Genomic DNA, 44,909 nt, shown 5'->3' with positions numbered 1-44,909 from the left:
TTTCTTAACGTTTGACTGTCAGAGTGTGGCACTCCTATACTTTTCTTAACGTTTAACTGTCAGAGCGCCGCACTCCTATACTTTTCTTAACGTTTAATTGTCAGAGTGCCGCACTCCTATACTTTCCTTAACGTTTGACCGTCAGAGTGCGGCAATCCTATGCTTTTCTTAACGTTTAGCTGTCAGAGTGCGGCAATCCTACACTTCTTTTGCCTTTTAACCACTATCGGTATTCCCGCCGACATATTTTCTTTATTTTGACTCTCGGCGGAATTCTTGCCGGAAGACTTTCTCCCGTTTACCTCTGCGTCTATAATATATTTTCGTTTAAAAAAATTATTTATTGAAAGATTATTCGTATATTTGTAACCAAAATTAAAAAGGTTGTAGCTTAAAAAACTTTTCATGGCGGAAATGCAAAATAACAATAAGAGTGAAATCATTTATTCTCTCTCACAATTATGGGGCCCTCTTTCGGAAGAACATCAAAACACTCTTCTCGATAATATACAGATAACGTCATTCAAGAAAAATCAACTTATTTACAAGGATTTTGACGGTCCCACGCGTATGATGCTGCTCTATCAAGGCAAGGTCAAGGTTTTCAAAATGGGTATTGGAGGCAGAAGTCAAATTATACGGGCAATCAAACCTATGGAGTTCTTCGGTTTCAGAGCTTACTTTGCTGCAGAAGATTACAAAACCGCAGCCATGGCACTCGAAGAGTCTACCATTGTTTTCTTTGATATGGATGTCATTGTCCAACTGATGAAAGAGAACTTCAATATCAGTTTTTTTTACCTAAAACATCTCTCCAAGGAATTAGGCCATAGCGACGACAGGACGGTCAATCTGACCCAAAAACACATCAGAGGACGGCTGGCCGAAGCTTTGTTGCTGCTCAAGAATAATTATGGAACCGAAGAAGATGGCTATACATTGAGCATTTATTTGAGCCGTGAAGACTTGGCCAGTCTGTCCAACATGACGACCAGCAATGCCATCCGAACCCTATCTTCCTTTGCATACGAAAAAATTATTGCTATCGATGGCCGTAAAATCAAAATCGTCAATGGCGAAGAACTGAAAAAAATCAGCCAATTAGGTTGACTTCACCTTGCGTTTATCAGTTCCTTAATCATGCCCACTTTCTCTTCCATTGGTAAGAGTGCATCAACCCAATGTATCGTAAAGCCACGGCGTTCCATTCCTCTGAACCATGTCATCTGCCGTTTGGCGAACTGATGAATGGCGATTTCAAGTCTACGGAACATCTCTTCAAAACCGATTTTCCCTATTATATATTCCGTGATATATTTATATTCCAGACCATAATAAATAAGGTCTGCAGCAGGAATCCCCGAATCAAGTAATCCCTTGACCTCATCTATCATTCCACTGTCAAGCCGTTTCCGCAAACGCCTGCTAATCTTGGCACGACGGGCATCACGGTCAATAGCCACACCGATAATGATGGATTCTATTACAGGGAACGTTCTATCCTCCGTGGGGTGTTCAAGATTGTAGGTTTCAATCTCTATCGCCCTGATTGCACGCTGACAGGAGTCTACATCGGTCTTATTATGCATCGTGCTGTCACTTTGTTCCTTCAGACACTTCAGCATTTCTGTCAGCTCTTCAAGCGATTTATCCGCTAAAGCATCGCGCAATTCCTGATTTTGAGGAACGGGAGAAAGATGATATCCCTTGAGAACAGACTCTATATACAGCCCGGTTCCGCCACAAAGAATGGCTTGTTTTCGACGCTTCATCATGTCGGCATATACCTTTATGAAGTCCTCCTGATAGCGAAAGAGATTGTATTTCGTTCCCGGTTCGCAGATATCTATCAGATGATAAGGTATCTGTCGGTCCTTAATCATATAATCCTCTAAATCCTTTCCCGTTCCAATGGTCATGCCACGATAAACCTGTCGGCTGTCAGCACTGATGAGCTCGGCATCTATTTCATACGCCAGATGCGCAGCAAGACTTGTCTTTCCTGATGCAGTCGGACCTAAAATCGTTATCAAAGAGCCTGCTTTGTCTATCGTCTCAAAGCTCTTCATATCACTGTTTCCATGCTTCATGCCAACAAAAATAACAAAAAAATCCCTGCCGACAAAGCGGCAGGGATTATATTTATCTGCGATCTCTTTCCTAAAAAGGAAAAGAAGCTGATGACTTGTACGTGGTATTACTTCAACTCAGCGAAGTACTTGATCGTACGAACCATCTGAGAAGTGTAAGAGTTCTCATTGTCATACCAAGAAACAACTTGTACCTGATAGCAATCATCGCTAATCTTGCTTACCATGGTCTGAGTTGCATCGAACAATGAGCCGAAACGCATACCGATGATATCTGAAGAAACGATTTGATCCTCTGTGTAACCGAAACTTTCAGTTGAAGCTGCCTTCATGGCTGCGTTGATTCCCTCAACAGTAACGTTGTTACCCTTAACAACGGCAACAAGGATTGTTGTAGAACCTGTAGGAGTCGGAACGCGCTGTGCAGAACCAATCAACTTACCGTTCAGTTCTGGGATAACAAGACCAATAGCCTTGGCAGCACCAGTTGAGTTAGGAACGATGTTGCATGCACCGGCACGTGAACGACGGAGGTCGCCCTTGCGCTGCGGACCGTCAAGAATCATCTGGTCACCTGTGTAAGCGTGAATGGTAGACATGATACCACTCTGGATAGGAGCGTATGCATTCAATGCTGCAGCCATAGGAGCCAAGCAGTTGGTGGTGCAAGATGCTGCAGAGATAACGGTATCAGCTGCGGTCAAAGTCTTGTGGTTGGTGTTGTACACAATAGTAGGCAGGTCGTTACCAGCAGGAGCCGAGATAACAACTTTCTTTGCACCAGCCTTCAAGTGAGCCGAAGCCTTCTCCTTAGAAGTGTAGAAACCTGTACATTCAAGGACAACATCTACCTTGTTGGCAGCCCATGGGCAGTTGGCAGCGTCCTTTTCTGCAGAGATTTTGATTTCCTTTCCATCAACAATGATAGAGTCTTCTGTTGCCTCAACAGTGTGTTTGCCCTCACCGAACTTGCCGGCGAAGCCACCCTGTGCAGTGTCATACTTCAAGAGATGAGCCAACATCTTAGGACTTGTCAAGTCATTGATAGCAACAACCTCATAACCCTCTGCCTCAAACATCTGACGGAATGCGAGACGACCAATACGGCCAAAGCCGTTAATAGCTACATTTACCATTTTTAATTTTAATTTTTATAAAGGTTTATAAAACAATATCTTTTAATCAATATTTTGTCTGTTACGATTGCAAAGATACAATATTTTTTTTATTTTTGCAGGCGCAAGGTGTATTAAATATATTAAAAAATCGGGTTCTATGCCATATATAAGGCTACAGGATTTCATCATTGAGGAGATTGTAAACTCTATATGGCAAACGAACCGCTTACAAATTTACACCTAAGCACACATTATTAATATAACAAACATGAGTAAATTCATTCAAGAATTCAAAGACTTTGCCGTGAAAGGCAATGCAGTCGACATGGCTGTCGGTGTGATCATCGGCGGTGCTTTCGGTAAAATCGTCACTTCAATCGTCAATGACATCATCATGCCGCCTATCGGTTGGCTCATCGGAGGCGTGAAGTTTACCGACCTAAAGCTTACCCTTCCGACCGTAGAAATCCCCGGTGTAGAGAAGATGGAGGGCGTTTCCATCAACTATGGCAACTTCCTGCAGACGACATTCGACTTCATCATCATCGCTTTCTGCGTGTTCCTGCTGGTGAAAGGCATCAACAAACTGGCTAAAAAGAAGGTAGAAGAGTCTGCAACTCCGGCTCCGAACCCCGAACCGACAGCTGAAGAGAAGTTGCTGACAGAGATACGTGACCTGCTGAAAAACAAGTAAACGATTTCTATTCAGGCCTTATAAGAGCTCGAAATCGTACATTCGGTTTCGGGCTTTTATGGCATAAACACCGTTCAATGAGATAGATAAGCATCATTTCTTACGGCTCCCATTATGAGTTTTGGCCGTTGATGCCCGCTTTTGAAAGCCAAAAGAGTTCCTTTCCCAAAAGACACCATCGGCATATCCTTGGATAATTGGGTCGGAAGTGGCATTGATGAGCCGCTTTATGGCCCACAGACAATACTCCCGATTGACCTCTATGCCACAGAAACTTCTGCCGAGTTTCCTTGCAACGACGGCCGAAGTGCCGCTGCCAAGAAACGGATCGAACACCTTGTCGCCTTTCTTCGAAGAAGCAAGCACCAACTTTGCGTATAATTTCTCGGGCTTTTGCGTTGGATGATCCGTATTCTCGGGCATAGACCAAAAAGGAACGCTGATGTCATCCCAGAAATTAGAAGGATAGGTCAGCCGGAAATTCCCCTGTTGTGTCTCCTCCCAATCCTTGGGTTCCCCATTCTCTTTATAAGGAGCCATGACCTTCCGCCTGACCATCACCGAGTCAACGTCGAAATAATAACGCTTCAGGTTCTTGACTGCAAACCAAATATCTTCCATTCCATTCTTCCAATTAGCCTTTGCGCCCCGTCCTTTCTCCCGTTGCCACGTGATTCGGTTCACAATCGTCAGCTTTTCCTCTACCACCCTTTGCATGGCTGATGTGCATTTCCAATCTCCACACATGTAAAGCGAGCCCGTCTCTTTCAATTTATCACACACTTTACCAAACCAACTGTGCAGATATTCCTCATAAGCCTCGGTGTCCATAGCCGAGAACCGACGTCCGTTGAAATCCTTATCCAAATTATACGGTGGGTCGATAATCACCAGATCAAAATATGCATCAGGGATAAAATCCAAGCATTCAAGCAAATCTCCATGCACAACCATGTCGTCATGGAAGTTTGACTTCAAGTCATCAAGACTGCAAATCTGCGACTCCAACATCGGACGTTCTGCTTCCGACACGCTGAGCGTCTTGTTTCTGTGTGCCCGTTCCTTAGCTTTTCCCGGCATGTTCCCTATAAATTCCAATTCTATGAAGCAAAATTAAGCAATTAAAATGAATTATCCAAATCGGGAAACACACCTCCGAAAGACGCATACATTGCAACCACAAAATTATTTACAAAATGCTTTCGTATCGTTCACGAAGTCCTATCACGATCAAAACAAGCCCGGTTTTCACAGCTTTATAATCCACTTGTTATCAGAGTTTTACGATAATCAAACAAGAATTCAGGCTAAAAAGACACGTCATTTCAGCCATTTCACCGTGCAATATACCCACTTCTACGCGAAATATGGCTGAAATAAAGAGGTAGGGACGCACGGTTCGTGCGTCCGCTCAAATGAAAAGGGAAACCGAATATACAGGATTGTTAGAGCGGACGCATGAACCGTGCGTCCCTACATTCGCTCAGCAGTTTACCACACCGAGCCATATTGTGATGCAATCTCAGCCATTTCACCATACAATATGGCTCATTTCAGCGTGCAATATAGCTGAGATTAGGTGCTTAAATGGCTGAAACAAGCAGCGAAATGCAGCGAGTTGGCATGCAAAACCTTATCACTTGCACGAAAAACCATATTTTTGCAACTCAAAACCTCACAAGCTTCTCCTTGCAACCACGTATTTTCAACCATCCGAATTCTATTTGACAGATTTTCAACCCCGTTTTTTCTGATATTGTTTTGACAAAACAAGAGCAGCAAACGCCTATTCCCATTCTATTGTCGAAGGCGGTTTCGAAGAAATGTCATAGCAAACACGGTTGACACCTTTCACCTTTCGGATAATCTCGTTGGACACTTCTGCCATGAAATCATAAGGCAAATGCGCCCAATCCGCAGTCATGGCGTCCATCGAAGTCACGGCGCGGAGGGCCACAGGGTGCTCGTATGTGCGCTCGTCGCCCATCACTCCGACCGATCGAATGGTTGAAAGCAGCACGGCACCTGCCTGCCATACGCTGTCATAAAGAGGCGTTCCGTCGGGCATTTTGTAGTGATGTAGCTTTTCAACATAGATGTTATCGGCCTCTTGAAGAATGCGAACTTTCTCGCGAGTGATGTCACCCAAGATGCGAACGGCAAGGCCCGGACCGGGAAACGGATGCCGTTTGATGAGACGTTCCGGCATACCCAATTCATAACCCACACGTCGAACTTCGTCCTTAAAGAGCCACTGTAAGGGTTCACAAAGCTTGAGTTTCATCTCTTTGGGCAGCCCTCCTACGTTGTGATGGCTCTTGATTGTCATGCCCGTGATACTCAAACTCTCGATACGATCGGGGTAGATTGTGCCCTGAGCCAGCCACTTGGCATCGCTAATCTTCTTGGCTTCGGCATTGAACACCTCTACGAAATCGCGGCCGATAAGCTTACGTTTCTCTTCAGGGTCGGTCACTCCTTCAAGGTCTTTGAAGAACTTCTCACTTGCATCAACGCCAATTACGTTCAGTCCCAAGCCTTGATAAGCCTCCATTACCTTGGAGAACTCGTTCTTTCGGAGCATGCCATGGTCCACGAAAATACAGGTGAGGTTCTTCCCGATGGCCTTATTTAATAAGGTGGCACACACAGATGAGTCAACACCTCCCGATAAACCGAGGATCACTTTGTCGTTACCCAACTGTGCTTTCAACGCAGAAACAGTGCTTTCAACGAATGAAGCAGGGCTCCATTCCTGCCTGCTTCCGCAGATGTCTACCACGAAATTACGGAGCAACTGCATGCCTTGTGTGGAATGATATACCTCGGGGTGGAACTGAACACACCACACGCGGTCGGCCTCGTTGGCAAAGGCTGCATACTTCACGTCGCCGGTCGAGCCGGTAACATGAAAGCCTTTGGGAATGGAAGTTATCGTGTCTCCATGGCTCATCCACACTTGTGAGCCTTTCTCGAAGCCTTTGAACACAGAACAATCCATGTCGATTGTCTCCAAATTGGCACGACCATACTCGCGCGTTCCGGTTTGTTCAACCTTTCCTCCATAGGCATGAGCGATATATTGTGCGCCATAACAGATGCCCAGAACGGGATATTTGCCAACGAACAAGTCCAAGTTTGCCTTGAAAGCTTCCTTGTCATGGACGGAATAAGGACTGCCACTCAAGATGACACCGATGATATCCGGGTCGTCTTTTGGGAACTTGTTGTAGGGAAAAATCTCGCAGAAGGTGTCCAATTCGCGCACACGACGGCCGATAAGCTGCGTGGTTTGTGAACCGAAGTCAAGAATGATTATCTTCTGTTGCATAATGATTATATGATGATTAATGTTATTTCGTTATTGATGTAGGCTTTCGATGAAAGCCTCAGCCTGCTCAAGCGTGTCGAGTTTTCCCACGTCCATCAACTTCAAATCTGCCTTCACATAGCCCTTGATAGCTACGCGGTCGCAGTTTTGCAAGTAGAAATCCATGATAGGAAACTTGTCGGGGTAGGCTTCCATCAATGGGAACAGCTGCGGAGAAAACGAGTGTATGCCCGAGAAAGCATACATGTGGAAACGCTTCTGCAAGTCATCAAGCGTTGCTTTATGCACTTCCTTGTAAGGGCTTTTCACCTCTCCTGTCTCGATGTTCACCCAACCCACGAGACGCATCTCATTGTTGAAAAGCAGATAACGCTTGGTCTTTCGCCGGCTGACAAGCAGCACTGCACCTGCCATTTCATGCGGAACACCACACGAAGCACACATCACTTTGCGGTCTGATGTATAAAACTCCCGTAAATCGACATTGCTCAAGATGTCCACATTGTGTATCAAGACGGGCGCATCAAGGGTAAAGAGCGGACGTGCCCGCTTGATGCCGCCTCCGGTTTCAAGCAATTCAGTCTCGTTACTGATGTGTATATCGAGCCCGAAATTATCGTTTTCCCGTAGATAGTCTGTAATTTGGTCGGCAAAATGATGCACGTTGATGACGATTCTGCTAAATCCGGCATCTTTCAATCGAAAGAGAACGCGCTCAAGCAACGGCTTCCCCCCTACCCTTACCAATGCTTTCGGCATACGATCGGTAAGCGGTTTCAAGCGAGTTCCCAAGCCTGCTGCGAATATCATTGCTTGCATCATCTTCTGTTTTATGCGTCAATTGTGATTGTTCTGTGAACTTACGACTTTAATTCTTTGCATTCAATACCTGTCGGATATGCTGTTCACGATGTTCGAGCTGCACTTCTATGCCGAACTTCTGGTGAATATGCTCGGCCAGATGCTGGGCACTGTAGACCGAACGATGCTGACCACCCGTACAACCGAATGAAAACATCAGACTGGTGAAGCCACGTTGCAGATAGCGGGTTACGTGATGATCGGCCAATTTATAGACATGTTCAAGGAAAGAAAGGATTTCGCCATCGTCTTCCAAAAAGCGAATGACGGGTTCATCCAGCCCTGTGAGCTTCTTATAAGGCTCATATCGTCCGGGGTTATGCGTACTCCGACAATCGAAGACATAACCTCCGCCGTTTCCGGAAGGGTCGTCCGGAATGCCATTGCGATAGGAAAAGCTATTCACCCGAACGACCAACGGCCCCTTACCGTCATACTTCGAGAACGTAGCCGGACCGTCTTGAGGGTGCGCTTCATATACTTTACTATCGGTTGTTTTATAGCCATCGGCACGCGACATGGCCGGTTTCTCAATCTGTGTGAACTGCGGTAGTTCGGTCAGACGCCGCAACATATCCATCAGATAAGGGTAAGGAAACATGCCGGAACTCATTTTTAAGAGCTCTCGGAGATTATCCATTGCCGGCTGAATGGAGTCGAGGAAATGCTTCTTCCTTTCGAAATAACCGCGGAAACCGTATGCTCCAAGCACCTGAAGCAGGCGGAACAGCACGAAAAGACTCAGTCTGTTGACGAAATGGCGCACGCTCGGAACCTCTGTATATTGCTTCAAGGCGTCGTAATACTCATAGACCAAGCGACGGCGAAGCTTGAAGGAATAGTGGGCAGATGCCTGCCAAAGGAAAGAAGCAAGGTCGTAATAATAAGGACCCTTTCGGCCACCTTGGAAGTCGATAAAGTAGGGATTGCCGTCGCTGTCAAGCATGATGTTGCGTGCCTGAAAGTCGCGATAGAGGAAGCTCTCACCGCTCTCGGCCGTCAAGTCCTTGGCAAACATACGGAAATTGGCTTCAAGTTTCAACTCATGAAAATCAAGTCCGGTGGCCTTCAAGAAGCAATATTTGAAGTAATTGAGGTCGAACAACACGCTTTCCTCATCAAATTCAGGCTGCGGATAACAGTTGTTCCAATCGAGTCCACGTGCACCGCGCATCTGGAAATTGGGCAATTCCCGAATTGCAGAAACAAGAAGTTGCTGCTCTTTCTGGTTGTAACGGCCACCCGCTTCACGCCCTCCGCTGATGGCATCATACAGCGACGTGTGCCCCAAGTCGGTCTGAAGGTAACGCAACTCATCGTCGCTCACCGCCAAGACACGAGGAACGGGCAACCTGCGCAGCATGAAATGGCGGTCGAGATAGATAAAAGCGTGGTTCTCGTCGCGGCTCGTTCCAATCACACCGACGATGCTTTCACCGTTGTTTCCCACGAAACGGAAGTATTGCCGATTGCTGCCCGCACCGGGTATCTGCGCTATCGAAGCCGGTTCCTCACCCGTGTAGCGCACGTAAAGTGCTGTCAGTTGCTGCATGATTACTTGTATTTATTCCTGTTCTTCCGATTGTTTTCCCACTGTACCAACAGCGCATCGATGAGCAGCAGTATCATCATGATGCCCAAAGACATGAAGAACGACCGCGTGACGTAAAGCAACAACGAGGCCACGAAGGCCAACAATACCACATGTTTCCAATCGATTTTAATTTTCATGCTGCAAAGATAGGAATAAAGGAATAAACATCAAAGTGAATAAACAAAAAAATCGGATGTCGTCACGACAACCGATTTCCAAAAACAAACTACTTTAAAAACTAATCTACTAAAACAAATCAAAAATATATTTCTCGGAAACAATCCGATACTTTAATATCATAATTGACGCGAAGATACAATATTTCCCAATAGTTTCAAAGCCTTTTCCCGTTTTTTTTGTTTCTTTTAACGGAAGCGAATCGCGCTTAGAGGAGGAGTATGATTATGAGAAACAGACTATACCAGCTCGGGGTAAAAGAGCCCTCCCGATGGTTCTACGGCGTCGGGCGACAGTTTCTTTTTGTATTTTTTATCTTCCGAGCCCTCGGAAAACAGTTTAATCTTTCTTTTTCTTCCATCCGAGACCTCGGATAGTATTTCCTGTTAATTAATTTTACATCCGAGGCCTCGGATAGCATTTTCCGTTAATTAATTTCACATCTGAGGCCTCGGATAACAGTTCTTTTTCTATTTAGCTTCCAACCGAGCCGTCGGACAAGCGTTCTTTTTTTGTTTTACAATCTTCCGAGCCGTCGGACGAGTGTTCTTTTTTTGTTTTCCGTTAATCTGATGCTTCAGAGACGCAGTTTTTCCTGTTTTTTCTCGATGGGGCTTATATCGAACTCATATTTTTTTATTATTTTTGCCACGGAAAATAAAAACAAGATGAAGCGTAATATATTTTTAGCGTTTATTTTACTGCTGGCAGGAATTCAAGAAATGCAAAGTCAAGAGAAGCGTGAATTCCGTGGCGCATGGGTTCAGTGTGTGAATGGTCAGTTCCTCGGATTGGGGAAAGATGGAATGCAACAGATGTTGACTCGTCAGTTAGATGAGATGAATAAAGATGGAGTCAATGCCATTATTTTCCAAGTCAGAGCAGAGTGTGATGCATTATATGCAAGTCCTTATGAGCCTTGGAGTCGTTTCTTGACAGGGCAACAAGGAAAAGCCCCACAGCCCTATTGGGATCCTTTGGCATGGATGGTAAGCGAGTGCCATAAGCGCGGAATGGAACTTCATGCATGGATCAATCCATATCGTGCAAAGACAAAGACCACTAATACATTGGCATCTAATCATATTGCCATAAGAAAACCGGGAGCTGTGTTTGCTTACGATAACCAGCTGATTCTTAATCCGGGGCAACCGGAGAACCGGGAATACATTTGTAAAATAGCAAGCGACATCGTGCGCCGCTATGATGTTGATGGTTTCCACATTGACGACTACTTCTATCCTTATCCGGCCGCAGGGCAGGCCATACCTGACGACCAAGAGTATGCGCTTTATGGCAACGGCATCAAGGACAGGGGAGATTGGCGAAGGTATAACGTCAATCTGTTCATGAAGCAATTGTGTGACAGCATACACAATGTAAAGCCATGGGTGAAATTCGGTGTCTCGCCTTTTGGCATCTATCGGAACAAGAGCAATTCTCCTGCAGGAAGCAACACGAAAGGCCTACAGAATTACGATGATTTATATGCCGACGTGCTCTTATGGGTCAATAATGGCTGGGTGGATTACTGCGCACCTCAGCTCTATTGGCAAATAGGGCATCCCGCAGCCGATTATGATGAGCTCATTCGATGGTGGGACAGTCATGCAGCCAACCGTCCGCTATACATCGGTGAAGACGTGGAACGAACCGTAAAATATGCCGACCCACAAGATGCAAACAGTCATCAGCTGAAAGCCAAACGCAGATTGCACAGAGAGATGCGGCATGTCAACGGCACCGTGCTGTGGTATGCAAAGTCTTTCTGCGACAACATCGGCAATTACGCTTCGGCCATGCGCACCGGATATTGGAAGTATCCCGCCTTGCAGCCCAAGATGCCTTTCATAGACAACAAGGCACCCAAAAAGCCCAAACATGTGATGCCCGTATGGGCAAACGGGGACTACGTGCTGTTTTGGCAGGCCCCAAAAGCCAAAAAGTGGGCCGACGAGGCAGTGCGCTATGTTGTATATCGCTTTGACAAGGGAGAGCGTATCAACACCGAAGATCCGTCGAAAATCGTGGCCATCACTCCCGACTGCCACTACAAAATGCCTTATGCCGACGGCCGCACGCGCTACACTTATGTCGTTACCGCCGTTGACAGAATGAGCAACGAGAGCAAGACCGTGAAGAAAAAGATAAGCTTATGATGCGCTGCAACAGCTATGACAAGCCCGGCGAATACGCCAACTATGTCGTTGAGCGTGACGGGCGGCTGCTGGAATGGCTGCTGGAGAACGTGAAGCACCTCAGCAAGTCGAAAATCAAGCAGACGCTTCAAGGCCGCGGCGTAAAGGTGGGCAAGAAGACCGTCACACAATTTGATTATCCGCTGACGGCGGGAACGAAAATCACTTTCAGCAAGACCAAGCGCAACAACGACATCTTCAAGAACCGATACGTAAAGATTGTGTATGAAGACCGCCACTTGGTCGTGGTGGAGAAGAACGCCGGCATACTGTCGATGGCTGCCGGTCACGCCTCGCTCAACGTGAAGGCCCTGCTGGACGATTATTTCAAGAAGAGTCGGCAGAAATGCACGGCCCACGTCGTCCACCGACTGGACCGCGACACGAGCGGACTGATGATTTACGCCAAGGACAAGCAGACGGAATTGCTTTTGGAGCAGGATTGGCACGACATCGTTTACGACCGCCGATACGTGGCCGTGGTGTCGGGCGAGATGGAGCAGACCGAAGGGACCGTTTCCGGATGGCTGAAAGACAATAAGGCCTACTTCACCTATTCCTCTCCGACGGACAACGGCGGAAAGTTCGCCGTGACTCATTTTCACGTTTTGAACCGTCGCAACGGCTATTCCTTGGTGGAATACAAGCTGGAGACTGGCCGAAAGAACCAAATCCGCGTGCATTCCGCAGACATGGGGCACCCCGTTTGCGGCGATGCCAAATACGGCTGCGGCGACGACCCGGTCGGGCGTCTGTGTCTTCATGCCTATGTGCTGTGCTTCCGCCACCCCGTCACGCATGAAGCGATGACGTTCGAGACGCCGATACCTGCTTCGTTTCTCCGAATTTTCAAATAGCGATTTATGAATAATTTCCTTTACTACATTTTTATGCTGGCAGCGATAGTTGTCGGTTTTTTCGTCATCAAGAAAGTGACAAGTTGCCTTTTCAAAGCCATCGTGGCCGTGGTGGTCATCGGCATCATCATCTGGCTCTATTTTATACGAGGCGTATAAGTGCTTTTCACGACATCCCCCTCTCAGCGTCGCGAGACCCGGGTCTCACGAGCGTGAGATCCCCCTCTCATTTCATTGAGATCCCCCTCTCGCGTTTCTCCGTGCCGCGTCGGAATTCGTTTCGTGCCGCATCGGAATTGATTTCGTGCCGCGTCGGAATTAAATCAGAGGCGGCTCTAATTGAAAAGAGAGGCGGCTCTAATTGAAAAGAGAGACGGCTCTAATTGAAAAGAGAGGCGGCTCTGATTGAAAAGAGAGACGGCTCTAATTGAAAAGAGAGGCGGCTCTGATGGGCGGGCAGATGGTTTCTCCCGTCCGTGAGCGGCCGTTCAATTCGTAAAAAGAAATAAAACTCGTGCGGAATACTTTGTATTGTGCGAGATTTCAGCTAACTTTGTGGGAAAATTCAAGATAGCAACATGAAACAGACGAAAATAGTGGCCTCGATAAGCGATCGCAGATGTGAACAGGATTTCATCCGCAAGCTTTTCTTTGCCGGAATGAATGTCGTTCGCATGAATACGGCCCATGCAACGACCGACGGCATACGCAACATCGTGAAGAATGTGCGTGCCGTTTCGCCCCATATCGGTATCATGATTGATACAAAGGGACCGGAGGTGCGCACCACGGGCGTGGATGCTCCTTTGAAATACAAGGTGGGCGACGTGGTGAAGATATTCGGGCGGCCCGAAATGGACAGTTCGCATGACATCGTGAACGTGTCCTACCGCGACATCACGAAGGATGTCCGCGTGGGCGACGATATCCTGTTCGATGACGGCGAACTCGACATGCGGGTCATCGAGAATAACGGTCCGATGCTGGTTGCCCAGGTACAGAACGAGGGCGTGCTGGGGGCGCACAAGAGCGTGAATATCCCCGGCGAGCACATCGACTTGCCTGCGCTTACCGAGAAAGACAAGCAGAATATTCTTTTGGCTATCGAGCTGGATATTGATTTCATTGCGCATTCGTTTGTCAGAAACGCGAGCGATGTGAGGGAAGTACAACAAATTCTTGATGCACATCATAGTGACATTAAGATTATCTCCAAGATTGAGAACCAAGAAGGTGTTGACAACATCGATGAAATTATCGATGCTTCTTACGGTATCATGATTGCGCGCGGCGACCTCGGGATAGAAGTGCCCATCGAGCGCATTCCCGGTATTCAGCGTCAGATTATCCGCAAGTGTGTGGCGAAGCGCAAGCCCGTTATCGTGGCGACGCAGATGCTCCACACGATGATCAATAACCCGCGTCCGACGCGGGCCGAAGTGACCGATATCGCAAATGCCATCTATTACCGAACCGACGCACTGATGCTCAGTGGCGAGACCGCAAGCGGCAAATATCCGCTCGAGGCCGTTCAGACGATGGCCCGTATAGCCGAGCAGGCCGAGAAAGACAAGTCGCATATCAATGATATTGCAGTGCCTTGGTCTGACGATGAGCTTGACCAGCGTGCTTTCCTTGCCCATGCAGCCATCGACGCCACCCGCAAATTGGGCGTTTCGGGCATCATTACCGACAGCGAGACGGGGCAGACGGCACGCAATTTGGCAGCATTCCGTGGTCCGGTTCCCGTCTTGGCGATCTGCTATAACGAGAAAACCCAGCGCTGGCTCAATCTCAGCTACGGCGTCATTCCCATTTACCAGCGCGAACAGGTCAGCTCGCAGTATATGTTCTTTGCGGCTTTGCGCATGCTGCGCCAGAAAGGCTACATCAAAGAAGAGGACAAGATTGCTTACTTGAGCGGTAGTTTCGGAGAGGGCGGCGGTACCACTTTCCTTGAAATCAACAAGGTCGAAGAGGTGTTCAACAGAAGTTATCAGTTCCATCTGCCCGATATGCCGGTGAAGAAAGAAGACGCTTAGAAATCAACGGTCAGTCGCGCGTTGAGCATTCTGCCCGTGAGATAGTTCGGGACGGCATACTGTACATTCGTGACATCGGTTATCCAATAATAGCTGTTGACGTTGCTGATGCCGAAAAGATTGAGGCATTCCATGCCGAGCCAAATGTTTTTAATCAGCTTGCTTTCTTGCTTTGTGTTGTCAAGCAGGCGATAACTCATGCCCAAATCCACGCGTTTGTAGGCCGGTGCACGAAAGGAATTGCGCCCAAGTTCGTTATGTGGCGTCGAGAACGGGAGGCCGTCGGCATAGCTCATTGCCAATGCTACTTTCCATTTGTCGGTTCCCGGGAAATAATCCGTAAAGAACATGTTCAGCGCATAGCGTTGATCGGTCGGCAACGGTATGCTTGCATGGTGGAGATGCATCTTCGTATTCATGAGCGAAAGGCTTATCCATGAATTCGTGTTGGGCACGAACTCGCCATAAAGTTTCAGGTCGAGGCCCGTTGCATGCCCGGTGGCGCTGTTCGTTCCGTGATATATCACTTTTACGTTGTTGATGGAATAGGGGATAAGATTATTCAGAATCTTGTAATACGCCTCTGCCGTGAATTTGAACGGTCGTTTGTTCATCATAAAATGATAGTCAAAGCCGGCAATGAAGTGAATGGAACGCTGGCTTCTGATTTTGTCGTTGAGGCGGGCCACCGTGATATGGTTCACCGTTGTCGTGTCTCTCAATTCCTTAAAAAAGGGCGCTTGATAGTAAAGTCCCGTTGCAAAGCGTAGCGTAACGTGGTTATTGAACGGAGGAATAATACCGAGCGAAAGGCGTGGCGAAACGATAGTCTCCTTGTTGAAGCTCCAATGGCTCATACGAATGCCGTAGTTCAGCGTGAAATGCGTATGCTCACCGGCACTTGTGAAGTGCCATGTGTCTTGCAAATAGCTTTCAAAGCGGTCGGAAGTCATCTTGTTTTGTGCGCGTAGTGCGTAGATGAGGTTCAGATCCTTTCCGGTATGCGGAATGCTGTAGCCACTTGAGTCTCGCATTTCATATTCATTGCTGTGCTCTTCGATGCGCTCTTTCTTGAAATAGATGGCTCCTTCGAAATGATGTTTGGCTGTCTTATGCTGCAACATCAGTTTAACGGCCTTGACTTGTGCCTTGAGATAATTGCGCGCATGCTCGAAATAGGTACCTACACCCAGCCTCCGACTTGTCTCGGTTTGCGTCAACCAATATTGTCCCTGTATGTCATATTGCTCTCTTTCGTTTGTTTTGAAGGCCGAGGCAGTAAGGGACAGCCGCGTATTCTTGCTGAAATGGCGTGTCAAGGTGGCCGATGCAAAGTAAGTCTTGAAGAGGTCCTTCTCCTGTCCGTCAAAGTAAACGCGGAACGACTTCACGTTTTGTGACGTACCAAATGATGTTTCTCTTGACTCAGGATAGAAGTCGAAGCGATTCTGATTGATGTTTCCTATAACGTCTACCGTCCATCGTTGGTTGGGCGCATAGTGCAGATAAGTTTGATAATCAAGAAACTTGGGTTTGTATTCTCCCGAAGTCTCCAATGAACCTAAGAGATTTGCGGTTGACTTGTACCTGAAGCTGTTAGTCCATGAGAAGTTCTGATGGCCAAAACCGATATAGACGTCAGCCGACATCAGGCTTGCAGCAACCGTAGCCTCGAAACGCTTCGGTTGTTTATAGGTGATATCAAGAGACGATGACATTCTATCACCGTATTTCGCTGCAAATCCACCCGTAGAGAAATCGATATTGTCAACCATGTGTGGGTTGATGACCGACAAGCCTTCCTGTTGTCCGCTCCTTACAAGGAACGGACGATAGACCTCATTGCCATTGATGTAGACGCTGTTCTCGTCGAACGCCCCACCACGGACGTTGTATTGCGACGAGAGTTCACTGTGTGTGGACACGCCAGCTTGCAACTGAACAAACCTTTCCACGCCATTACCGTTGGCAGCATTGATTTGTTTGAGGTCTTCCTTTCTCAATTGTTGGTTCTGCCCGGTCTGTATTCTCTGTCCTTTCACATCGACAGTCTCAAGCGTATTCTCCTCTTCAAGAAGCGTCACCATCAGTCTTTGCGTCCCTTTTGGCCGCCGCAAGATACGCGTCTTCGTCTTATAGCCGATCATTGAGAACTTCACGACCACGGAGTCTGCACTTTGAAGCGTCATAGAGAACTCTCCTTTTAAGGACGAAAAGGTGAGTTTTCCCTGACTGCTGATGCTTGCAAATTCGATAGGTTTACCGTTTATGTCGGTTATTTTCCCGTGAAGCGATACGCTCTGTGCCTGAAGTTGAAACACAGAAGCAAAGAGCAGCGCTATCAAACAAATTCTTATTCTCATATCTTTTTGATTAACGCACAAGCTCAAAACTTATTGCCTGTTTTGCAGCCTTGGTCGCATTGGTTGGCAATCTCAGCCATTTTACCGCCTAACCTCAGCCATATTGTGCGGTAAAATGATTGAGATGAGACGGTAAAATAGCTGAAATAAATTCTCAGAATGAATGCAATGAGAATCTAATGTGAAGACACATGGCCGGCATCGTGGGCGCGATGTCTTTTTATTCACGGAATATCTACTGCCTCAAAGGCGAATTTAATGCAGATGGGTCACTTGAGATGCTCCATGAACCAAGCCGAAATCTGCCGAAGCAGATGCGTTCTTGTGTTTCCTCCATATATACCATGGTTTCGGTTGGTATAGAGATTCTCCTTGAAATCCTTGTCGGCTTGCACCAAGGCTTCTGTATATTCCATCGTGTTCTGCGGGTGGACGTTATCGTCGGCCAATCCGTGACAAATGAGTAGGGCACCATGAAGTTTGTCTGCACGCTGAATGGGGTTGGCATCATAGCCGGTTCCGTTTTCTTTTGGCGTGCGCATATAGCGTTCCGTGTAGACGGTGTCATAGTATCTCCAGTCGGTTGGTGGCGCAATGGCTACTCCTGCCTTGAAGACCGCGCGTCCTTCGCTCATGCTCATCAGCGTGTTGAAGCCTCCGAAGCTCCACCCCCAAATGCCTATCCTGTCTTTATCGACATAACTTTGCTGGCCCAGCCATAAAGCCGTCTCAACTTGGTCGCGCGCTTCAAGCACGCCGAGTTTCAGATAAGTGCATTTCTCAAACGAGGCTCCGCGTCCTCCTGTGCCACGTCCGTCAACGCAGACGACGATGAACCCTTGCTGTGCAAGATAATAGTCGAAAGCACCGCCATTTCCCATAGAGCCTGCATTCCATGCGTCGATGACTTGCTGGCTTCCCGGGCCGCCATATTGAAAGAGGATGACAGGATATTTCTTGCGGGCATCAAAGTTTTCGGGCTTGACCATCCAGCCGTCCAGTTTGATACCTTCAGCGGTGGTGAACGAAAACGGTTCGCGCCCGTTGAAACCATAGGCCTGTAGCTTTTCTTTCAGCGTTTTATTGTCTACAAGTGTTGAGAGAATCTTCCCGTCATTGTTGCGGATTGTGCATACATAAGGCGTGTTATAGTTGCTCCATGTGTTGAGGAAGTATTTATAGTCGCCCGAGAAGACTGCCGTGTTCCAGCCATTTTCGTTGGTCAATCGTTCGACCTTGCCGTTCTTGTGGCTGACAAACACCTGCCGGTCGTGCGGGCTGACGGCTGCTGCCTGATAATAAACGTCGCCGGTTGGTTCATCATAACCATATACGCGGGTGATATCATCATTCTCATTGCCGACTTTCCGGGTAAGACTTCCGTTCATGCTATATATATAAAGGTGCATATAGCCGTCGCGGTCGCTTGGAAGTAAGATGTTGTTTTGGCCGATAATGATGCCTCCGAGCACTTCTTCCTTTATATATTTCTCCGAATTCTCCTTGATAAGTAGTTGAGAGAGAGTGGTACGAGGGTTGACGGCATAGAGGTTCAGGACGTTCTGATGACGGTTCATCGTGAAGATAATGATACGATCGGGCTCAGCAGTAGGTCTGATTCCTGGCATATAGCCATCGGATTCAACGGGAATTTGCAGCTTGTTAGTCTTTCGGCTTTGAATATCGAAGCTCCACGCCGAAACGATGGCGTTGTCTTCGCCGGCTTTGGGATACTTATAAGTGTAGGTTCCGGGATATACTTCATTGGCTTTCAGCGTGGGGTGACTGCCCATAAACATCTGCAAGGAATATTCCTTGACCTTTCTCTCATCGTATTTAAGCCAGCAAAGCATGCGACTATCGGCCGTGAAACAGAGGGAACGGCTGGTGGAGAATTCTTCTTCGTAGACCCAATCGGGAATACCGTTGATGATTTCACGCTGCTTGCCGTCTTTTGTGACCTGACTTTCAGCATTGTCGTAGAGGAGTTTCACGAGGAAGATGTTGTTGTCTCTGACAAAAGCAATCTGATTACCGTCGGGTGACCATGTGGGTACCTGTTGCGGACCACCCGCAGAAAGCCTTTCGAGTTTTCTACTTTGCAGGGTATAAATGTAATAGTCAGCCGTGAATGAGCGTCGGTAAATCTTCTTTGTATTGGTTTGTATCAACAGTTTCCTTCCGTCGGGCGAAAGTACGAAGCCTTCAAGCTGTTTGATTTGTTCGCCTTGCGTGTGAGACACATCGAAAAGTGTACGTGTCTGTTTGCCGGTCTTGAATGAATATTCGATGATTTGCTTGCCGTCATCGCTCATGCCGACATATAAATCAGTGCCATTGACAGGTTCTATTTTCGTGACAGACTGTGCAGTGAAGGTTTGTCCGGTGACGTCTTTCAGTGTAATCTTATCGTTGGCCATCAGCTGAGATGAGGCTAAAAGCATCGTTACGCACATGATGAATAGTTTGTTCATAGCTGTTGAAGTGTTGTTTTGTTGACAAAGTTACTAAAAAGCGATGAGAACAGCTTGCTTATTGCCTGCTTTTTTCATAACTTTGCATGCTATGAACAGCTTTTACAATGATTTCTCTTCATGGATAAGGACCAAATTCCCTTTCAGGGTGCAGAAGATCAGCATCGATGCGGGGTTTTCTTGTCCTAACCGCGATGGGAGAATTGGTTCAGGAGGGTGCATCTATTGCGACAACCGCACTTTTAATCCCGCCTATTGTGACCGACAGAAGTCTGTTTCCGCACAGTTGGAAGAAGGGAAAGCCTTCTTTTCCCGCAAATATCCCGACATGAAATACCTCGCCTATTTTCAGGCTTTCACGAACACTTATGCGCCTCTGAACGAGCTGATGACTATATATGAGGAAGCGCTTCGGGTGGAAGATGTCGTCGGACTCGTCATCGGAACGCGCCCGGATTGCATCAGTGATGCGCTCTTAGACCGTCTTGCCGAACTGAACAAGCGTACTTTCGTGCTCATAGAGTATGGGATAGAGAGCGTAAACAACCAAACATTGACACGGATAAACCGCGGACACGATTTCGCTTGCTGCCGTGAGGCCGTTGAGAAGACGCACGCGCGCGGCATCTTATGTGGCGGGCACGTCATTCTCGGTCTCCCCGGCGAAGATGCAGCAGAGAGCATTCGTCAGGCGCCGATTATATCGTCTTTGCCGCTCGATATACTCAAGATTCATCAGATGCAAATCATTCGCGGAACCCAACTGGCCTTTGAATATCTTCGCCAGCCTTTCCATGTCTATTCCGTAGAGGAGTATATCAGACTCGTTGCCGCTTATCTTTCTCGACTGCGCCCTACGTTGGTATTGGAGCGATTTGTCAGTCAGTCGCCTGCCGATTTGCTCATTGCGCCCAAGTGGGGGCTGAAGAATTATGAGTTCACCAATCTGCTTCACCGCTATCTGAAAGAAAAGAATATCCGGCAAGGTGCCATGTTGAAGAATTAGAACCACATCTAAATCAAAAGAGAGCCGCCTCTAATTTAAAATAGACGCGGCTCTCTTGTTTATAAATAGTGGTTCTATCAACCTATTCAATCACCACAAGCGGGTCTTCTTCGAGCACGCTCTGACCCACTTTCACGCAGATGGCCGTAATCTTTCCGTCCTTCTCTGCTTCGATGTTGTTGGCCATCTTCATCGCTTCGAGTACGACGACGGCATCGCCAGCCTTCACTTCCTGTCCAACTTCAACGTTGATGGCTGTGATGGTGCCGGGCAACGGTGCCTTGACAGCATTATTGGTGTTGACATTAGCCGTGGGAGCGGCTTCCGTTTCCTCGGTCTCAGCAGCTTTTCCCAATACGACCTTCTTCTTTTCCGGTTCGGCTTCTTTCTCCATCTGAACCTTGAAATCGTCACCATTCACGTTTACGCTGGCAACATTGTTCTCATCGATCTCGCCGATGGTTACGGTATAATCTTTACCTTCAATGGTATATTTAAACGCTTTCATATTCTATGTTTATGGTTTCTTTGTGAATGACAAGAACTTGGCGTTCCACATTGTATGACGTGGAGCAATTGTTATTTTGCCCGGTTCGTTGTCGTGAACGTTATTGCCTTCGAACTCATAGAGTGCCATGGCAATGGCTGCATAAATATTCTTATCCATCATCTTACGTTTTTAGATGTTACATCGGCATACAGCCATGTTTCTTGGCCGGAAGTCCCTCGCGCTTAGTAGCAAGCTGCGCCAGACCGCGGCAGATGCGGAAGCGCGTGTTGCGTGGTTCGATGACATCGTCGATATAACCGAATTGTGCGGCCTGATACGGATTGGCGAACGTCTCCGTATAGTCGTCTTCCTTTTCGGCAAGGAAAGCCTTCACGTCGCCACCTTCTTCCTTGACCTTCTTTGCCTCTTTGCCACACAGAATGGCCACGGCACCGCCGGCACCCATGACGGCAATCTCGGCTGTGGGCCATGCAAAGTTCAAGTCAGAACGAAGCTGCTTGCAGCCCATCACGATATGCGAACCACCGTAGCTCTTGCGAAGATTGATGGTAATCTTTGGCACGGTAGCCTCGCCATAGGCATAAAGCAACTGTGCACCATGCAGAATGACGGCGTTATATTCCTGGCCCGTGCCGGGGAGGAAGCCCGGAACGTCCACAAGGCTGACGATAGGAATATTAAACGCATCACAGAAACGCACGAAGCGGGCGCCCTTTCGACTGGCATTCACGTCGAGCACACCGGCATAAGCTGCAGGCTGGTTGGCCACGATGCCCACGCTCTGCCCATTGAAGCGGGCAAAACCCGTGATAATGTTCTTGGCAAACTTGGGCTGAACCTCGAAGAACTCGCCATTGTCAACGACGGCACCGATGACCTTATACATATCGTAGGCCTTATTGGGGTCGTCCGGCAATATTTCGTTGAGCAAATCTTCCTTGCGGTCGATGGGGTCGTCGCACGCTATGCGCGGCGCAGTCTCCGTGTTGTTCGACGGAATATAGGAAAGCAGTGTCTTGATGAGTTCCATGCACTCTTCCTCGGTCTTCGCCGTAAAATGTGTAACACCACTCTTGCTCGCATGAACGCTTGCACCACCCAAATGTTCGGCATCAATTTCTTCTCCTGTCACGGTCTTTACCACCTTCGGACCAGTCAGGAACATGTAAGACGTACCTTCGGTCATAATCGTGAAATCGGTCAATGCAGGCGAATACACCGCACCACCGGCACACGGACCCATGATAGAACTAATCTGTGGTATCACGCCGCTGGCAAGAATATTGCGTTCAAAGATTTCTCCGAAGCCTGCAAGTGCAGAAATACCTTCTTGAATACGTGCACCGCCCGAATCGTTCATTCCGATAACCGGAGCGCCCATCTTCATCGCCATGTCCATGACCTTGCAGATTTTCTGGGCCATTGTTTCCGACAGTGAACCTCCGTTTACAGTGAAATCCTGTGCATAAAGATAAACCAAGCGACCGTCAATGGTAGCAGAACCGGCTACGACACCATCGCCCAAGTATTGCTTCTTCTCCATACCAAAGTTGTGGCAACGGTGTAGTTTGAACATATCATATTCCTCGAAGCTACCTTCGTCCACCAACATGTCGATACGTTCGCGAGCTGTGTATTTCCCGCGTTCATGCTGCTTGTCTATGGCTTTTTCGCCACCGCCAAGGCGAGCCTCTTCGCGTTTTGCAATCAGCTGCTTGATTTTTTCTACTTGCTTACTCATAAGTTTTATAAATTAATTCATTAAGATGCAGTTGTGGCTGCAAAGATAGTAAAAAAAGTAGGAAGTCGAGAAGAGAATTAGGTAAAAAAGCAAAGTTTCTGCTCGCGAACGAAGTCGTTGAGCCTCCTGCCGCCATCTATTGAAGCAATGCCACGGGCGAACACATCTACCGTAAGTCCCCCGTTGAGCAGATTTCGCAGTGTCTCCAGCACACAATAATCGCCTGCCACGCCACAAATCACCATTCGATGGCTTGCACACGTCACTTCGTCCGTCATTGTCGAAAGCCGATACCCCCCGTCTGCCAGCTTCTCGACGTGTTGGAAAGCCCCATACTCTTCCGTTTCTATCACCTCGCCCTTGCGAATTACTCGAAAGGGAATCCCTCTGTCCAAGCACGCCTGAACGAGTCGCTCGTCAATCTGCGACCCTTTCGCAAATGCAATACAATGCGGCGGCCACGGTCCGCCCTGCGGAATAAACGAAGCATCTCTCGCCTGATGCCAGTCAACGGTGAATATCACCTCTGCCAGTCCCTCATGCGTGTTGATAAGCTGCAGGATATGTTCCACTGCCGTTTCTGCACCCTTCACATAGAGTGCGCCTGTGGGATTGCAGAAGTCGTATTGACAATCCACAACCACCAAAGTTATTTCTTCTTTCATTTGTTTTATTTCAGTTTCATTTCGTCTCCCCTTTCCTGTACATTTTCCGATAGGTCGACCCCGCATTGTAGAGCCGTCCCTCGGCTTCGAGCCGGCGGGCCAGGCGGTAGGCAGCCGACTTGGAGAGGCCGAGTTCCGATTGCAGGTCGCCGATGAAGATATAGTCCGCGTCGGCGAAGAGGCGTTTGAGCGCGGCTTCGATGTCTTCGGCCGACGGACGGTCGTAGGCTTTCTCCAGATACGTCCGGTTCTCGAACTCGGTGCTTTCCAGCAGTTGCATCAGCGCCTTTTCGGGCCGGAAGTTCACCGTCCGCACGTAGGGGTTGCGCAGGCGGAAGCGATGCGTCTTCGGGTCTTCGTAGAGTTCGCCCTTCACGGCGGGCCAGAAGTAGCCCAACCCCGGCAGATGCACGCGGTTGCCCAGCATCAGCTGGTCGGCCAGCTCCACTTTCACGGCTTCGAACGCCCCGATAAGGTCGGCCACGGTCAGCGCCGTCGCCTTTTCGATGTGGCGCCCCATCAACTCCATGTCCACCGTGGGATACAGGTCGACCACCACGCGCATCTTCGCGTCATTAGGCACATTGCCATTCGATTTCACCAATTTGTAAGGTACAGCCATAATCTTTTATTTTAAGTTTATATTGGATGACATTTCCGTTATACGTGCCACGCACATGCTTATCGATGGAGACGCCCTGCACATTGGCATGCAATGCCAATGCACATTGGAATGGCAATGGCCTGCACATTAGGTTGACAAAGCCCTGAACGTTAGGATGCGACACCCTGCACGATAGGACTCCTACCCGACTCCTTATAGGAAAGGCGAATTCCCAACCTAGTGGGAAATATTTTTCAACTTAGTGGGAAATATTTCCCAACTCAGAGGGAATAATTTCCCAACTTAGTGGGAATTCACCTTTCCTTATACAAAGGTAATGAAACTTACGGTATCGTGCAAGCGATTTCCCAATTATCTTTGCGAAGGGTATAAATAAGGAAGGCGGCGGACATTAAAAAGGAGGGCGAACGCAATAAAAAAGGAGGGCGAAGGGCATAAAAAAAGGAAGGCCGCAGCCTTCCTTTCGTGGGTCAGATGAGGCCCCGTATTCGGTCTTCAAAGGCCGACAGGGCTGCCTTCGCGCCCTCGCCCATGGCAATGGTTATCTGTTTGTAGGGCACGGTGGTCACGTCGCCGGCGGCATATACGCCCGGCACGGACGTGCGGTTCGTGGCATCGACGGGTATCTCGCGGCGCGGTGTCAGTTCGAGTTCGTCCTTGAACGTGTCGCTGTTGGGCGACAGCCCGATTTGCACAAACACGCCGTCAAGCCTGAGGGTGCGCTCCTCGTCGGTCGTGCGGTCCTTGACGGTGATGCCCGTCAGTCTGCCGTTCTCGCCGAGCAGCGCGGTGGTCTGCGTAGACGTATGCAGCTCGACGTTCGCGAGCGAGGCCACTTTCTGTTGCAGCACCTCGTCGGCGCGCATCGTGTCGGCAAACTCCAGCAGGATCACGTGGCGACAGATGCCTGCAAGGTCGATGGCGGCCTCCACGCCGGAGTTGCCTCCGCCGATGACGGCCACGTCCTTACCCTTGTAGAACGGTCCGTCGCAATGGGGGCAGAAGTGCTCGCCATGGCCGATGTACGTGGCTTCGTCGGGCAGGCCCAAGCGTCGCCAGCCGGCACCCGTGGCAATGATGACCGCGGGGGCCGTGAACACTTCGCCGCCGCGCACCGTGATGCGCTTCTCCTTGTCTTTCAGGCTCACGGCGGTCACCTTTCGGTTGTCGAAGATGTCGATGGGATACGCGCCGAGGTGCGTGCGCAGGTTGGCCGAGAGCTGCGTGCCCGTGGTCTTGGGGACGGAGATGATGTTCTCGATGCCCGTGGTGTCGTTCACCTGTCCGCCGATGCGCTCGGCCACGATGGCCACACGCAGTCCCTTGCGGGCCGAATAGATGGCGGCCGATGCGCCTGCCGGTCCGCCGCCGAGCACGACGACGTCATACGGGCGGACGCTTTGCACGGCCGTCTCGTCGTGGTCGGTGCCGACCTTGTCTTCCAATTCCTGCAAAAGCATGCCGATGTCACCCCGGCCCGTGTGGAGCGGCTGGCCGTTGACGTAGACCGACGGCACGCCCTGTATGTTCAGTCGCTCGATTTCGTCTTGGCAGAGCCCGCCGTCTATCATTTCGTTGCTGATGCGGGGGTTGATGAGCGCCATGACGTTGAGCGCCTGCACCACGTCGGGGCAGTTGGTACAGGTCAGCGACACGTAGGTCTGCAGGCGTATCTCGCCCTTGAGCGCCTTGATGCGTGCGGCAATGGCCTCGTCGGCCAGATTCTTCCCCTGTCCGTCGGTGTTGAGCACGGCAAGGAGCAGCGAGGTGAATTCATGTCCGTTGGGAATGCCGCGGAAGCTGATGCCGGTGGGCTCGCCGTTGCGCAGGATGCTGAAACCGAAGCGGTCGCCCTCTTCATAAGCTACGTTCAGCTTGTCGGAAGTCGAGACGATGTCCTCTACAAACGATGAGAACTCGGCCGATTGTGCGTCATTGCTGTTGCGCACCACATGGAGCGTGATTTCGGAAGTGAGTGAGCCGAATACGCCGCTCACTTGCCGGAGAATGTCTTTGTCTAACATGATTGTCGGGTGTTATGAAAGATGGAGAGACGGGCAGATATGCTTCGCGAGCGTTGATCTGCAGGTCTCTCCACCGATGTTTTATGACTACGAATGATTGCTTTCGGCCTTCTTAGATTTTGCCTACGAGGTCGATGCTCGGCGTGAGGGTCTCGCCGCCTTTCTTCCACTTCGCGGGGCAAACTTCGCCGTCGTGGGTTGCCACGAACTGCGCAGCCTCTACCTTGCGTACCAACTCGTCGGCATTGCGGCCGATGCTGTTGTCTTGTATCTCGGCCACTTTGATGAGTCCTTCGGGATTCACGAGGAATGTGCCGCGGTAAGCCAAACCTTCGTCCTCTTTGTAGACGCCGAAGCCGCGGCTGAGTGCACCCGTTGGGTCGGCCAGCATGGTGTAGTGGATTTTCTTGATGGTGTCAGAGGCGTCGTGCCATGCCTTGTGCACGAAATGGGTGTCGGTGCTTACGGAGAACACTTCGACGCCCATGGCTTTCAACTGTTCGTATTTCTCTGCCAAGTCCTCCAACTCGGTGGGGCAGACGAAGGTGAAGTCAGCCGGGTAGAAGAAGAACAGTGCCCATTTGCCTTCGATATCGTGATTAGAAACTGTTTTGAACTGTCCGTCTTGAAAAGCTTGGACGGTGAACTCTGGTGCGTGTGCATTGATAATTGGTTCCATGTCTTAATTGTTTTATGTGTTGAATCTTTTGTTTGATGCTGCAAAGTTATGAATTACATTCGTCATGTCCAACAGATAAAATCTATTCGGCGATAGATATAATTTATCGCCGGTGTCATGGCCTATATAAAAACACATGCAGGCCGCATGATTTGAATTCATGTTGCCTGCATGAGGTTTGATGTGAACTGCGGAACTTAGTCGATGCCGTTCACTTTGTGCGAGCCTTCGCTGATGACGACGGGGTAGACTTCGGGTGCGTGGCCGTATTTGGCTGCGAACTTGGTCTTTGCATCGGCGATGAACTTGTCGTAGAGCTCGTCTTTCACGAGGTTGATGGTGCAACCTCCGAAGCCGCCGCCCATGATACGGCTTCCTGTCACGCCATTCTCGCGGGCAAGGTCGTTGAGGAAGTCGAGCTCTTCGCACGACACTTCGTATTCCTTGCTCAAGCCCTCGTGGGTTTCATACATCTTCTGGCCTACGGTCTCGTAGTCGCCTCGCTCGAGTGCATCGCAGACGGCGAGCACGCGGTCTTTCTCTCCCAGAACGAAGTGGGCACGCTTGTAGTCTTCTTCGCCAACTTCGGCCCTCACTTCTTCCAACTGTTCCCATGTGCAGTCGCGCAATGTCTCGAACTTTGCTTCCGGATGCTTTGCCGCAATGTGCTTGACAACGTTCTCGCAGCTGTTCCGGCGGTCGTTATAGGGGCTTCCTGCCAGTTCGTGCTTCACCTTCGAGTTAATCAGCACGAGCTTGTAGCCTTGCGGATTGAAGGGGAAGTATTCGAATTCGCGGCTGCGGCAGTCTAAGCGCATCAGCTTTCCTTCCTGTCCGAAGACGCTGGCGAACTGGTCCATGATGCCACACATTACGCCGACATACTTGTGTTCGGTGGCCTGTCCGGCAAGCACCATGTCCCATTTCGACACTTTGTTGTTGCCGAAGAGGTCGTTCAATGCAAAGGCAAAGCAACTCTCGAGGGCTGCGCTCGAAGACATGCCTGCACCGAGCGGCACGTCGCCATAGAATGCTGCGTTGAAGCCCTTGACATCTACACCGAGGCTCTTCATCTCTTGCACGATGCCATAGATATAACGTGCCCAGCTTGCGCGTGGGCCTTGCGGGTCGTCGACCTTGAACTCTACACGGTCTTTAAGGTCGATGGAGTAGAGCATAATGGTGTTTGTGCCGTTGGGGCGGACTTCGGCCATGATGCCTTTGTCTACTGCACCGGGGAAGACGAAACCGCCGTTGTAGTCGGTGTGTTCGCCAATGAGATTAATTCTGCCGGGAGACATGTAGATGTTTCCGGTCTTACCGTCGAAATGCTTGATGAAGCGACTTCTTACTTTTTCAATATCCATAAGTTGATAGGTTTTGGTTGTGTTTCTGGTTTGAAAGTATAAAGCCCCGACCTGTTGCGCAGGCGAGGGGCTTTTCGATGTGAATGTTTAGTCTACGGGGATATCCTTATTGACGTTCTTGCTTCCGATTAATGCATAGTAGCACATGAAAGCCAATGCAACGAGAGGAACGATGTAGGAGAACAGATAGCTTGAATGGTCGGCGATGAAGTTCTGTGCCAAAGGCAGAAGGCCTCCGCCTACAACCATCATCATGAAGATACCTGATGCTGCTGCTGAATATTTACCCAAGCCTTCTGTGGCAAGATTGAAGATGCAGCTCCACATGACAGATGTGCAAAGTCCGCAGAGCACCAATAACAGTGCAGCGATAGGCACTACGACCATCTTGAATGTCGTACCCGTGAAAACTGGCATGGAAACGGTAGAGGACTTGCCGAGGAGCATCGCCAAAACGATGAATGCCATGCCGGCAACGGTTGTGACAATCATCATCGAACGGCTCGATACCCGGCCTCCTATGAAACTGGCGATAAAGCGGCCGACAAGCATGAGGAACCAATAAGTTCCGGCAACAAAGCCTCCGATAGCGGCTGCGTTCTCCATCAGGCCAGCACCGTTGGCAGAAGTATCGCTGATGTAGAAGTTCAAGGTTCCGGGAATACCAATCTCAACACCCACATAGACGAAGATGGCTATGGTGCCTAATACGAAATGGCGGAATGCCCATGGACTATGTTCGAAAACGGTATCGCTCGTTGTCTTTCCCATTTCAGGGTCGGCAATCGGGATAAAGAACAAGACTACGAAGGCGGTTGCAAATACACCCAGCGCAATAAAGAGGACCATGTTGACATTGGCCATCTTCGTAGTGGCTGTAACGGTTCCGATAAGTGCACCCACAAGCATGGGCGTCAAGGTTCCTGCCAATGAGTTAAGCGTTCCACCGATGAGGTTCAGCTGGTTACCACGGTTTCCTCCGCCACCAAGCAGGTTGAGCATCGGGTTTACAACCGTGTTGAGAATGCAGACTGCGAAGCCGCTGATGAATGCTCCAAACAGATAGACGGCAAAGCCGCTTACGTCGGCACCAAACTTACCAGAGATGAACTGAATAAGCACACCGACAAAGCCGGTGGCAATACCGGTGAGAGCCGTGTTCTTGTAACCAATCTTGGTGAGCAACTTACCGGCAGGGATACCCATGAAGAGATAAGCAAGGAAGTTCATTGCATTTCCCAGCATACCAATCATGTTTTCACTTCCTGTTCCTTGGAACACGTTTTTCCAGATTACACCAATAGGGGCTGCGAGATTGGTTACGAACGAAATCATCGCAAAGAGAAACATCATTGTGATGATGGCAATGATGTTTCCTTGTTGTTTTGTGTTATTTTCCATTGATTTATATAAATTATTTGTTTATTCCAAACTTATAAATGGTTTTTTGCTTATATTGCTCACCCGGGTTCAATACGACTGACGGGAAATAAGGACGATTTGGGCTGTCGGGGAAGTGCTGTGCTTCGAAGCAGATACCAGAGCGATAAGGATAAGTCGCACCATGAGTTCCCTTGATGCCATTCTCAAAGTTGCCTGTATAAAGTTGTACACCTGGTTCCGTAGTATACATTTCCATAGTACGGCCGCTATTCGGTTCTGTTATTCTTGCGGCAAAGCTCAACTCGCCTTCTTCTTTCTTGTTGAGCACGTAACAGTGGTCGTAGCCTGAACCGTTTTTTAACTGCTCGTTGTCTTCGTTGATACGCTTTCCTATGGACATCGGTGTTCGGAAATCGAAAGGAGTATCTTCAACTTTCAGTATTTCCCCTGTCGGAATACTTGTTTTGTCAATAGGTAGGTAGAAGTCGGCATTGATTTCACATTCTAAATTGTCAACAGTGGGAGTAGGGCTTGCAATACCGGCTAAAGAAAAGAATGCGTGGTGTGTTAGGTTGATAATCGTTTTTTTGTTAGTGCAAGCCAAATAATCTATCACCAACTCATTATCGTCATTGAATGTATAGATGACTGTTGTTTTTAATTCTCCGGAGAAGCCCTCTTCACCGTATGCAGAAACATAATGAAGCACAAGTGAACGATCATTCATCAATTCGGCATCCCAAACTTTAATGTTAAAGCCTTTTATGCCACCATGTAATGAGTTGGGGCCATTGTTGATAGATAGGCAGTATTCTTTACCATGTAATTGAAATTTTCCATTGGCTATGCGATTTCCAAAGCGTCCGATTAAACGGCTTAAATAAGGTTCTGGAGAGTTTATTACATCATTGATATTATCATGTCCTTGAATGATATTAGCATATTTACCATCTCTGTCGGGTACCATGATTGCAACTATCGCTCCTCCATAATTCGTGATTGCAACTTCATTACCCAATGGATTGCGGAGGACATACAAATCGGTTTTCTTCCCGTTAATTGTGGTCTGAAAGTCCTCACGTTTCAGGCCACAGATGTTTTCATTTGGAATTGTGCTCATAATATCTTTAAGTTTTTAGTTAGTCATATCTTATTGCAAAGTAAATAAAAAGTTACGAATTCCACAAATGAAATAACAAAAACTTTCACCTATTTACTTATTTTCTAATATTTTAAAGATCATGATAAGGAAGTTCGTGCAGCGCTCTATCCTATGCGAGTTCGATATGAACCCCATGGAGAAAAAACAGGAAAAACTGCGTCTCTGAAGCATCGGATTAACGGAAAGCAAAAAAGGAACACTCGTCGCCCACGGGCGAAGATAGTAAAACAAAAAAAGAACGCTTGTCGTCCAAGGGCGAAGATAGTAAAATGTAAAAAGAATGCTCGTCATCCATGGACGAAGCTAAAAAATGTAAAAAGGACGCTTGTCGTCCACGGATAACGAAGGATATTTTAACAGAAAACATTTTCTCCCATGGAGGAAGGTAAAAAAAGTTAATAAAACATTCGTCATCCATGGAGGAAGAAGGTCTTTTTAACAAACACCTCTTTTCCTCCATGGATGACGATACAAAAAACAAGAAATAACTCTTATCTTCCATGGAAGAAGATAAAAAAAAGGAGCTGTCGTCCGACACCGTAGCGCTATCGGGTGGGTTCTTTTATCCCGAGCTGCGCTCTACCATCGTGAGGGTGGCATTGCCGTCCTTTGTCGACAATCAAGCTAATAGTCGAAAGTAAATCTGCTACAATATAACTTGAACCTCCGATGAAAACAAAATCTTCTCGGTCAGCTTCTGAAAGTGCTTGATAGTAGGCATCAATTACATGATTAAATATTCTGCCCGTTAATCCATATTTTTGTGCTATCATGGAAATCTTTTCTGCCGGTATAGAACGCTTCGAAGTAGATTGTGTCCAGTAATAAACGGCAGTTTTAGGAAGCATGCTCATCACAGCGTTAACATCCTTATCATCAACCATACCGAACACTATCCTAAGCGTTTTACATGGCTGTGAGTTTATCTGTGGTGCCAAATATTGCCAAGCACCGACATTGTGTCCGGTATCGCATATGGTTCTCGGTGTGTCGTTTATCTTCATCCATCGCCCCATCAGGTGGGTTAGCTCGCTCACATGCCCCAAAGCGCTGATGGTATCGCTAAGATCGATTCCTTGCTCTTTTAATACATTGACGGCAGTTAAAACCGTATTCATGTTTTTCACTTGATAGTTACCGGCAAGCTCCGCATGAAAGCGGCCAAAGTGCTTTGTGTTATAGCTTCGCATGCCATTTTTATCTATTTCGCTACTGATGACTTCCATATCGTCTTGGGCAAAAAAGATGGGACTATGCATTTCTGTGGCTTTTTTATGAAATACGGGACGTGTCTCCATGGTATATTCTCCTATAATAACAGGGACACCTTCCTTGATAATACCGGCCTTTTCGTAAGCTATTTTGGCAAGCGTTTCACCTAAGAATTGAACATGATCCAGACTGATATTTGTGATGAGGGATAGAATGGGGGTGATGATGTTGGTACAATCAAGTCTTCCCCCAAGTCCCACCTCAATTATCGCGATATCAACTCGCTGTTCTGCAAAATACTTAAAGGCCAGTGCTGTTGTCAATTCAAAGAAACTTGGATGGAGAGGTTCAAAGAAACTAAGTTCTTTCTCCACGAAGTCAATAACAGAGTCTTCACAGATACACTGCCCATCAACTCTGATTCGCTCACGAAAATCAATAATATGCGGAGAAGTGTAAAGCCCAACCTTATAGCCTTTTTGTTGGAGCATGGCAGCCAAGGAATGTGAACAGGAACCTTTGCCGTTGGTACCCGCTACGTGGATTGTCTTATATGAACGATGTGGATGTCCGAAATGCTCGTCTAAAGCTAAACTGTTATACAGTCCTTCTTTATATGCAGAAGCACCCACATGTTCAAAGACAGGGGTGCTATTGAATAGATATTCTACAGTCTCGGCGTAATTCATCTTCTTAGTTGAAATAGTTTCTGAACTTTTGGAAGATGGTCTGCTTGGTGGTCGCGTCTCCTTTGAAGTTATCACTGTCCTTGAATGCCTCTATGGCTTTTTTCTCATCTTTGTCAAGCGTCTTCGGAATGTAAACACTGATATTGATGACGAGATCGCCCATGCCACTCCCATATCCTTGAATAGCCGGAAGTCCTTTTCCACGTAGCCGGAGCGTCTTTCCGGGCTGTGTACCCGCATCAATCTTGATTTTAACCTTTGTACCTTGAATTGTTGGGATTTCAACCTCGCCGCCGAGAGCAGCTGTTGGGAAGTCGAGTAGCAGGTTATAGATGATGTCTTGCTCATCTCTGACGAAAGTCTCATGAGGTAGTTCTTCTATTAGTACTTGAATATTGCCTGTGATACCATTATGCATTCCTGCATTCCCTTTTCCCGGAACATTGACAACCATGCCTTGTGCAACACCGGCCGGTATTTGTATCTCAACGACTTCTTCTCCTTTGACAACACCTGTTCCACCGCATTCCTTGCACTTGTTCTTTATAATAGTACCTTCACCGTGACATTGGGGGCATTCCGTTTGCGTCTGCATCATACCCAACATGGTGCGAACTGTCTTCATAACAACGCCGCGTCCCCCGCAGTTTGGACAGGTTTCGCTTCCACTTCCGCCCTCTGCACCGCTACCATGGCAGTGTTTGCATTCGATATCTTTTCTTACTTTGAATTTTTTGGTAACGCCAGTGGCTACTTCTTCAAGAGTCAGACTTACTTTCAATCTCAAATCCGCACCACGATATTGGGCTTGTCTTTGCCTTCCGCCAAAACTACCGAAGCCACTGTGACCACCAAAGATATCTCCAAACATGGAGAAAATATCGTCCATGTCCATACTACCGCCGAAACCGCCTCCCGCTCCTTGCAAACCGTCGAAGCCAAATTGGTCATATTGTTGGCGCTTCTGCGAATCGTGCAACACCTCGTAAGCCTCTGCCGCTTCCTTGAATCTCTCTTCAGCCTCTTTGTCACCGGGGTTTCTATCGGGATGATATTTGATAGCAATCTTTCGGTAAGCTATTTTAATTTCTTCGTCTGTGGCGGTCTTCTGCACACCAAGCACGTCGTAGTAATCTCTTTTTTGAGCCATGTCTGTTCTATACCTTTTATTATTGTCCTACAGCTACCTTTGCATGTCTGATTACCTGATCGTTCATGGTATAGCCCGTCTGAACACAGTCAATAACCTTACCTTTCTTGTCTTCGCCCACTCCCGGAACCATGGCAATAGCTTCGTGATAGTCTGTATTGAAGTCAGCCTCATTGGTTTCAATCTTCTTTACTCCCATTCCTTCAAGTGTCTTCACGAATTTGTTGAAAATCATCTGCATGCCTTCTTTGATAGCAACCGGATCGTCGCTCTTGTCTTCAAGTGCACGCTCAAAGTCGTCAAGTACGGGCAGGATATCTGTTATCGTCTTCTTGCCGCCATTCAAAATGAGTTCGGCCTTTTCTTTATTTGTGCGTTTACGGAAGTTGTCGAACTCTGCAATTGTGCGCAGCAATTGATCTTTCAGCTTACTGTTCTCTTCTTTCAAGGCCTCAACCGAGTCCTTGCTTTCTCCCATTTCTTCGGACTCAACCTCTTTGACAGCGTCTTCATTATCCACAGTCTGACGGTCTTCGAGGTTTTCCATCTCTTCAGCCGACATGTTCTCGTTTAGCTTTATGTCTTCTTCTTTTTTCATTATTATATGTTTTTTATTGTGGAATAGGGCAAAATGCATGCCAAAACAATGCCTGAAGCCAATTCAGACATCTCCTGAAAGAAAATGAGACATAGGTTTCAGGCATTCTTTTGTTTAGTTATACATCTTGGCTTTCTGTTCCTTGATGGCCTCATCATGGATATATTCATCGTAGGGCATCAGCTTGTCGATAGCTCCGTTTGGTGTGAGTTCAATGATACGATTGGCTACGGTCTCGATAAATTCATGGTCGTGGCTTGAAAAGAGGATATTGCCTTTGAAAAGCGTCAGATTGTTGTTGAAAGCCTGAATGCTTTCCAAGTCGAGATGGTTGGTCGGGGTGTCGAGAATCAGACAGTTTGCGTTCTGCAACTGCATGCGAGCTATCATGCAACGCATCTTCTCACCTCCTGAAAGCACATTGACCTTCTTCAACACCTCTTCTCCGCTGAACAGCATTCTGCCCAGATAACCTTTCATCATGACTTCGTTACCCACGCCATATTGCCCCAACCAGTCCACAAGAGTCATGTCGCTCTTGAAAAACTCGGTGTTGTCGAGGGGCAGATAAGCCGTGGTGATGGTCACTCCCCACTTATAAGTTCCTGCAGCAGCCTCACGATTACCATTAATAATCTCGAAAAGTGCTGTCATAGCCTTCGGATTGTGACTAAGGAAAACGACTTTCTGTCCTTTTTCAATATTGAAATGAATGTCATCAAAGAGCACTGTGCCGTCAGCATCGACGGCCTTGAGTCCTTCCACTTCCAATATCTGATTGCCCGGCTCGCGTTCCATTTGGAAGATGATGCCGGGATATTTGCGACTTGATGGCTTGATTTCCTCAACATTCAGCTTTTCAAGCATCTTTTTGCGCGAGGTGGTCTGCTTGCTCTTCGCCACATTGGCCGAGAAGCGGCGGATGAACTCCTCCAACTGCTTCTTCTTCTCTTCGGCCTTCAGTTTTTGGTTTTGCGCTTGGCGCAACGCCAGCTGCGAACTCTCGTACCAGAACGAATAGTTGCCGGCAAAGACGGTCACTTTTCCGTAGTCAATGTCGATGGTCTGTGTGGAAACGGCATCAAGGAAGTGGCGGTCGTGACTTACGACGAGCACCGTTTGGTTCTCATCAATCTCGGATAGATAGTCCTCCAGCCATTCCACGGTGTCAAGGTCAAGGTCATTGGTAGGCTCATCAAGCAACAGATTGTCTGGTTTTCCAAAGAGAGCCTTGGCCAACATGACGCGCACTTTCTCCGTATTGCTCAACTCGGCCACCATCTTTTGGTGGAGTTCTTCCTTCACGCCCAAGTTCTGCAACAACTGTGCAGCCTCGCTCTCGGCTTCCCAACCGTTCATTTCGGCAAATCTTTCTTCAAGTTCCGCGGCCCGGTTACCATCTTCCTCGGTCATTTCTTCCTTTGAATAAAGCCGTTCACGCTCTTTCATGTTGTCCCAAAGCGGCTGGTGTCCCATGAGCACGGTATCTATGACGCGGAACTCGTCATATTTGAAGTGGTCCTGCTCCAATACCGAGAGACGTTCGCCCGGACCAAGCTCCACGGTTCCGTGGTTCGGCTCCAATTCACCGCTGATGGCACGCAGTAAGGTCGATTTCCCCGCACCGTTGGCTCCGATGACACCGTAGATGTTGCCACGGGTGAACTTGATGTTTACGTCTTTGTAAAGCACTCTCTTTCCAAATTGGACAGCAAGATTTGTTAATGTTATCATTTTTTAGTCTTATTACCTTGTTCATTGAAATTCGCGTGCAAAGGTAAACAAAAAACTTTATATTTCCGATTTATCCATCTTGCACCCCGTTCCATTAGTTCTTTTTAACATAATCGGTTTATCCTTGCCTCGTGGGATATTGGAGTGAGAGGGGGATGTCACGAGCGTGAGACCCGGGTCTCATGGGCGCGAGACCCGGGTCTCACGAACGCGAGAATGGGATGTAATTGAAATGAGAGGGGAAGGTCAGCCATTGTGCCGCATGAAATGGCTGAAATCAGGCCGCAATATAGTTGATATTGCGAGGCAAAATGGCTGAGATTGCAAAGCAAAATGGCTGAGATGGGAAGCCCAATCGGGCGAGGCTGAAAACCACGGTGCAAAGCGGGCTCGTCTTGCGATGGTTTCAACCACTGAACAGAGCAAACGGGGAGGGGGCGTAGCACGCGTTCGGCCCCGTAGGCCCACTTGGTAGATTTGCATATTCCAGAAAAAAAACTTATCTTTGCAGGCCTATGAAATTCAGATGGGTTTACATATTGACGACTCCCTTGTTGCTGATGGGTTGCAATGCGTCGAAGTTCGTCCCGGAGGGTAGTTATCTGCTCGACAAAGTCAGAGTGGAGACCGCCGATAAGTCGCTCGATGCTTCGACGCTTCAAACTTACGTGCGCCAGCAGGGCAACTCTCGCTGGTTCTCGCTCTTCAGAATTCCGCTTGGAACTTACAGTCTGGCGGGGAGAGACTCCACGAAATGGCTCAATCGCATGCTGAAGCATGTCGGCGAGGCGCCCGTGGTATTCGACACATTGCAGGCCCGCCGCTCCATGGACGACCTGACGACGGCCATGCGGAACATGGGGTATATGCACGCACGTACGGAATTGCTGACCCGAATACGGGGGAGGAAGAAGGTCGAAGTCATCTACCGGCTTTATCCCGGCGAGCCTTATCGCATCGCATCACTGCGCTATGATATTCAGGACAGTGCCATCGCCCGCTTGATGGAGGCGCGTAGCGGGCGCGACTGCTTTAAGCCCACGCTGACATCGGGAAGCCGGTTCACGGTGGATGCGCTCAATGCGGAGCGGCGCAACCTGACGAGCTTCCTGCAGAACCACGGATATTATAAATTCCACAAGGATTTCATTCGATTCAGTGCCGACTCGGCGCGCGACAGCCGCGACATCAATCTCACGCTCCACCTGATGCCGTTCCGGTCCGACGCCTCGCCTGAGCCGCACCCACGCTATGTGGTTGACAGTATTTCGTATGCGAGCGGCGACGACGACGGTCGATTGCATCTGCGCGAGCAGGTGCTGCGCAACGCAACCATGTTCGATGAGAAAAGTCTCTACAGTAGCGAGGCCCTACAAGAAACTTACAACAAATTCTCCCGTCTGCAGGCCGTGAAATACACCAATATCCGTTTCAACGAGCGTCCCGACACGACCGTGCTCGACTGCAGCATTCAAATCAGCACCAACAAGCCCAACACGCTCTCGTTCCAGCCGGAAGGCACGAACACTGCGGGCGATTTGGGAGCGGCTGCCAGTCTGACGTGGGAGAACCGCAACTTCTTCCATGGTTCTGAGCTTCTGACCGTGCGGCTACGCAGCGCCTTTGAAGCAATCACCGGACTTGAGGGTTATCAGAACCAGAACTACGTGGAGTACGGCATTGATGGTCGGTTACAATTCCCGCGCTTTCTGGCTCCCTTCCTTTCGCCTACGTTCAAACGTCGCAGCTTGGCTACGTCCGAGCTTTCGTTAGGCTATAATTCGCAGAACCGCCCGGAGTTCCATCGTCGCGTGTTCTCGGCGGGCTGGCGCTATCGTTGGGCTGAGCCTCGCCATCATATTAATTACAGGGTAGACCTGCTGGACCTGAATTATGTCTACATGCCGTGGATAAGCTCGACGTTCAAGCACGACTACCTTGACAGCCCGAACAACCGCAACGCCATTCTGCGTTACAACTACGAAGATTTATTCATCATGAAGGTTGGGGCCGGATTGACCTACAACGACGGGCAGAACGCACTCCGGGCCAACATCGAAACTGCAGGAAATTTGCTCGACGGGCTGTCGGCCGCCTTTCGTTTCAAGCAGAACGCCAGCGGACAGCACACGCTGTTCAATATTGCCTATGCGCAATACGCAAAGTTCGACGCCGACTATACGCGCTTGCTGAATTTCGACAGCCGCAACACGCTGGCCATGCACGTAGGCCTCGGAATAGCGTGGCCCTACGGAAACAGCACCGTCTTGCCCTTCGAAAAACGATACTTCTCGGGTGGTGCCAACAGCGTGCGCGGTTGGAGCGTGCGCAGCCTCGGCCCCGGAAGTTTCAGAGGCTCGAACGGGCGCATCGACTTCATTAACCAAACGGGAGACATGAAGCTCGACCTGAATCTCGAGTATCGCACTTATCTTTTCTGGAAGTTGAACGGAGCGGCCTTCGTTGATGCCGGGAATATCTGGACGCTGCGCAGCTATGCCGAGCAGCCGGGCGGACAGTTCAAACTCGGCTCGTTCTACAAGCAGATTGCCGTGGCTTACGGCGTCGGACTGCGCCTGAACTTCGATTACTTCGTTCTACGCTTTGACATGGGCATGAAGGCCATCAATCCTGCCTATCGCACGCAGAATGAACACTACGCGCTGCTTCATCCGGCCTTCGGGCGCGATTTCACCTTCCACTTTGCCGTCGGAATGCCTTTCTGACGCATCAGACGAGCTCGTAGACGCCCGTCGGCACTTTTCGCTTGAGCACTTCGACCGTAAAATCGACGCCCGCGACAATCCCATGCGCGCGAAGAACATTCTCCACCGTTTTCTGGGCCAAAACCGGATGATTATTCTCCTCGCTCAGGTGGCACAGCCAAACTTTCCGCAAGGAAGGGGTCGCACACTCGGCGATGACCTTTCCGCAGGCCGCGTTGGCCAGATGACCGTTGGGGCCGAGTATTCGCTCCTTCAGATGTTGCGGATAAGCACCTCCGGCCAGCATTTCTTCGTCGTGGTTGGCCTCAATCACGAGATAATTCGCCTCGCCGACGAAGTTTCTTATCTCCTGCGTGACGTGGCCGATGTCCGTCATGAGTACGAAGACGACCTCGCCGCACACCACCTTATATCCCACGTTGTCCGAGCTGTCGTGAGGTACGTTGAAGGGTGTGATGGCGAACGAACCGAGCAAAAAGGGCGTTCCCTGCTCAATCACCTTGACGTGCCGGGGCTCGACCTTTGTTTTTACACTGTAATTCTGTTCGATGCCCGCATGCACCTTCCGCGTTGCATAGACGTCGATGTCGAAGTCGTGGCTCAGGCTTCCCGCCGACTTAATATGGTCGGCATGGTCGTGCGTGACCAGCAAACTGTTGATATCGGCCAGCCGAAGGCCGTAATCCTTGAAATGTTTCTTCAGCGTGCGGAGCCCCAAGCCGGCGTCTATGAGGATCCCGTCTGTCTCGGTGAACAGACAATAGCAATTACCGCTACTGCCACTGCCGAACGAAATAAATTTCAGCATGTATTTGATGTTTTCCTGCAAAATTATCAAGAAAAGGCGAAATAGCCAAAGGTTTTGCCCGTCTTTCTCGCGAATTAACAGTTTTATAGGTGCGGCTCGCTTTCCGCTCCTTTTGAAGGACAGAACGAAGCTATTTTCTGTTCAGAAACGCATGTTTTTCATCAAAAATCGCTGTAGGTCATCAAAAATTTGCGAATTCCGAGCAGAATTTCCCGATTTTTATCAAGAATTTGCAAATTCTGAGCAGAAATTGCTGTATTTTGTCAAGAATTTGCGAATTCCGAGCAGAAAATGAGATTTTTTGTCAAGAATTTTGGAATTCTGAGCGAAATTTTCCGTTTTCTGCAAAAAATTCGCGAATTCTTTACAAAATTTTCTGTTTTCTGCTTAGAATTCCGAAATTCTTGACACAATACAGCGTTTTCTGCTTAGAAACTAAGAATTCTTTACAAAAATTGCCGCTGGTTGTCCAGAAACTCGAGTTTCAGAGTAGAAATTACCGTTTTCCTGATTAGAAATTCCAATTTCCGCGCGGAAATTGTTGTTGGCTGCAAAAAAAAAATCAAACTTACCCCAGCACTCCCGAAGAGGGGGAACAGAATTTGACAACCCACCCCAGCCCTTTCGAAGAGGGGACAGAAACTGACAACCCACCCCAGCCCTCCCGAAGGGAGGGAGCAGAAACTGGGAGCCTCCCCCGGCCCCTCCAAAGGAGGGGTGCAGAAATTGACAACCCACCCCAACCCTCCCAAAGGGAGGGAGCAGAAACTTGAGAAAATTTGTCCGCAAGCTATGGCTCCCTCCCTTCGGGAGGGCCGGGGTGGGTTCCCGCTCGTTCGCTCCCCCTCCTCCGGAGGGGCTGGGGGAGGCTCTCCCTCTCTTATGAAAAAAGTGAGAGGAAATAGCCCAATCTATAGTATTTGTAGTATTTCAGCTTCGGTTGATTGCCGCACAGGCATGCGCGCCATGATTTCTTTCTTCGTTTCCAATAGAAATCAACGAGTGGCTGCAGATGCAGGTGCCTGATTTTGTCGGCCACGTCGAGCAGCCGAGAAAATCCCCGAAGCTCTTCGCGGAACGTATGGAGCGTCTGCAGGGCCTCTTCGGTTTTTTGCATGAAATGCGTGTTGCTCTCGAAATCTGCGAAGAGCAACGGGTTGTCTATGTGAATGATGCGTGTGCCGGACAACATGAGTTGCTTCCCGAGGAGCACGTCCTCGTAGCCGTAACGGCGGAAACGCTCGTCGAAGGGGTGGGCGAACGCCGTTTCACGCCGCATCAGGAGATTGGCCGTGTGGAGGTTGTGATAGGGGTGAAGATTGCGGCGGGCGAGCGTGTTGCTGTCGGCGGCTTGTTTTTCGTAGAGGAACCGTAGGTTGTTGCCCTTCGCGTGGCCGAGCAGATAGCCGCCGCAGGCCACTTCGTAGGCGTCGTCGAGTTCTGCATAGCGCAGGACGAAGTCGTCTCGGCAGACGGTCATGTCGCTGTCGACAAACAGCAGCCACGCGCTTGTCGCCCGGCGCGCAAGGACGTTCCTGATGCGTGCGCGCCCGACGTTTTCACGGCGTTGCAGGTAGACGACGTTCGCGAGCTCGAGCATCTCTTTGTTGGTGAGGCGCGCGTGTGTGTCTGTGCTTCCGTCGTCGGCGACGATGATTTCGTAGCGCAGGCCCTCAATGTTTTCGCATTGCATGGCCAGCGCCTTGACGAGTGCTACACATCGGCAGTTGTAGCAGGGGACGAGTATGCTCAGTTCTGTTTTGATGTTGGCTTAGAGTTTCGCCGCCAGAAAGCGGGCCGTGATACTTTCTTTACATTGTGCGAGCGCTTCGGGTGTGCCCTCGAAAACAACGCTTCCGCCTTTGTCGCCGCCGTCGGGCCCAAGGTCGATCACGTAGTCGGCGCATTTAATGACGTCCGTGTTGTGTTCGACGACCAATATTGTGTGGCCGCGCTCGATGAGGGCATTGAAAGCCCCGAGCAAACGTTGGATATCGTGGAAGTGCAGCCCGGTGGTGGGCTCGTCGAAGATAAACAGCGTCGGTTCCTGCTTTTCTTGCCCGATGAAGAAGGCCAGCTTCACGCGTTGGTTCTCGCCACCGGAAAGTGTGCTCGAATTCTGCCCGAGTTTGATGTAGCCGAGGCCGACGTCTTCCAGCGGCTTGAGTCGGGCGACAATCGTTTTCTGTTGATGCGCGGCGAAGAACGTTATGGCCTCCGAAACCGTCATGCAAAGCACGTCGTTGATGTTCTTTCCGTGGAACCTCACCTCCAGAACATCGCGCTTGAAGCGCTGGCCGTGGCAACTCTCGCACTCCAATACCAAATCGGCCATGAACTGCATCTCGACGTTGATGACGCCGGCCCCCTTGCATTCCTCGCATCGTCCGCCCTCGGTGTTGAACGAGAAATACTGTGCCGTGAAGCCCATCTGCTTGGCGAGAGGCTGTTCGGCGAAGAGTTGGCGGATGCTTTCATAGGCTTTCACGTAAGTAGCCGGGTTGGAGCGCGTGCTCTTCCCGATGGGATTCTGGTCTACGAACTCCGCGTGCTTGATTTCCTGCCAATCTCCTTCGAGCGCAGTGTATTCGCCCGGTGCGTCGGCCACTTCGTCTAAGCGGCGTTTGATGGCTGGATAGAGAATGCCTTTGACGAGGCTCGACTTGCCCGATCCTGAAACGCCCGTCACGCAAGTGAACGCATTGAGTGGGATCTTGACGTCGATACCGCGAAGATTGTTCATACGCGCTCCTCGTAGCTCGATCGCGCGGTTCCACTTGCGCCTCGACTTTGGTGTGGCAATTGTTTCTTGATGCGCCAGATATTTGATGGTGTGCGAGCGCGGATATTCCTCAAGCAATGCTTGGCCACTGCGCTCCAGCACGTCTGTACTTCCCTGAAAGACGACCTCGCCTCCGTGGTCGCCTGCGTCGGGACCAATATCAATCAAATAATCAGACGCCCGCATGATTTCTTCATCATGTTCTACGACCATAACGGTGTTGCCCAGTTTCTGAAGGTTTTTCAGCACGCGTATCAACCGGTCGGTATCTCGGCTGTGAAGTCCGATGCTCGGCTCGTCGAGTATGTATAACGAACCGACAAGCGACGAACCCAAAGACGTGGTGAGGTTGATGCGCTGACTTTCGCCGCCGCTGAGCGTGCTGGACTGTCGGTTGAGTGTCAGATAACTCAGCCCGACCTCGACAAGGAAATTCAATCGGTTCTTGATTTCCGTGAGCAGCCGCTTGGCAATCTCTGCTTCGTGTTCGTCGAGCTGAAGTTCGTCGAACCACGCCTTCAGCTTACCGATTGGCATCTCCACAAGTTCGGTGATGCTTCTTCCGCCCACTTTCACCCACGTGGCCTCCTGCTTGAGTTTCGTTCCGTGACAGTCGGGACACACGGTCTTGCCTCTGTAGCGGCTCATCATCACGCGATATTGTATCTTGTATTGGTTTTCCTTCACCATTTGAAAGAAAGCGTCGATACAGACCTTTTCGTGTATATCGCGGTCTTTTTCGCAAGGCAAACCGTGCCAAAGCATGTCCTTATACTTGCGTTCAAGCTTGAAATAAGGTTCAAAGATAGGAAAGTCGTCAGCGGCTGCACGCCGGATGAACTCGGTCTGCCAGCCGCCCATCTTGTCTCCGTGCCAGCACTGTACGCAGCCTTCGTAGACACTGAGCGTCGAGTTGGGAATGACCAGCTTCTCGTCTATCCCGATTACATTCCCGAAGCCCTCGCACGTGGGACAGGCTCCCAACGGAGAGTTGAACGAGAACATGTTGTCGTTGGGTTCTGTGAACTTGATACCGTCGGCTTCGAAGCGCGTTGAGAACTCGTAGCTGATATTGCCGGGAAGGAACACCAGTTTCAACAGCCCATCACCCTCATAGAAGGCGGTTTCGGCCGAGTCGGTCATGCGCGATATGGCGTCTTTCGTGTCGTCCACACTCATGCGGGCGATAATCAGATAAAGCTCCGACGGGTCTTGCGTATCGATGTCTTCTCTGTTCAGCAGGTCCTCGATGCGCATTACCTCTCCTCGGCTGTAGAAGCGCGAATACCCTTCTTGCATGTACATCTCCAACTGCTTTCCCAGCGTTCTGCCTTCAATGACATGGAGCGGAGAGAGGATCATGAATTTCGTTCCTTTGGAATAGCCGCAGATGCAGCGGACGACATCTTCGGGCGTGTGGCGCTTCACTTCCTCGCCGCTCACGGGCGAGAACGTCCGCCCGATGCGTGCATAGAGCAGGCGCATGTATTCGTAAATCTCAGTGGTGGTGCCCACGGTCGAGCGTGGATTGCGTGCGATGACCTTCTGTTCGATGGCGATGGCCGGTGGGAGTCCGTTGATGAAATCACATTCGGGCTTGCTCATGCGCCCCAAGAACTGGCGGGCATATGCCGAAAGACTCTCCACATAGCGGCGTTGCCCCTCGGCGTAGAGCGTGTCGAAGGCCAGCGACGACTTGCCCGAGCCCGAGACGCCCGTCACGGTGATGAATTGATTGCGGGGTATTTTGAGCGAAATGTTCTTGAGGTTGTTGACACGCGCTCCCTTGACTTCTATATATCCGTCCATGATAAACTTTTGCGATGTTGACGTACAAAGTTACTTATTTTCCATGACATCACGGTTATTCTTGCGGGCTAAAATGCCCAGCGTCGTATTTTTTTGCCTTTTCGTTGCCGTTTTTCCAAATAAAAGTATTAGTTTTGCACCGCAAAAGCAATGGAAAGGTGCTCGAGTGGTTGAAGAGGCACGCCTGGAAAGCGTGTAACCGCCTAAAGCGGTTCGTAGGTTCGAATCCTATCCTTTCCGCAGGTTGAGCGAGCGGTTTGTCATGAAACGCTCGCTCAATATGTTTTTATAAGTATATCCATCTTCCTTTTATTTGTTGTTTCAATGGAAGTACAATCATACCTCCAATGGAAGTGCAATCGTACTCCCAATGGAAGTGCAATCGTACCTCCAATGGAAGTGCAATCGTATTCCCAATGGAAGTGCAATCGTACTCCCA

Annotated in this window: 34 protein-coding genes and 1 tRNA gene; 9 read left to right on the top strand and 26 right to left on the bottom strand. The window is 49.1% G+C overall.

The window, feature by feature from the left end; all coding sequences use genetic code 11:
* Window positions 1-405: 405 nt before the first annotated feature.
* A complete protein-coding gene (locus HMPREF9944_RS11585; RefSeq protein WP_044113704.1) occupies window positions 406-1,110 on the top strand; it encodes a Crp/Fnr family transcriptional regulator in 705 nt (234 codons plus the stop codon).
* Between the two features lie 2 nt (window positions 1,111-1,112).
* Here the strand turns inward: HMPREF9944_RS11585 and miaA are convergent, their stop codons facing one another.
* Together miaA and gap are read right to left on the bottom strand one after the other, a co-directional pair.
* Window positions 1,113-2,069: a tRNA (adenosine(37)-N6)-dimethylallyltransferase MiaA gene (gene miaA, locus HMPREF9944_RS11580; protein WP_008566515.1), complete on the bottom strand. Its 957-nt coding sequence runs from the start codon at window positions 2,067-2,069 to the stop codon at window positions 1,113-1,115.
* A gap of 128 nt (window positions 2,070-2,197) precedes the next feature.
* A complete protein-coding gene (gene gap / locus HMPREF9944_RS11575) occupies window positions 2,198-3,226 on the bottom strand; it encodes a type I glyceraldehyde-3-phosphate dehydrogenase (protein ID WP_008566514.1) in 1,029 nt (342 codons plus the stop codon).
* A 250-nt stretch (window positions 3,227-3,476) separates the two neighbouring features.
* Between gap and mscL the strand changes: the two genes are divergently transcribed.
* Complete coding sequence (gene mscL / locus HMPREF9944_RS11570; protein WP_008566513.1) at window positions 3,477-3,902, top strand: large-conductance mechanosensitive channel protein MscL; 426 nt, start codon at window positions 3,477-3,479, stop codon at window positions 3,900-3,902.
* A gap of 93 nt (window positions 3,903-3,995) precedes the next feature.
* Here the strand turns inward: mscL and HMPREF9944_RS11565 are convergent, their stop codons facing one another.
* The 5 genes from HMPREF9944_RS11565 to HMPREF9944_RS13155 all read right to left on the bottom strand — a co-directional run bounded on the left by HMPREF9944_RS11565 (window position 3,996) and on the right by HMPREF9944_RS13155 (window position 9,825).
* Window positions 3,996-4,982, bottom strand: coding sequence for a DNA-methyltransferase (locus HMPREF9944_RS11565; protein WP_008566512.1), 987 nt, complete (start codon window positions 4,980-4,982; stop codon window positions 3,996-3,998).
* A gap of 706 nt (window positions 4,983-5,688) precedes the next feature.
* Window positions 5,689-7,233 carry a glutamine-hydrolyzing GMP synthase gene (gene guaA, locus HMPREF9944_RS11560; protein WP_008566510.1) on the bottom strand — a complete coding sequence of 515 codons (1,545 nt, stop codon included), beginning with the start codon at window positions 7,231-7,233 and terminating at the stop codon, window positions 5,689-5,691.
* A gap of 30 nt (window positions 7,234-7,263) precedes the next feature.
* Window positions 7,264-8,055, bottom strand: a complete 792-nt coding sequence (locus tag HMPREF9944_RS11555; RefSeq protein ID WP_008566509.1) for a nucleotidyltransferase family protein — start codon at window positions 8,053-8,055, stop codon at window positions 7,264-7,266.
* A 46-nt stretch (window positions 8,056-8,101) separates the two neighbouring features.
* Window positions 8,102-9,646, bottom strand: coding sequence for a RapZ C-terminal domain-containing protein (locus HMPREF9944_RS11550; RefSeq protein WP_008566508.1), 1,545 nt, complete (start codon window positions 9,644-9,646; stop codon window positions 8,102-8,104).
* A gap of 2 nt (window positions 9,647-9,648) precedes the next feature.
* Window positions 9,649-9,825 (bottom strand): hypothetical protein, encoded by a 177-nt coding sequence (locus tag HMPREF9944_RS13155; protein ID WP_008566507.1) that lies wholly within the window; start codon window positions 9,823-9,825, stop codon window positions 9,649-9,651.
* A gap of 708 nt (window positions 9,826-10,533) precedes the next feature.
* On the opposite strand from HMPREF9944_RS13155, the gene HMPREF9944_RS11545 reads away from it, so the two are divergent.
* The 4 genes from HMPREF9944_RS11545 (at window position 10,534) to pyk (ending at window position 14,962) form a co-directional block, all read left to right on the top strand.
* Window positions 10,534-12,024, top strand: coding sequence for a glycoside hydrolase family 10 protein (locus tag HMPREF9944_RS11545; protein WP_008566505.1), 1,491 nt, complete (start codon window positions 10,534-10,536; stop codon window positions 12,022-12,024).
* On the top strand, window positions 12,021-12,920 hold the full coding sequence (locus HMPREF9944_RS11540; RefSeq protein WP_008566504.1) for an RluA family pseudouridine synthase: 900 nt from the start codon (window positions 12,021-12,023) through the stop codon (window positions 12,918-12,920). The genes HMPREF9944_RS11545 and HMPREF9944_RS11540 overlap by 4 nt, the downstream gene beginning before the upstream one ends.
* Before the next feature lie 6 nt (window positions 12,921-12,926).
* Complete coding sequence (locus HMPREF9944_RS13150) at window positions 12,927-13,079, top strand: hypothetical protein (protein WP_008566503.1); 153 nt, start codon at window positions 12,927-12,929, stop codon at window positions 13,077-13,079.
* A 419-nt stretch (window positions 13,080-13,498) separates the two neighbouring features.
* Window positions 13,499-14,962 carry a pyruvate kinase gene (gene pyk / locus HMPREF9944_RS11535; RefSeq protein WP_008566502.1) on the top strand — a complete coding sequence of 488 codons (1,464 nt, stop codon included), beginning with the start codon at window positions 13,499-13,501 and terminating at the stop codon, window positions 14,960-14,962.
* Here pyk and HMPREF9944_RS11530 read toward each other — a convergent pair.
* Complete coding sequence (locus HMPREF9944_RS11530; RefSeq protein ID WP_044113703.1) at window positions 14,959-17,325, bottom strand: TonB-dependent receptor; 2,367 nt, start codon at window positions 17,323-17,325, stop codon at window positions 14,959-14,961. The genes pyk and HMPREF9944_RS11530 overlap by 4 nt on opposite strands.
* A 269-nt stretch (window positions 17,326-17,594) precedes the next feature.
* Entirely contained in the window at window positions 17,595-19,799 is a 2,205-nt protein-coding gene (locus tag HMPREF9944_RS11525) for a S9 family peptidase (protein ID WP_008566500.1), read from the bottom strand.
* Between the two features lie 91 nt (window positions 19,800-19,890).
* Between HMPREF9944_RS11525 and HMPREF9944_RS11520 the strand changes: the two genes are divergently transcribed.
* Window positions 19,891-20,805 carry a TIGR01212 family radical SAM protein gene (locus tag HMPREF9944_RS11520; protein ID WP_044113702.1) on the top strand — a complete coding sequence of 305 codons (915 nt, stop codon included), beginning with the start codon at window positions 19,891-19,893 and terminating at the stop codon, window positions 20,803-20,805.
* Between the two features lie 82 nt (window positions 20,806-20,887).
* Here the strand turns inward: HMPREF9944_RS11520 and HMPREF9944_RS11515 are convergent, their stop codons facing one another.
* The 14 genes from HMPREF9944_RS11515 to HMPREF9944_RS11455 form a co-directional block, all read right to left on the bottom strand.
* A complete protein-coding gene (locus HMPREF9944_RS11515; RefSeq protein ID WP_008566498.1) occupies window positions 20,888-21,313 on the bottom strand; it encodes an acetyl-CoA carboxylase biotin carboxyl carrier protein in 426 nt (141 codons plus the stop codon).
* Window positions 21,314-21,322: 9 nt separating this feature from the next.
* Window positions 21,323-21,472: a hypothetical protein gene (locus HMPREF9944_RS13045; protein ID WP_172634004.1), complete on the bottom strand. Its 150-nt coding sequence runs from the start codon at window positions 21,470-21,472 to the stop codon at window positions 21,323-21,325.
* Window positions 21,473-21,491: 19 nt separating this feature from the next.
* The gene (locus HMPREF9944_RS11510; RefSeq protein ID WP_008566496.1) at window positions 21,492-23,057 is read right to left on the bottom strand and encodes an acyl-CoA carboxylase subunit beta; all 1,566 of its coding nucleotides are present in this window, start codon (window positions 23,055-23,057) and stop codon (window positions 21,492-21,494) included.
* A 77-nt stretch (window positions 23,058-23,134) separates the two neighbouring features.
* On the bottom strand, window positions 23,135-23,722 hold the full coding sequence (locus HMPREF9944_RS11505; RefSeq protein WP_008566495.1) for an isochorismatase family protein: 588 nt from the start codon (window positions 23,720-23,722) through the stop codon (window positions 23,135-23,137).
* Between the two features lie 16 nt (window positions 23,723-23,738).
* Complete coding sequence (locus tag HMPREF9944_RS11500; RefSeq protein WP_008566494.1) at window positions 23,739-24,344, bottom strand: HU family DNA-binding protein; 606 nt, start codon at window positions 24,342-24,344, stop codon at window positions 23,739-23,741.
* Window positions 24,345-24,817: 473 nt separating this feature from the next.
* Window positions 24,818-26,371, bottom strand: coding sequence for an alkyl hydroperoxide reductase subunit F (gene ahpF, locus HMPREF9944_RS11495; protein ID WP_008566492.1), 1,554 nt, complete (start codon window positions 26,369-26,371; stop codon window positions 24,818-24,820).
* A 112-nt stretch (window positions 26,372-26,483) separates the two neighbouring features.
* Window positions 26,484-27,050, bottom strand: coding sequence for an alkyl hydroperoxide reductase subunit C (ahpC, locus tag HMPREF9944_RS11490; RefSeq protein ID WP_008566490.1), 567 nt, complete (start codon window positions 27,048-27,050; stop codon window positions 26,484-26,486).
* 197 nt (window positions 27,051-27,247) lie between these two features.
* Window positions 27,248-28,417, bottom strand: a complete 1,170-nt coding sequence (gene galK, locus HMPREF9944_RS11485) for a galactokinase (RefSeq protein ID WP_008566489.1) — start codon at window positions 28,415-28,417, stop codon at window positions 27,248-27,250.
* An 87-nt stretch (window positions 28,418-28,504) separates the two neighbouring features.
* The gene (locus tag HMPREF9944_RS11480) at window positions 28,505-29,818 is read right to left on the bottom strand and encodes an MFS transporter (protein ID WP_008566488.1); all 1,314 of its coding nucleotides are present in this window, start codon (window positions 29,816-29,818) and stop codon (window positions 28,505-28,507) included.
* Window positions 29,819-29,831: 13 nt separating this feature from the next.
* Entirely contained in the window at window positions 29,832-30,920 is a 1,089-nt protein-coding gene (locus tag HMPREF9944_RS11475) for an aldose epimerase family protein (protein WP_008566487.1), read from the bottom strand.
* Between the two features lie 587 nt (window positions 30,921-31,507).
* Window positions 31,508-32,863 (bottom strand): bifunctional folylpolyglutamate synthase/dihydrofolate synthase, encoded by a 1,356-nt coding sequence (locus tag HMPREF9944_RS11470; RefSeq protein WP_008566485.1) that lies wholly within the window; start codon window positions 32,861-32,863, stop codon window positions 31,508-31,510.
* A gap of 4 nt (window positions 32,864-32,867) precedes the next feature.
* A complete protein-coding gene (dnaJ, locus tag HMPREF9944_RS11465) occupies window positions 32,868-34,013 on the bottom strand; it encodes a molecular chaperone DnaJ (protein ID WP_008566484.1) in 1,146 nt (381 codons plus the stop codon).
* Window positions 34,014-34,032: 19 nt separating this feature from the next.
* A complete protein-coding gene (locus HMPREF9944_RS11460) occupies window positions 34,033-34,611 on the bottom strand; it encodes a nucleotide exchange factor GrpE (RefSeq protein ID WP_008566483.1) in 579 nt (192 codons plus the stop codon).
* A gap of 114 nt (window positions 34,612-34,725) precedes the next feature.
* Window positions 34,726-36,345: an ABC-F family ATP-binding cassette domain-containing protein gene (locus tag HMPREF9944_RS11455; protein WP_008566482.1), complete on the bottom strand. Its 1,620-nt coding sequence runs from the start codon at window positions 36,343-36,345 to the stop codon at window positions 34,726-34,728.
* A 515-nt stretch (window positions 36,346-36,860) separates the two neighbouring features.
* Between HMPREF9944_RS11455 and tamL the strand changes: the two genes are divergently transcribed.
* Window positions 36,861-39,071 (top strand): translocation and assembly module lipoprotein TamL, encoded by a 2,211-nt coding sequence (gene tamL / locus HMPREF9944_RS11450; protein ID WP_008566481.1) that lies wholly within the window; start codon window positions 36,861-36,863, stop codon window positions 39,069-39,071.
* Between the two features lie 4 nt (window positions 39,072-39,075).
* Here the strand turns inward: tamL and HMPREF9944_RS11445 are convergent, their stop codons facing one another.
* The 3 genes from HMPREF9944_RS11445 to uvrA all read right to left on the bottom strand — a co-directional run bounded on the left by HMPREF9944_RS11445 (window position 39,076) and on the right by uvrA (window position 44,470).
* Entirely contained in the window at window positions 39,076-39,879 is an 804-nt protein-coding gene (locus tag HMPREF9944_RS11445; RefSeq protein WP_008566480.1) for an MBL fold metallo-hydrolase, read from the bottom strand.
* Between the two features lie 880 nt (window positions 39,880-40,759).
* On the bottom strand, window positions 40,760-41,626 hold the full coding sequence (locus HMPREF9944_RS11430; protein WP_081475835.1) for a glycosyltransferase family 2 protein: 867 nt from the start codon (window positions 41,624-41,626) through the stop codon (window positions 40,760-40,762).
* 24 nt (window positions 41,627-41,650) lie between these two features.
* Complete coding sequence (gene uvrA / locus HMPREF9944_RS11425; RefSeq protein ID WP_008566475.1) at window positions 41,651-44,470, bottom strand: excinuclease ABC subunit UvrA; 2,820 nt, start codon at window positions 44,468-44,470, stop codon at window positions 41,651-41,653.
* A 152-nt stretch (window positions 44,471-44,622) separates the two neighbouring features.
* On the opposite strand from uvrA, the gene HMPREF9944_RS11420 reads away from it, so the two are divergent.
* Window positions 44,623-44,710, top strand: a tRNA-Ser gene (locus tag HMPREF9944_RS11420).
* Window positions 44,711-44,909: the final 199 nt, after the last annotated feature.

Origin of the sequence: Segatella maculosa OT 289, assembly GCF_000243015.1 — a bacterium.
In the GTDB taxonomy this organism is placed as follows: Bacteria; Bacteroidota; Bacteroidia; order Bacteroidales; family Bacteroidaceae; genus Prevotella; species Prevotella maculosa.
This window is presented reverse-complemented; position numbering and strand designations above follow the sequence as displayed.

What these genes read in the sequence shown, in the direction of transcription:
- HMPREF9944_RS11585 (WP_044113704.1), top strand. Translation starts at nt 406, where the DNA reads ATGGCGGAAATGCAAAATAACAATAAGAGTGAAATCATTTATTCTCTC.
- miaA (WP_008566515.1), bottom strand. Translation starts at nt 2,069, where the DNA reads ATGAAGAGCTTTGAGACGATAGACAAAGCAGGCTCTTTGATAACGATT.
- gap (WP_008566514.1), bottom strand. Translation starts at nt 3,226, where the DNA reads ATGGTAAATGTAGCTATTAACGGCTTTGGCCGTATTGGTCGTCTCGCA.
- mscL (WP_008566513.1), top strand. Translation starts at nt 3,477, where the DNA reads ATGAGTAAATTCATTCAAGAATTCAAAGACTTTGCCGTGAAAGGCAAT.
- HMPREF9944_RS11565 (WP_008566512.1), bottom strand. Translation starts at nt 4,982, where the DNA reads ATGCCGGGAAAAGCTAAGGAACGGGCACACAGAAACAAGACGCTCAGC.
- guaA (WP_008566510.1), bottom strand. Translation starts at nt 7,233, where the DNA reads ATGCAACAGAAGATAATCATTCTTGACTTCGGTTCACAAACCACGCAG.
- HMPREF9944_RS11555 (WP_008566509.1), bottom strand. Translation starts at nt 8,055, where the DNA reads ATGATGCAAGCAATGATATTCGCAGCAGGCTTGGGAACTCGCTTGAAA.
- HMPREF9944_RS11550 (WP_008566508.1), bottom strand. Translation starts at nt 9,646, where the DNA reads ATGCAGCAACTGACAGCACTTTACGTGCGCTACACGGGTGAGGAACCG.
- HMPREF9944_RS13155 (WP_008566507.1), bottom strand. Translation starts at nt 9,825, where the DNA reads ATGAAAATTAAAATCGATTGGAAACATGTGGTATTGTTGGCCTTCGTG.
- HMPREF9944_RS11545 (WP_008566505.1), top strand. Translation starts at nt 10,534, where the DNA reads ATGAAGCGTAATATATTTTTAGCGTTTATTTTACTGCTGGCAGGAATT.
- HMPREF9944_RS11540 (WP_008566504.1), top strand. Translation starts at nt 12,021, where the DNA reads ATGATGCGCTGCAACAGCTATGACAAGCCCGGCGAATACGCCAACTAT.
- HMPREF9944_RS13150 (WP_008566503.1), top strand. Translation starts at nt 12,927, where the DNA reads ATGAATAATTTCCTTTACTACATTTTTATGCTGGCAGCGATAGTTGTC.
- pyk (WP_008566502.1), top strand. Translation starts at nt 13,499, where the DNA reads ATGAAACAGACGAAAATAGTGGCCTCGATAAGCGATCGCAGATGTGAA.
- HMPREF9944_RS11530 (WP_044113703.1), bottom strand. Translation starts at nt 17,325, where the DNA reads ATGAGAATAAGAATTTGTTTGATAGCGCTGCTCTTTGCTTCTGTGTTT.
- HMPREF9944_RS11525 (WP_008566500.1), bottom strand. Translation starts at nt 19,799, where the DNA reads ATGAACAAACTATTCATCATGTGCGTAACGATGCTTTTAGCCTCATCT.
- HMPREF9944_RS11520 (WP_044113702.1), top strand. Translation starts at nt 19,891, where the DNA reads ATGAACAGCTTTTACAATGATTTCTCTTCATGGATAAGGACCAAATTC.
- HMPREF9944_RS11515 (WP_008566498.1), bottom strand. Translation starts at nt 21,313, where the DNA reads ATGAAAGCGTTTAAATATACCATTGAAGGTAAAGATTATACCGTAACC.
- HMPREF9944_RS13045 (WP_172634004.1), bottom strand. Translation starts at nt 21,472, where the DNA reads ATGGATAAGAATATTTATGCAGCCATTGCCATGGCACTCTATGAGTTC.
- HMPREF9944_RS11510 (WP_008566496.1), bottom strand. Translation starts at nt 23,057, where the DNA reads ATGAGTAAGCAAGTAGAAAAAATCAAGCAGCTGATTGCAAAACGCGAA.
- HMPREF9944_RS11505 (WP_008566495.1), bottom strand. Translation starts at nt 23,722, where the DNA reads ATGAAAGAAGAAATAACTTTGGTGGTTGTGGATTGTCAATACGACTTC.
- HMPREF9944_RS11500 (WP_008566494.1), bottom strand. Translation starts at nt 24,344, where the DNA reads ATGGCTGTACCTTACAAATTGGTGAAATCGAATGGCAATGTGCCTAAT.
- ahpF (WP_008566492.1), bottom strand. Translation starts at nt 26,371, where the DNA reads ATGTTAGACAAAGACATTCTCCGGCAAGTGAGCGGCGTATTCGGCTCA.
- ahpC (WP_008566490.1), bottom strand. Translation starts at nt 27,050, where the DNA reads ATGGAACCAATTATCAATGCACACGCACCAGAGTTCACCGTCCAAGCT.
- galK (WP_008566489.1), bottom strand. Translation starts at nt 28,417, where the DNA reads ATGGATATTGAAAAAGTAAGAAGTCGCTTCATCAAGCATTTCGACGGT.
- HMPREF9944_RS11480 (WP_008566488.1), bottom strand. Translation starts at nt 29,818, where the DNA reads ATGGAAAATAACACAAAACAACAAGGAAACATCATTGCCATCATCACA.
- HMPREF9944_RS11475 (WP_008566487.1), bottom strand. Translation starts at nt 30,920, where the DNA reads ATGAGCACAATTCCAAATGAAAACATCTGTGGCCTGAAACGTGAGGAC.
- HMPREF9944_RS11470 (WP_008566485.1), bottom strand. Translation starts at nt 32,863, where the DNA reads ATGAATTACGCCGAGACTGTAGAATATCTATTCAATAGCACCCCTGTC.
- dnaJ (WP_008566484.1), bottom strand. Translation starts at nt 34,013, where the DNA reads ATGGCTCAAAAAAGAGATTACTACGACGTGCTTGGTGTGCAGAAGACC.
- HMPREF9944_RS11460 (WP_008566483.1), bottom strand. Translation starts at nt 34,611, where the DNA reads ATGAAAAAAGAAGAAGACATAAAGCTAAACGAGAACATGTCGGCTGAA.
- HMPREF9944_RS11455 (WP_008566482.1), bottom strand. Translation starts at nt 36,345, where the DNA reads ATGATAACATTAACAAATCTTGCTGTCCAATTTGGAAAGAGAGTGCTT.
- tamL (WP_008566481.1), top strand. Translation starts at nt 36,861, where the DNA reads ATGAAATTCAGATGGGTTTACATATTGACGACTCCCTTGTTGCTGATG.
- HMPREF9944_RS11445 (WP_008566480.1), bottom strand. Translation starts at nt 39,879, where the DNA reads ATGCTGAAATTTATTTCGTTCGGCAGTGGCAGTAGCGGTAATTGCTAT.
- uvrA (WP_008566475.1), bottom strand. Translation starts at nt 44,470, where the DNA reads ATGGACGGATATATAGAAGTCAAGGGAGCGCGTGTCAACAACCTCAAG.